At 72.9% G+C, this 56,253-nt stretch carries 49 protein-coding genes and 1 pseudogene (1 of these 50 running past the window's edge); 30 read left to right on the top strand and 20 right to left on the bottom strand.

Translation table 11 applies throughout. The features are described 5' to 3' along the window. Together cseB and ACFRU2_RS07695 are read right to left on the bottom strand one after the other, a co-directional pair. On the bottom strand, window positions 1-635 hold the 5' portion of the coding sequence (gene cseB, locus ACFRU2_RS07700; protein ID WP_382968925.1) for a two-component system response regulator CseB. The gene continues 145 nt to the left of window position 1, outside the view; 635 of the gene's 780 nt are visible here — the first part of the coding sequence; the start codon lies at window positions 633-635; its stop codon lies off the left edge, out of view. A gap of 44 nt (window positions 636-679) precedes the next feature. Then, a complete protein-coding gene (locus ACFRU2_RS07695) occupies window positions 680-1,573 on the bottom strand; it encodes an endonuclease/exonuclease/phosphatase family protein (RefSeq protein ID WP_382969610.1) in 894 nt (297 codons plus the stop codon). A gap of 698 nt (window positions 1,574-2,271) precedes the next feature. Between ACFRU2_RS07695 and ACFRU2_RS07690 the strand changes: the two genes are divergently transcribed. Beyond that, entirely contained in the window at window positions 2,272-3,354 is a 1,083-nt protein-coding gene (locus ACFRU2_RS07690) for a PI-PLC domain-containing protein (RefSeq protein WP_382968922.1), read from the top strand. Between the two features lie 186 nt (window positions 3,355-3,540). Here ACFRU2_RS07690 and ACFRU2_RS07685 read toward each other — a convergent pair whose 3' ends face one another. Beyond that, window positions 3,541-3,672 (bottom strand): DUF6381 family protein, encoded by a 132-nt coding sequence (locus tag ACFRU2_RS07685; RefSeq protein WP_382968921.1) that lies wholly within the window; start codon window positions 3,670-3,672, stop codon window positions 3,541-3,543. Window positions 3,673-4,029: 357 nt separating this feature from the next. Between ACFRU2_RS07685 and ACFRU2_RS07680 the strand changes: the two genes are divergently transcribed. The 6 genes from ACFRU2_RS07680 to ACFRU2_RS07655 all read left to right on the top strand — a co-directional run bounded on the left by ACFRU2_RS07680 (window position 4,030) and on the right by ACFRU2_RS07655 (window position 12,144). After that, window positions 4,030-4,485, top strand: coding sequence for a transglycosylase SLT domain-containing protein (locus ACFRU2_RS07680; protein ID WP_382968918.1), 456 nt, complete (start codon window positions 4,030-4,032; stop codon window positions 4,483-4,485). 390 nt (window positions 4,486-4,875) lie between these two features. After that, complete coding sequence (locus ACFRU2_RS07675) at window positions 4,876-6,360, top strand: aldehyde dehydrogenase family protein (RefSeq protein WP_382968916.1); 1,485 nt, start codon at window positions 4,876-4,878, stop codon at window positions 6,358-6,360. A gap of 14 nt (window positions 6,361-6,374) precedes the next feature. Then, window positions 6,375-7,952 (top strand): GMC family oxidoreductase, encoded by a 1,578-nt coding sequence (locus ACFRU2_RS07670; protein WP_382968913.1) that lies wholly within the window; start codon window positions 6,375-6,377, stop codon window positions 7,950-7,952. Continuing rightward, window positions 7,949-9,043: a glycine betaine/L-proline ABC transporter ATP-binding protein gene (locus tag ACFRU2_RS07665; RefSeq protein WP_382968910.1), complete on the top strand. Its 1,095-nt coding sequence runs from the start codon at window positions 7,949-7,951 to the stop codon at window positions 9,041-9,043. Before ACFRU2_RS07670 ends, ACFRU2_RS07665 begins: the two co-directional genes overlap by 4 nt. A gap of 229 nt (window positions 9,044-9,272) precedes the next feature. Next, window positions 9,273-11,159 carry an ABC transporter permease subunit gene (locus tag ACFRU2_RS07660; protein ID WP_382969607.1) on the top strand — a complete coding sequence of 629 codons (1,887 nt, stop codon included), beginning with the start codon at window positions 9,273-9,275 and terminating at the stop codon, window positions 11,157-11,159. Between the two features lies 1 nt (window position 11,160). Next, window positions 11,161-12,144, top strand: a complete 984-nt coding sequence (locus tag ACFRU2_RS07655; protein WP_382968907.1) for an ABC transporter substrate-binding protein — start codon at window positions 11,161-11,163, stop codon at window positions 12,142-12,144. Between the two features lie 190 nt (window positions 12,145-12,334). Here the strand turns inward: ACFRU2_RS07655 and ACFRU2_RS07650 are convergent, their stop codons facing one another. Then, a complete protein-coding gene (locus ACFRU2_RS07650; protein ID WP_382968904.1) occupies window positions 12,335-13,663 on the bottom strand; it encodes an MFS transporter in 1,329 nt (442 codons plus the stop codon). Window positions 13,664-13,769: 106 nt separating this feature from the next. On the opposite strand from ACFRU2_RS07650, the gene ACFRU2_RS07645 reads away from it, so the two are divergent. Next, a complete protein-coding gene (locus ACFRU2_RS07645) occupies window positions 13,770-14,738 on the top strand; it encodes a DUF5937 family protein (protein ID WP_382968901.1) in 969 nt (322 codons plus the stop codon). 893 nt (window positions 14,739-15,631) lie between these two features. Continuing rightward, window positions 15,632-16,684, top strand: coding sequence for an aldo/keto reductase (locus tag ACFRU2_RS07640; RefSeq protein ID WP_382968898.1), 1,053 nt, complete (start codon window positions 15,632-15,634; stop codon window positions 16,682-16,684). Between the two features lie 15 nt (window positions 16,685-16,699). On the opposite strand, the pseudogene ACFRU2_RS07635 reads toward ACFRU2_RS07640, so the two are convergent. Continuing rightward, window positions 16,700-17,096 (bottom strand): annotated as a pseudogene (locus ACFRU2_RS07635) (transposase); the annotation flags it as partial. 235 nt (window positions 17,097-17,331) lie between these two features. On the opposite strand from ACFRU2_RS07635, the gene ACFRU2_RS07630 reads away from it, so the two are divergent. The 3 genes from ACFRU2_RS07630 (at window position 17,332) to ACFRU2_RS07620 (ending at window position 21,345) form a co-directional block, all read left to right on the top strand. Next, window positions 17,332-18,729, top strand: a complete 1,398-nt coding sequence (locus ACFRU2_RS07630; RefSeq protein WP_382969604.1) for an MFS transporter — start codon at window positions 17,332-17,334, stop codon at window positions 18,727-18,729. Window positions 18,730-18,842: 113 nt separating this feature from the next. Continuing rightward, complete coding sequence (locus ACFRU2_RS07625) at window positions 18,843-20,777, top strand: helix-turn-helix domain-containing protein (protein WP_382968895.1); 1,935 nt, start codon at window positions 18,843-18,845, stop codon at window positions 20,775-20,777. A 64-nt stretch (window positions 20,778-20,841) separates the two neighbouring features. Further along, entirely contained in the window at window positions 20,842-21,345 is a 504-nt protein-coding gene (locus tag ACFRU2_RS07620) for a GNAT family N-acetyltransferase (protein WP_382968892.1), read from the top strand. Window positions 21,346-21,393: 48 nt separating this feature from the next. Here ACFRU2_RS07620 and ACFRU2_RS07615 read toward each other — a convergent pair whose 3' ends face one another. Then, complete coding sequence (locus ACFRU2_RS07615; protein ID WP_382968890.1) at window positions 21,394-22,107, bottom strand: response regulator; 714 nt, start codon at window positions 22,105-22,107, stop codon at window positions 21,394-21,396. Next, window positions 22,104-23,060 carry a sensor histidine kinase gene (locus tag ACFRU2_RS07610; RefSeq protein WP_382968887.1) on the bottom strand — a complete coding sequence of 319 codons (957 nt, stop codon included), beginning with the start codon at window positions 23,058-23,060 and terminating at the stop codon, window positions 22,104-22,106. The genes ACFRU2_RS07615 and ACFRU2_RS07610 overlap by 4 nt, the downstream gene beginning before the upstream one ends. A 235-nt stretch (window positions 23,061-23,295) precedes the next feature. Here ACFRU2_RS07610 and ACFRU2_RS07605 point away from each other — a divergent pair, with 235 nt between their 5' ends. Both ACFRU2_RS07605 and ACFRU2_RS07600 read left to right on the top strand, forming a co-directional pair. Then, window positions 23,296-24,096 carry an ABC transporter ATP-binding protein gene (locus ACFRU2_RS07605; RefSeq protein ID WP_382968885.1) on the top strand — a complete coding sequence of 267 codons (801 nt, stop codon included), beginning with the start codon at window positions 23,296-23,298 and terminating at the stop codon, window positions 24,094-24,096. Continuing rightward, a complete protein-coding gene (locus tag ACFRU2_RS07600; RefSeq protein ID WP_382968883.1) occupies window positions 24,093-26,405 on the top strand; it encodes an FtsX-like permease family protein in 2,313 nt (770 codons plus the stop codon). Before ACFRU2_RS07605 ends, ACFRU2_RS07600 begins: the two co-directional genes overlap by 4 nt. A 54-nt stretch (window positions 26,406-26,459) precedes the next feature. Here the strand turns inward: ACFRU2_RS07600 and ACFRU2_RS07595 are convergent, their stop codons facing one another. Next, window positions 26,460-27,158, bottom strand: coding sequence for an ABC transporter ATP-binding protein (locus tag ACFRU2_RS07595; RefSeq protein ID WP_382969601.1), 699 nt, complete (start codon window positions 27,156-27,158; stop codon window positions 26,460-26,462). Between the two features lie 308 nt (window positions 27,159-27,466). Between ACFRU2_RS07595 and ACFRU2_RS07590 the strand changes: the two genes are divergently transcribed. The 3 genes from ACFRU2_RS07590 to ACFRU2_RS07580 are packed head-to-tail and all read left to right on the top strand — an operon-like array spanning window position 27,467 to window position 34,604. Then, the gene (locus ACFRU2_RS07590) at window positions 27,467-30,805 is read left to right on the top strand and encodes an FtsX-like permease family protein (protein WP_382968881.1); all 3,339 of its coding nucleotides are present in this window, start codon (window positions 27,467-27,469) and stop codon (window positions 30,803-30,805) included. Continuing rightward, the gene (locus ACFRU2_RS07585) at window positions 30,802-33,597 is read left to right on the top strand and encodes a hypothetical protein (RefSeq protein ID WP_382968879.1); all 2,796 of its coding nucleotides are present in this window, start codon (window positions 30,802-30,804) and stop codon (window positions 33,595-33,597) included. Before ACFRU2_RS07590 ends, ACFRU2_RS07585 begins: the two co-directional genes overlap by 4 nt. Continuing rightward, window positions 33,594-34,604: an ABC transporter ATP-binding protein gene (locus ACFRU2_RS07580; RefSeq protein ID WP_382968877.1), complete on the top strand. Its 1,011-nt coding sequence runs from the start codon at window positions 33,594-33,596 to the stop codon at window positions 34,602-34,604. The genes ACFRU2_RS07585 and ACFRU2_RS07580 overlap by 4 nt, the downstream gene beginning before the upstream one ends. Window positions 34,605-34,834: 230 nt before the next feature. Here the strand turns inward: ACFRU2_RS07580 and ACFRU2_RS07575 are convergent, their stop codons facing one another. After that, complete coding sequence (locus ACFRU2_RS07575) at window positions 34,835-35,236, bottom strand: hypothetical protein (RefSeq protein ID WP_382968874.1); 402 nt, start codon at window positions 35,234-35,236, stop codon at window positions 34,835-34,837. 46 nt (window positions 35,237-35,282) lie between these two features. Here ACFRU2_RS07575 and ACFRU2_RS07570 point away from each other — a divergent pair, with 46 nt between their 5' ends. Both ACFRU2_RS07570 and ACFRU2_RS07565 read left to right on the top strand, forming a co-directional pair. Next, window positions 35,283-35,687, top strand: a complete 405-nt coding sequence (locus tag ACFRU2_RS07570) for a hypothetical protein (protein WP_382968871.1) — start codon at window positions 35,283-35,285, stop codon at window positions 35,685-35,687. A gap of 80 nt (window positions 35,688-35,767) precedes the next feature. Next, on the top strand, window positions 35,768-37,261 hold the full coding sequence (locus tag ACFRU2_RS07565; protein ID WP_382968869.1) for a condensation domain-containing protein: 1,494 nt from the start codon (window positions 35,768-35,770) through the stop codon (window positions 37,259-37,261). 27 nt (window positions 37,262-37,288) lie between these two features. Here ACFRU2_RS07565 and ACFRU2_RS07560 read toward each other — a convergent pair whose 3' ends face one another. Further along, window positions 37,289-38,518, bottom strand: a complete 1,230-nt coding sequence (locus ACFRU2_RS07560; RefSeq protein ID WP_382968866.1) for an RNA polymerase sigma factor — start codon at window positions 38,516-38,518, stop codon at window positions 37,289-37,291. 87 nt (window positions 38,519-38,605) lie between these two features. Then, a complete protein-coding gene (locus tag ACFRU2_RS07555) occupies window positions 38,606-38,965 on the bottom strand; it encodes a YciI family protein (protein ID WP_327251158.1) in 360 nt (119 codons plus the stop codon). 204 nt (window positions 38,966-39,169) lie between these two features. Between ACFRU2_RS07555 and ACFRU2_RS07550 the strand changes: the two genes are divergently transcribed. Further along, entirely contained in the window at window positions 39,170-39,544 is a 375-nt protein-coding gene (locus ACFRU2_RS07550) for a hypothetical protein (RefSeq protein WP_382968863.1), read from the top strand. Window positions 39,545-39,548: 4 nt separating this feature from the next. Here the strand turns inward: ACFRU2_RS07550 and ACFRU2_RS07545 are convergent, their stop codons facing one another. Continuing rightward, entirely contained in the window at window positions 39,549-39,818 is a 270-nt protein-coding gene (locus tag ACFRU2_RS07545) for a hypothetical protein (protein WP_382968861.1), read from the bottom strand. A 94-nt stretch (window positions 39,819-39,912) separates the two neighbouring features. On the opposite strand from ACFRU2_RS07545, the gene ACFRU2_RS07540 reads away from it, so the two are divergent. From ACFRU2_RS07540 to ACFRU2_RS07530, 3 genes are all read left to right on the top strand, one after another. Further along, window positions 39,913-40,251, top strand: coding sequence for a thioredoxin family protein (locus tag ACFRU2_RS07540; RefSeq protein ID WP_382968859.1), 339 nt, complete (start codon window positions 39,913-39,915; stop codon window positions 40,249-40,251). A gap of 122 nt (window positions 40,252-40,373) precedes the next feature. After that, the gene (locus ACFRU2_RS07535; protein WP_382968856.1) at window positions 40,374-41,564 is read left to right on the top strand and encodes a cytochrome P450; all 1,191 of its coding nucleotides are present in this window, start codon (window positions 40,374-40,376) and stop codon (window positions 41,562-41,564) included. 5 nt (window positions 41,565-41,569) lie between these two features. Then, window positions 41,570-41,797 carry a ferredoxin gene (locus tag ACFRU2_RS07530; RefSeq protein WP_382968853.1) on the top strand — a complete coding sequence of 76 codons (228 nt, stop codon included), beginning with the start codon at window positions 41,570-41,572 and terminating at the stop codon, window positions 41,795-41,797. 41 nt (window positions 41,798-41,838) lie between these two features. Here ACFRU2_RS07530 and ACFRU2_RS07525 read toward each other — a convergent pair whose 3' ends face one another. Together ACFRU2_RS07525 and ACFRU2_RS07520 are read right to left on the bottom strand one after the other, a co-directional pair. After that, window positions 41,839-43,587, bottom strand: coding sequence for a cation:proton antiporter (locus ACFRU2_RS07525; protein WP_382968850.1), 1,749 nt, complete (start codon window positions 43,585-43,587; stop codon window positions 41,839-41,841). A 161-nt stretch (window positions 43,588-43,748) separates the two neighbouring features. Next, the gene (locus ACFRU2_RS07520) at window positions 43,749-44,783 is read right to left on the bottom strand and encodes a BtrH N-terminal domain-containing protein (protein ID WP_382968847.1); all 1,035 of its coding nucleotides are present in this window, start codon (window positions 44,781-44,783) and stop codon (window positions 43,749-43,751) included. 112 nt (window positions 44,784-44,895) lie between these two features. Here ACFRU2_RS07520 and ACFRU2_RS07515 point away from each other — a divergent pair, with 112 nt between their 5' ends. Next, window positions 44,896-45,249 (top strand): DUF1304 domain-containing protein, encoded by a 354-nt coding sequence (locus tag ACFRU2_RS07515; RefSeq protein WP_274547246.1) that lies wholly within the window; start codon window positions 44,896-44,898, stop codon window positions 45,247-45,249. Continuing rightward, window positions 45,246-45,821: a TetR/AcrR family transcriptional regulator gene (locus ACFRU2_RS07510; RefSeq protein WP_382968844.1), complete on the top strand. Its 576-nt coding sequence runs from the start codon at window positions 45,246-45,248 to the stop codon at window positions 45,819-45,821. Before ACFRU2_RS07515 ends, ACFRU2_RS07510 begins: the two co-directional genes overlap by 4 nt. A 39-nt stretch (window positions 45,822-45,860) precedes the next feature. Here ACFRU2_RS07510 and ACFRU2_RS07505 read toward each other — a convergent pair whose 3' ends face one another. After that, window positions 45,861-46,385 carry a kinase gene (locus ACFRU2_RS07505; RefSeq protein WP_382969598.1) on the bottom strand — a complete coding sequence of 175 codons (525 nt, stop codon included), beginning with the start codon at window positions 46,383-46,385 and terminating at the stop codon, window positions 45,861-45,863. A 95-nt stretch (window positions 46,386-46,480) separates the two neighbouring features. Beyond that, window positions 46,481-46,687, bottom strand: coding sequence for a cold-shock protein (locus ACFRU2_RS07500; protein ID WP_250739345.1), 207 nt, complete (start codon window positions 46,685-46,687; stop codon window positions 46,481-46,483). A gap of 223 nt (window positions 46,688-46,910) precedes the next feature. Between ACFRU2_RS07500 and ACFRU2_RS07495 the strand changes: the two genes are divergently transcribed. Continuing rightward, on the top strand, window positions 46,911-47,960 hold the full coding sequence (locus ACFRU2_RS07495; RefSeq protein ID WP_382968841.1) for a 2-oxoglutarate and iron-dependent oxygenase domain-containing protein: 1,050 nt from the start codon (window positions 46,911-46,913) through the stop codon (window positions 47,958-47,960). Here ACFRU2_RS07495 and ACFRU2_RS07490 read toward each other — a convergent pair. Further along, window positions 47,878-48,246 (bottom strand): HGxxPAAW family protein, encoded by a 369-nt coding sequence (locus ACFRU2_RS07490; protein WP_351372871.1) that lies wholly within the window; start codon window positions 48,244-48,246, stop codon window positions 47,878-47,880. The two genes, ACFRU2_RS07495 and ACFRU2_RS07490, sit on opposite strands and share 83 nt — an antisense overlap. 105 nt (window positions 48,247-48,351) lie before the next feature. Between ACFRU2_RS07490 and ACFRU2_RS07485 the strand changes: the two genes are divergently transcribed. Next, complete coding sequence (locus ACFRU2_RS07485; protein ID WP_274547250.1) at window positions 48,352-48,846, top strand: MarR family transcriptional regulator; 495 nt, start codon at window positions 48,352-48,354, stop codon at window positions 48,844-48,846. 79 nt (window positions 48,847-48,925) lie between these two features. Further along, a complete protein-coding gene (locus ACFRU2_RS07480; protein ID WP_382968837.1) occupies window positions 48,926-50,428 on the top strand; it encodes a DEAD/DEAH box helicase in 1,503 nt (500 codons plus the stop codon). Between the two features lie 98 nt (window positions 50,429-50,526). Here ACFRU2_RS07480 and ACFRU2_RS07475 read toward each other — a convergent pair whose 3' ends face one another. Next, window positions 50,527-51,063 carry a hypothetical protein gene (locus ACFRU2_RS07475; protein ID WP_382968834.1) on the bottom strand — a complete coding sequence of 179 codons (537 nt, stop codon included), beginning with the start codon at window positions 51,061-51,063 and terminating at the stop codon, window positions 50,527-50,529. Window positions 51,064-51,299: 236 nt separating this feature from the next. On the opposite strand from ACFRU2_RS07475, the gene ACFRU2_RS07470 reads away from it, so the two are divergent. After that, window positions 51,300-52,328 carry a hypothetical protein gene (locus tag ACFRU2_RS07470; protein WP_382968831.1) on the top strand — a complete coding sequence of 343 codons (1,029 nt, stop codon included), beginning with the start codon at window positions 51,300-51,302 and terminating at the stop codon, window positions 52,326-52,328. Window positions 52,329-52,363: 35 nt separating this feature from the next. Here the strand turns inward: ACFRU2_RS07470 and ACFRU2_RS07465 are convergent, their stop codons facing one another. Beyond that, window positions 52,364-52,894: an SRPBCC family protein gene (locus ACFRU2_RS07465; RefSeq protein WP_382968828.1), complete on the bottom strand. Its 531-nt coding sequence runs from the start codon at window positions 52,892-52,894 to the stop codon at window positions 52,364-52,366. Window positions 52,895-52,948: 54 nt separating this feature from the next. Then, a complete protein-coding gene (locus ACFRU2_RS07460) occupies window positions 52,949-54,040 on the bottom strand; it encodes an NUDIX domain-containing protein (RefSeq protein WP_382968826.1) in 1,092 nt (363 codons plus the stop codon). 297 nt (window positions 54,041-54,337) lie between these two features. Here ACFRU2_RS07460 and ACFRU2_RS07455 point away from each other — a divergent pair, with 297 nt between their 5' ends. Further along, on the top strand, window positions 54,338-56,089 hold the full coding sequence (locus tag ACFRU2_RS07455; RefSeq protein ID WP_382968823.1) for a VanW family protein: 1,752 nt from the start codon (window positions 54,338-54,340) through the stop codon (window positions 56,087-56,089). Window positions 56,090-56,253 lie beyond the last annotated feature (164 nt).

The following is a 56,253-nucleotide window of genomic DNA, read 5'->3' as shown; positions in this document are numbered from 1 at the left end:
CGGCGGTCCAGCACGGCGCCGGGAGAAGCGGCGAACTCCAGCAGCAGGCGCAGTTCGGTGGGGGTCAGCGGGACGGCCCGCCCGCCCCGGCGCACCTCCAGGCCGAGCGTGTCGACGGTCAGGTCGCCGAAGGACAGTACCCCGACGGCCTTCGCCGGAGCTTGGGCGTCAGCGGAGGGGGCCTCCGACTCCGCCGAACCCGCCTCGGGCTCGGCCGGCCGGAAGGTCGCGCGGCGCAGCAGCGTACGGATGCGGGCGACGAGGACAGCGGTGTCGACGGGTTTGACGACATAGTCGTCCGCGCCCGCCTCCAGCCCCGCGACCACGTCCAGGGCGTCACCGCGCGCGGACATCATCAGGACGGGGACCAGGCTCTCCTCGCGGATCCGCCGGCACAGCCCGATGCCGTCCAGTTCCGGCAGCATCACATCCAGGATCAGCAGATCGTGCCCGCCGGCCCGGAACGCCTCCAGGCCGCCGAGTCCGTCCGCGGCCACCGCGACCTGGTAGCCGTAGCGCTCCAGGGACAGCTGCACAGCGCGGCGGATGGTGGCGTCGTCCTCGACGACGAGGACGCTGACGGGGTCGGGGACCCGGGTTTCCAACACGCCACCTACTTGCTCATACACGGACATACGTTCCGCCCATCGTAGTCAGTGCCTGGACCGTGCGGCGCCGGTCACAGCCGGAGGGAGGCGGCGACGGGGAGATGGTCGCTGCCGGTGGCCGGCAGGGTCCACGAGGAGACCGGGCTCACCCCTTTCACCAGGATCTGGTCGATGCGGACCATCGGGAACGAGGCGGGCCAGGTGAAGCCGAACCCGGCCCCGGCCTCCCGCTGCGCAGAGCGGAGCGGTGCGGTCACCGGCCCCAGTGCCGAGTCCTCGGCCGTCCCGTTGAAGTCGCCCATCACGATGACCCGCGGCAGCACCTCGGCCCGTACGGCCTCGGCCAGCTTCCCGGCCGACTCGTTGCGGCGCGCGGTGGTGAAACCGGCGCTCGGGGTCACCCGTACCGAGGCGAGGTGGGCGGCGAACACGGCGACGGGCCCGCTCGGGGTGTCGACCGTGGCCCGTACGGCGCGTGTCCAGGGCATGATCGGCACCGGCTCCACGCCGTGCAGCGGGTACTTGCTCCACAGCCCGACGCCCAAGTGCACCGAGTGGTACGGGTAGCGGGCGGCCAGCTCGCGCTCGTACACGGGCGTCGCCTTCGTGGACAGCTCCTCCAGCGCGAGCACGTCCGCGCCCGACCCGGCGAGGGCCCGCGCGGTGCGCAGGGGGTCGGGGTTCTCCTCGTCTACGTTGTGGCTGACCACGGTGAGGTCCCCGCCCGCGGCGCGCTTGTCGGTGAGCATCCCGCCGAAGAGGGAGACCCAGACGACCGCGGGCGCCAGTACGGCGACCGCCGCGAGCCGTGAACGTCTCACCGCCGCCAGCGCCAGCAGCGCGGGGACGCTCAGCCCGGCCCAGGGCAGGAACGTCTGGAACAAACTGCCGAGGTTCCCGAACCCGTTCGGGACGTGGGCGTGCAGCGCCATGACCAGGGCCCCGCACAGCGCGGCGGCGACCAGCCACCCTCGTCGGCCCCTGGCGCCACGGCGCCCACGCGCCCCTTCGGCGCCCCGTGGCCCGGCGCCGGACCCCACCTCGACAGTGGGCCCGGTACGGTTCGAAGTGCTCAGCACGGCAACGGCCTCCCGGCATCACGTACACCGGGGATCGGGTACCGCCACAGATTCACGCCGGCACACTTCCAGCCGATCAGGGCCCCGCTTCGAGCACCGCACGGCTGTGTTTCAGGTAGGTATCGGCACATGCGCGCCGGGAAACTCCGCAGGTCCCGCGGTACGCCGCAATGAAGTACGGCCTCACCAGGCCCACGAGCAGGCACGGCAGCCGACAGGAGAAGCCACCCGCATGCGCCCGCATGGGGCCCCACACCATGGGCATCGAGATGACCCAGACCCTCTTCGTCGGCGAGCACACCCGGCTCAACGCCCTCCCGCCTCGACCGGATGAAGGGCGCGAGGCCTTCCGAGTCCAGTTCGGACATCACGGGTTCGCCGCATCGTGGAAGGACACCGCCACCCCCTGTACTCCCGGGGGGGCCTCCCCGCCGAAGCGGAGGGGGGCCGACCATCGACTACACGCGCAACGCCGAGAACGCGTCCTCCCTGCCGACGCGTGCCGCAGTCCGCACGGCGGCCGGATTCGGCCGATGCCGCCCGAGGGGAGGCATGTCCTCGCCGGGCACGGTACCCTCCCGGCCATGTTTGACATGGACACGACTTTCAAGGGTGGCGCGCCCCTCCTGCGGCCCGGCACCTCATCGGCGCGAAGAAGAGGGCTCCGCCTCTTGGTGTGCCTCTTCCTTCTGGCCCTCCTCTGCGCACCGGGCGCCGCCGCGGCCCCTCCACCCCCCTCCCCCGCCCCCCAGCGGGCGGCGGGCGAGGCCGCCGCCCGCTGGGGCGACCGCCGCCTCGACGAGGCCTCCTTCCTGACCACCCACAACTCCTTCACCAACTACGAGGACTCCCGATGGAGTTCGGTGAACCAGTCCGAGTCGGTGCGCGCGCAACTCGAGGGCGGGGTCCGCGCCCTGAGCCTGGACACGCACTGGTACGAGCGCAGCACCTGGTTGTGCGTCATCAGCTTCGGCAGCGACTGCTACCCGAGCGACGTCTACCTGTGCCACGGCGAATGCAAGACCTTCGCCGGAGCCACGTACGCGCTCCCGAGGCAGTCCTTCCACGGCACCATGCAGACAGTGGTCGACTTCCTGACCTCCCATCCACAGGAGGTGGTGACCGTATTCCTCGAGGACTACGTCAGCGCCGAGCAACTCCGCCAGTCACTCGGCAGGGTCCGCGGGATCGACCCGCTGCTGTTCCGGCCCGACGAGTGGGGCGTACGGCAGCAGGGCTGGCCGAAGGTGGCCGACCTCGTCGCCACCGGCAAGCGCCTGATCGTCTTCTCGGACCGGTCCGACCGCGAGCACTTGGGCGTCATGTACGACAAGTCCTGGACCGTGAGCAACTACTGGAGCCTCGGCGACCTGGGCGACGACCTCGCGTGCGTCACCCGCTGGCCCGACGTGCCCCTGGACCGACAGGAACCCGGATTCCGGCGGCTGTTCACGATGAGCCACCACCGCAACGTGCCCACGGTCCTCACCGCGTCCCTGGACAACGGGGCCAAGCTCAGGAACCGCATCACGGAGCAGTGCCGGACCGCCAGCGGGGGCCGCACCCCGAACTTCGTCTCCGTCGACTTCCACCGCCTGTCCGACGGCAGCGGACACACACCCGCCTCGATCGTCGCGGAACTCAACCAAGGCCAAGGTGGACGATGAGGCCTGCTTCCTTGGCTTCGGTGATCAGCGTGTCGCCGTGTGCACGGCTTGCCGCCGTCGCCCGGCCATGACTCGCTCGTCACCACCGGTCGTACGGTGAGCACTTGGACGCAAAACACCGGCCGGCGCTCCCTCACTCACAGAAGATCGCATGGGCAGCCGCCGGCCGGTAGATGCGTGGAGCGGTCACATGGGGTCGATGCCCCCGCTGCCCCGGTCGCTCTCCTTCTTGCTCTGGTCCAGGATCCGTTGGGCCTTGTCCTTCAGCCGCTTTCGACGCGCCCGCTTGCTTCGATCCGGGGGCGGATCCGGCCGCAAACCTTTCCCTCAAAGAGATACGGGCGCACACGGAGGGTGAGATCTGGCCCCTTCTGCGGTGACCCGCCCCACAGGATCCAGGTCGCATACGAACCGGGATAGTAGTCCTTAAGCGGCCCCTACCCGCCCTCTCACACCGCCTGCCACCTGCCCCGATACCGACTCGACCGGCGGGGGCCGTTCCGCCCTGCCTGCGAGGGCCATTAGTAAGCGGGGTCTTTGCCAGGCCCCCCGCAACCCCCGTAGAACTGCATGAGTCGCAGGGCGGACGGAGACTCCCCCGGTTTCACACCCGGATTCCCCCCGGTCTCCCGCTCCCGCCGACGAACCCCTCTCCTCCGCGTGAGTGGCTCACGCATGTCTTCGGCATGCCTGCGACCGCCCTTGTCCCCTTCGGAAGGTCAATCCGTGTCCAACGCCGTCATCCGCCGCATCGCCGCCTCCAAGAACACCCTCGCGGGTACCGTCCTCGCCCTGGGCGTCGCCGGTTCCATGCTTGCCGCCGTCCCGGCGCAGGCCGCCCCGATGAGTGCCAAGGCGATCGCCCAGCAGATGATCAAGGACCCGGCGCAGTTCGCCGCCTTCAACAACATCGTTTCCCACGAGTCCGGCTGGGACTACACCGCCACGAACTCCGCTTCCGGCGCGTACGGCCTGGTCCAGGCCCTGCCGGCCTCGAAGATGGCCTCGGCGGGCTCGGACTGGAAGACCAACCCGGCCACCCAGATCAAGTGGGGCCTGGACTACATGAACTCCCGCTACGGCAGCCCCTCCGGCGCCTGGACGTTCTGGCAGAACAACCACTGGTACTAAACCACCAGCGGCACCAGGCGCACGCGCACGCTCGGCCCGGACTTCCCAGCCGAGCGTCTTTGCGTATGCGGCCGCCGATCCCACCAGAACGGCCCCTCCGTCACCCAACCCCATCGCGCACCTGGCCTGAGCCGGTCTGAGTGAGGAGTGCCGGTGCGGGCGACCCGCTCGCCCTGCGCAGCGCCGCCTGCCCACGACGAGCCGTCCCGGTGCCCTCCGGGGGCATCCGATATGCCCCCGATCCACCCCGCACCTCCTCGAAGTGACGGGGAGTGACTCCCGTCACTTCCAGTGACGGATGGGACATAGCTTCCATGGACCGGGGCAAGCGGGCACAAGCAACACCACTGCGGGTATGCCGCGGTGCCGAAATCGGAGGTACACCGAGTCGTGTCCGAGCAGACGACCATCCACATCGCAGGGACCTGGCGTTCCGCGGTATCAGGAGCCACCCGAGAGGTCCTCGACCCGGCGGACGCCACGGTCCTCGCCGTCGTCGCCGAGGGCGGCATCGCGGACACCGACGCGGCCGTCAGTGCCGCCCGCGCGGCCTTCGACGGCGGGGAGTGGCCCCAGACCCCCGTCCTGGAGCGGGCCGCACTGCTGCGCCGCACCGCCGACCTGCTCCACCGCGACCGCGAACGCCTCGGGCTGCTGGAGAGCCGCGACGCGGGCAAGACCCTCGAAGAGGGCCGTGTCGACGTGGACTGCGTCGCAGACGCCTTCCGCTACTTCGCCGACCTCGTCGCCGGCGAGAGCGCGGGCCGCGTGGTCGACGCCGGCACCCCCGACGTCCACAGCGTCGTCGTCCACGAGCCCGTCGGGGTCTGCGCCCTGATCACCCCGTGGAACTACCCGCTCCTCCAGGCCTCCTGGAAGATCGCCCCCGCCCTCGCCGCGGGCAACACCTTCGTGCTCAAGCCCAGCGAGATCACCCCGCTGTCCACGGTGGCCCTCATCGGCCTGCTGGCGGAGGCCGGACTGCCGGCCGGCGTCGCGAACCTGGTCACCGGCCCCGGCGACCCCGTCGGCGCGCGCCTCGCCGCCCACCCCGACGTCGACCTCGTCTCCTTCACCGGCGGTCTCACCAGCGGTACGAAGGTGATGCGCGCGGCCGCCGACTCCGTCAAGAAGGTCGCCCTCGAACTCGGCGGCAAGAACCCCAACGTCGTCTTCGCCGACGCCTGCGCCACCGAGGAAGGCTTCGACACCGCCGTCGACCAGGCTCTCAACGCCGCCTTCATGCACAGCGGCCAGGTCTGCTCCGCCGGCTCCCGCCTCATCGTCGAGGAGAGCGTCGCCGAGCGCTTCGTCGCCGAACTCGCCCGCCGGGCCGACCGGATCCGCCTCGGCCGCGGCACCGACCCGGCCGTGGAGTGCGGACCGCTGGTGTCCGCCGCCCAGCGCGAACGCACCGAGGAGTACGTGGCCTCCGCCCTCGCCGAGGGAGCCGTACTCCGCTCCGGCGGCGAACGCCCCGACGGGCCCGGCTACTTCTACCGGCCGACCGTGCTGGACCGCTGCCACCGCGGGATGCGCGTCGTACGGGAGGAGGTCTTCGGGCCGGTCCTGACCGTCGAGACCTTCCGTACCGAGGCGGAGGCCGTCTCGCTCGCCAACGACACCGAGTTCGGCCTCGCCGGCGCGGTGTGGACCTCCGACCCGGGCCGCGGCCGCCGCGTGGCCGGCCGGCTGCGCCACGGCACCGTCTGGATCAACGACTTCCACCCCTACCTCCCGCAGGCGGAGTGGGGCGGCTTCGGCAAGTCCGGCATCGGGCGCGAACTGGGCCCGTCGGGCCTGGCCGAGTACCGCGAGACCAAGCACGTGTACCAGAACCTCGCCCCGCGCCCCGTGCGCTGGTTCGCGGGCTGAAGGAGGAGCAGAGCATGACCACCCCCACGCACAGCCCCACCCACACGCCCACCCGCACCCCCACGGATCAGGAGTACGACTACGTCATCGTCGGCGGCGGCACCGCCGGCTCGGTGATCGCCTCCCGCCTGACCGAGGACCCGGACGTCACCGTCGCCGTCATCGAGGGCGGCCCCAGTGACGTCGACCGTCCCGAGGTGCTCACCCTGCGCCGCTGGATGGGCCTGCTGGGCGGCGAGCTCGACTACGACTACCCCACCACCGAGCAGCCCCGCGGCAACTCGCACATCCGCCACAGCCGCGCCCGCGTCCTCGGCGGCTGCTCCTCGCACAACACCCTGATCGCCTTCAAGCCGCTCCCGTCCGACTGGGACGAGTGGGCGGAGTCCGGAGCCGAGGGCTGGCACGCGGCCGCCATGGACCCGTACTTCGACAGGCTCCTCAACAACATCGTCCCGGTGGCCGAGAAGGACCGCAACGCCATCGCGCGCGACTTCGTCGACTCCGCGCAGAGCGCCCTGGGCGTCCCGCGCGTCGAGGGCTTCAACCGAAAGCCCTTCCACGAGGGCGCCGGCTTCTTCGACCTCGCCTACCACCCCGAGGACAACAAGCGCTCCTCCGCGTCGGTGGCCTACCTCCACCCCGTCATGGACGAACGCCCCAACCTCCGGATCCTCCTGGAGACCTGGGCCCACCGCCTGGAACTCGACGGCACCCGCGCGTGCGGAGTCCGCGTACGCGCCTCGGACGGCACGGAATCCCTGGTCACCGCACGCCGCGAGGTGCTGGTGTGCGCCGGCGCCGTGGACACCCCACGGCTGCTGCTGCACTCGGGCATCGGCCCGCGCGCGGACCTGGAAGCCCTCGGCATCCCGCCGGTGCACGACCTGCCCGGGGTCGGGGAGAACCTGCTCGACCACCCCGAGTCGGTGATCGTCTGGGAGACCGACGGCCCGATACCGGAGAACTCCGCGATGGACAGCGACGCGGGGCTGTTCGTCCGGCGCGATCCCGACTCCGTGGGGCCCGACCTGATGTTCCACTTCTACCAGGTCCCCTTCACCGACAACCCTGAGCGCATCGGCTACGAACGCCCCGCCCACGGCGTGTCGATGACCCCCAACATCCCCAAACCCCGCAGCCGCGGCCGCCTCTACCTGACCAGCGCGGACCCCGAGGTGAAACCGGCCCTGGACTTCCGCTACTTCACGGACGAGGACGACTACGACGGCCGGACCCTGGTGGACGGCATCAAGCTCGCGCGGCAGATCGCCGCGACCCAGCCCCTGGCCGGCTGGCTCAAGCGAGAGGTGTGCCCCGGCCCGGAGATCACCGGCGACGAGGAGCTGAGCGCCTACGCCCGCTCCGTCGCGCACACCGTCTACCACCCGGCCGGCACCTGCCGGATGGGCGCCGACGACGACCCCGGGGCCGTCGTGGGCCCGGACCTGAAGATCCGCGGGCTCGAAGGCATCCGCATCGCGGACGCCTCCGTCTTCCCGACGATGCCCGCGGTCAACCCGATGATCGGAGTGCTCATGGTCGGCGAAAAGGCAGCCGAACTGCTCGCCCGGGACGGTGGTACCCGATGAACACCATCACCCCCGCCGCGCCCGTCACCGACCCCGCCGAGTCCCCGGTCTTCTCGGTGGACGGCCTCTGGAAGGTCTTCGGGCCCGACAAGGCCGCCGCGAAGGTACCCGGCTCCGCCGACGCCGACCTGTCCGCCACCGAACTGCGCGAGCGCACCGGTTGCACGGCGGCCGTCCGCGACGTCACCTTCGACGTCCGCAAGGGCGAGGTCTTCGTCGTGATGGGCCTGTCCGGCTCCGGTAAGTCCACCCTCGTACGCTGCCTCACCCGGCTCATCGAGCCCACCGCCGGAAGCCTGTCCATCGACGGTGAGGACGTCCTCGCCATGGACGCCACCCAGCTGCGCGCCCTGCGCCGCCACCGCACGGCCATGGTCTTCCAGCACTTCGGCCTGCTCCCGCACCGCACCGTCATCGACAACGTGGCGTACGGACTGGAGATCCAGGGCGTCGGACGCGGTGACCGCCGGCGCAAAGCCGCCGAGCTCGTCGCCAAGGTCGGCCTCGAAGGACTTGAGGACCGGCGCCCCGGCCAGCTCTCGGGCGGCCAGCAGCAGCGCGTCGGTCTCGCCCGCGCCCTCGCCGCCGACCCCGAAGTACTCCTGTTCGACGAGCCGTTCAGCGCACTCGACCCCCTCATCCGCCGCGAGATGCAGGAGGAGGTCGCCCGGCTCCACCACGAAGAGGGCCGCACCATGGTCTTCATCACCCACGACCTCGCCGAGGCCCTGCGCCTGGGCGACCGGATCGCGCTGATGCGCGACGGCCGCATCGTGCAGCTCGGCACGCCCGAGGAGATCGTCGGCTCGCCCGCCGACGAGTACGTACGGGACTTCGTCCGCGACGTCCCCCGCGAACAGGTGCTCACCGTCCGCACCGCGATGCGCCCCGCCACTGCCGACGAGGCCGAACAGGGACCCGCGCTCCACCCCGCCACCACCGTGGTCGAGGCCATCCAGGCCGTCGCCCGCAGCGGTGGCTCGGCCCGCGTCGTCGACCGCGGCCGCTGCCTGGGCGTCGTGGACGACGCGGGGCTGCTCGCCGTCGTGGCCGGGCTCCCGGCCACCACCGGACGGGGGGTGGCTGCATGACCTGCCCGGCCCGTCCCACGGCCCCCGTCCCCGATGCCCGGAGGTGGTGCGCATGACCGCGACCCCGATCCGCACCCCGCCCGACCCCCGCACCGCCGCCCCTTCGGAAGCCCCGCAGTCCTCCGAACGGCCCGCCGGCCCGCGTCCCTCCCGCAGCGAGTCCGCTCGGCAGGACCGCCCCCGCGGCCCCCTGGCCGCCCTCGCCGCGCGCCGCGGGGTCCTCCTCCCGATGGGCCTCGCCGTCGCCCTGCTGATCCCGCTCGCCGTGGCCTTCCCGGGCGCCGGCAGCTGGCCCGCGGCCCTGGCGGTCGACCTGTCCGGCCCGCTCGGCCGCGCCGGTGACTGGATCATCGACCACCGCGACAGCCACCCGCTGTTCCTCTATTTCTTCGGCCACGTCAGCAACGCCGTCGTGGTGTCCGTCCGCGCCGTGTACGTGCTCCTGCTCGCCGCCGGCTGGACCGGGGTCACCGCCCTGGCCGCCCTGGTCGCCTGGCGCCTCGCCGGCATCCGGCTCGCCCTGACCTGCGCCGCCGCTTTCGCCGCCTGCGGACTGCTCGGCATGTGGGTACCGACCATGCAGACCCTCGCGCTGATGGTTGTCGCCGTCGCCGCCTCCGTCGTCCTCGGCGCCCTGCTCGGCCTCGCCGCGGGGCTCTCCCCGCGCGCCGACCGCGTCCTGCGCCCCGTACTCGACACCATGCAGATCCTGCCCGCCTTCGCGTACCTGCTGCCGATGGTGCTGGTCTTCGGCATCGGCGTGCCCGCGGCCGTCCTCGCCACCGTCGTCTACGCGGCCCCGCCCATGGCCCGGCTCACCGCCCTCGGCCTGCGCGACGCCGACCCTGGCGTCATGGAAGCCGCGGCCTCGCTCGGCGCCACCGGACGGCAACGCCTGCTGACCGCCCGGCTCCCGCTCGCGCGCCTGCAGCTCCTGCTCGGCGTCAACCAGGCCATCATGACGGGCCTGTCCATGGCCGTCATCGCCTCCGTGATCGGCGCGGGTGGCCTCGGCGACCGCGTCTACCAGGCCCTCGCCTCCGTGGACGTCGGCGCCGCCCTGGCCGCCGGCATCCCGATCGTGCTGCTCGCCGTGGTGCTGGACCGCACCGCCGACGCCGCCGGTCGCCGGATCGGCGCCGCCCCCGTACGCGCCCGCGAACAGCACCTGCTCCGCCGTGTGTTCTCCGGCTGGTACGGCCGCCTGCTCACCCTCCTCTCGGCGGTTGCCGCCGCCGTCGCCGGCCGCATCGCCGGCAGCTCCCTGTGGCCCGAGTCCTGGACCGTATCCCTGGCCGATCCGGTGAACTCGGCCGTCGCCTGGATGACCGACCACCTCTACTCCGGCGTACCCGTGGTCGGCGGCACCGCCGACTGGGCCGCGCGCTTCACAGGCTGGATCCTCGACCCGCTGCGCAGCGGGCTCCAGGCCGCTCCCTGGTGGCTGCTCCTGCTGGCGGCCTGCGCGCTCGCCCTGCTCGCGGGCACCTGGCGCACCGCGCTCACCGCGGTGCTCGCCCTGGGCGCCGTCGGAATGCTCGGCGTGTGGGAAGCCTCCCTGGACACGCTCTCCCAGGTCCTGGCCGCCGTGGCGGTCACGCTCGTACTGGGCTTCGCGATCGCCGTGGGTGCCGCCCGCAGCGCCCGCGCCGAACGACTGCTGCGGCCCGTCCTCGACGTGTGCCAGACCCTGCCGCAGTTCGTCTACCTCATCCCCGTGGTCGCGCTGTTCGGCGTCGGCCGCGCACCGGCCGCCGCGGCCGCCGTGGTGTACGCGCTCCCGGCCGTCGTCCGGATCACCGTCCAGGGCCTGCGCGAGGTGGACGCGACCGTAGTGGAATCCGCCCGCTCGCTCGGAGCCACCCGCTCACAGCTACTGCGGCAGGTCCAACTGCCCCTGGCCCGGCCGGCGTTGCTGCTGGCCGTCAACCAGGCCGTGGTGCTGGTCCTCGCCGTCGTCATCATCGGCGGTCTGGTCGGCGGCGGTGCGCTCGGCTACGACGTCGTCCTCGGCCTCGCGCAGGGCGACCTGGCCACCGGCCTGGTGGCCGGCGCCGCGATCGTCTGCCTCGGCCTGCTGCTCGACCGCCTCACCCAGCCCACGAAGGAGGCCTGACATGCGCGACGCACACCACCGGGGCCTCGACCGCCGGCGCGCCGCGGCCGTACTCGCCGCCGCGACCGGACTCGCCGTCCTCACCGGCTGCGGGGCCGCCGACATGACCCGCCAGTCCTCCCCGTACGCCGCCGCACAGGGAGCGAAGACCGTCACCCTCTCCGTCCAGTCGTGGGTCGGCGCCCAGGCGAACACCGCCGTCGCCTCCTACCTCCTCGAACACGAGCTCGGCTACCGAGTGGACACCGTCCAGGTCGACGAGGTTCCCGCCTGGGACGCCCTCAGCCAGGGCCGCGTCGACGCGATCCTGGAGGACTGGGGCCACCCCGAGCAGGAGAAGCGGTACGTAAAGGACAAGCGGACCATCACCCCCGGCGGGGATCTGGGAGTGACGGGCCACATCGGCTGGTTCGTCCCCACGTACTTCGCCGAGGCCCATCCCGACGTCACCGACTGGAAGAACCTCGACAAGTACGCCGACCAGCTGCGCACCCCCGAGAGCCGCGGCAAGGGCCAGCTGATGGACGGCTCCCCGTCCTACATCACGAACGACAAGGCACTGGTGAAGAACCTGGGCCTGGACTTCGAAGTGGTCTTCGCCGGCTCCGAGGCGGCCCAGATCACCCAGATCAAGCAGTTCGCCAAGGAGCACAAGCCCTTCCTTACGTACTGGTACGAGCCGCAGTGGCTCTTCGAGCGTGTCCCGATGACCGAGGTGAAGCTCCCCGAGTACACCGAGGGGTGCGCGGACGATCCGCAGAAGGTGGCCTGCGCCTACCCGGACACGCCGCTGCAGAAGTACCTGAACACGCGCTTCGCGGAGTCGGACGGAAAGGCGGCCGGCTTCCTGAAGAGGTTCCGCTGGACCAAGGAGCAGCAGAACGAGGTGTCCCTGATGATCGCCGAGGAGAAGCTGTCCCCGCAGCAGGCGGCGAAGAAGTGGGTGGAGCGCAACGAGAACGTGTGGAAGCCCTGGATGGGGTGACCGACCCCGCGCCCGCCCCCGCCCAACGGGAGGGCGCGGGCGCGGCGTCGCCCGCCGGGCGCCCTGCGCTGCACAGTCTGCAGGCGAGCCTTGGCACTTCCCCCTTCAGGTCATGGAGACGACCACACGCCTGGGCACCGACGCCCCCAGCACACCGCCGCCCTGCCCCCTGCCGAGGGCCCGCGCCGCGTCACGAAGCGGTACGGCACGTCCCCCGGCCCGATCCGCGCAGGGTTCCCCCGGCGGCCCCCGCGGGCGGGAGCTCGCGACGCCCGCGCAGCGGGGAGACCAGGGTCGGTACGGAGGCCAGGCAGAGCAGGGCTCCGCCTGACCAGAGGGCCGCGCCGGGAGACCCGTAGGAACCGATGGCACCGGCCAGGGCGGCGCCGAGGGCCATGGCCCCGGTGAGGACGAAGCGGAAGGTGGCGTTCATACGGCCGAGCAGGGTGTCCGGGGTCAGGCGCTGGCGAAGGCTCACTCCGAGGACGTTGCCCGTCCCCGTCCTGACGGCGAAGAGGAACCATCCGGCACCCGCCACCCACAACCAGACGCCCCGGTCCATCAGGGGTACCAGGAGTCCCGCCGGGGCGAGGCAGGCGTCCGCGAGGACCAGCGCCCGCCCATGCCCGAACCGGTCGGCGAGCCGGCGTGCGCAGCGGGCTCCGCACAGCAGGCCGACGCCTCCGACCGCCCAGAACAGGCCCAGTGCGCCTGCGGACAGACCGAGTTCGCGGGTGAAGACGACGGGCAGCATCGTGTTCACCATGACCGTCCCGAGGTTGCCGAGCGCCCCGGTGAGCGCGAGGGCGCGCAGTTCCCCGTGGCGCAGGACGTGCCGCAGGCCCTCGGCGATCCGGGCGCGCAGGCTCGGGCCCCGGCGGGGACCGTCGGCCGTGCCCGGGATCTCAGCGGCATCGCCGCGCTCCATGCGGATCAGCCGGAGCGCGGAACCCAAGTGGCCCACCGCCGCGCACACCAGAGCGACCGGTGCGCCGAGGAGCTGGACGAGCGCGCCGCCCGCGCCCCGGCCCGCGATGTTGCCCGCGGCCATCAAGCTCACCATGACGGAGTTGGCCGGGACCAGGGCCTCGGGGCGGACCAGCTGCGGCAGGGCGCTCTGGGCGGCCACGTCGGAGAAGACGGTCGCGACCCCGCTCAGGAACACCGCCGCGCAGAGCCCTTCGAAGGTCAGGGCGTCCCACCACCAGGCCAGCGGGATCGCGGCGAGCAGGATGCCGCGCAGCAGGTCCGCGGCGACCAGGACCGTACGGGGCCGTACACGGTCGACCCACGCCCCGGCCGGCAGGCCGATGAGGAGGAACGCCACCGTGCTCAGGGCGGCCAGCACCCCGACCTGCCCGGGGCCCGCGTCAAGGGCGAGTACGGCGATCAGCGGGATGGTGACGTAGGAGACGTTCGTACCGAGAACGCCGAGAACCGATGCGGAGAAGAGCACGCGGAAGCCGCTCGATCGCCACGGGGAGTGCGCGTCGGCGGTCGCGGGGAGGTGTCTGGGCATGCCCGTTACGGTGCCGGTCACCGCAGCTCCGGCCCAATGTTTTAGCCTGCCCTAAATCTACGGCGCACGGTCGGCCTCCGTGGCCTTCCAGGGAGGAGGGCACCCGGTGCTCGAGATCGAGTTCTCGGCCGAGGACGTCGCACGGACCCGCTTCGCCATCTCGCCGCTCTGGGAGGTCGTGGCGGGGGTACGGATCCTGTCCGGCGCCGACGAGCAGGTGCTGCATCGCCGGTGGGCCGGGCAGGCGCGCGACCGGATCGCGGCCGCACGGCTCGATCTGAGCCCGCTGACCGCGCTGGTGCCGGTGACGGCCACCTCCGTCCCCGGGTTCCTCTGCCCTCCGCCCAGCACGTCCGGACCGTCGCTCGGCGTGGAGCTGGCCGCCCTGCGCGCCACCCCGCCCGAACGGCTGCGGGCCTCCGCGCCCGGGGCACAGGCCGGGATCGAGGCACTGCTGGCGGATCCCGGGCGCGGGCTCGGGCGCCTCACCGATGCCATCGCCGCGTTCTGGGAGCTCGCGATGGCCCCGTACTGGCCCCGCATCCAGATGCACCTGGAGGCCGACATCCACTACCGGGCCCGCCGTTTCGCCGAGGACGGCACGCACAGCCTCTTCGAGGACTTCGCACCCCAACTGGCCTGGTCGTCAGGAACTTTGAAGGTCGAGCACCGCTTCCTGCGGGGCGTACGACGACTCGACGGACGAGGGCTGCTGCTCGTGCCGTCGGCGTTCGTGTGGCCGCGGGTCTTCGCGACGACGGACGCCGTGTACCAGCCGACGCTACGGTATCCGCCGCGCGGCATCGGCACGCTGTGGGAGGCCCCGCCGGGCTCGGCCTCCGCGGCCCTGTCCCGGGTGCTCGGGCGCTCCCGGGCGCGGCTCCTCGCGGAGCTCACCGCACCCGCCGCGACGACCGAACTGGCCCGGCGCACCGGCCTCACCGCCGGCGCGGTGTCCCAGCACCTCGGAGCACTCCGCGCCGCCGGTCTGGTGTCGGCGCACCGGGCGGGGCGGGCCGTGCTCTACGCACGGACGGGTGTGGCAGAGGAACTCCTCACGGGCGCCGGCCGGTAGCCCTCGCCGCCGACCAGCACCGCTCAACACGTAGTGCGGGAGCGACCTCCACTGAGGCCACAACGTGGATCACGATCGCCTGAACTCTGTTTATTTCAAGGTACGTTGTGGCTGAAATGAGGTTCTTGCCGTCGATCACGCAGCGTGCCTACATTGAGCGGACCCTTCCGGCATGAGCGGGTGAGGGCAGGGACCTAGCGCGGAGGGGGAGGCACATGAGCCTCAGGTCACTTCTCCGTACGTCCAGCCTGTTACGTTGCGGCAACCCTTCGGCCTCTTGAGGTAGCTGAGCCTAGGCAGGCCTGTGTTCATGGGTGCCTCAGGCGACGCCTCCGGAGTCGGCCAACCCTCGTCGAAGCGCGCGATCGCTTCCTCTCGACTTCGAGAAATCGAAGCCATGCCGCAATGCTGCTGTGGTGACGTCGTGAACCGCGCCCGGTTCATCAGGGGTGCACTCCTCGAACGGACATCGCAGCAACCCGCTCCGTTCGAAGGGCCCAACGGGATGTCCGCATTTCTAGAACTTCTCAGTCCACGTCACGTCCTGTCAGCGCTGCGCCTCGTTCCGCTCCTCATCGTCGTCCTACTCTTGGCCCCGGCTTGGCTGTCATGGATCTTTCTACCTCGGCCGAGGCAAGAGCTGGTCATCGAAGTAATGCAGAAGCTAATCGAGTGGACGAAGGCCACCAAGGCATAGCTGAGCCTTTTCCAACCTGACGTCGACGGCGACGTGTTGGAGGCGGTCAGCTGTACGGAACGACGATGCGCCCAGGCCGTCTGTTCCGGATCTTGCCGTCCGGTGTCGCGGCGGCAATCCCCTTGATCAAAGCTTGCGTTGAAGTGCACTCCAGCGCCTAGCGTCGGCCGCACGACCTGCGTGAAGGGGGAAGAACGTGCGGTACTCACTGTTCGGAAAGACCGGTCTGCGCGTGAGCGAGCTGAGCCTCGGCGCGATGACCATGGGCGACGACCTCAGCTGGGGCGCCGACCAGAAGAGCAACGCCCGGATCGTCGACGCGTACGCGGACGCGGGCGGCAACTTCATCGACACGGCGAACATCTACGGCGACGGCAGTTCGGAGCGGATCCTCGGCGAGCTGCTCGACGGGCGGCGCGATGAGTTCGTACTGGCCACCAAGTACACCTGCGGGACCCGTGACGGCGACGTCAATGCGGCGGGCAACCACCGCAAGAACCTGGTGCGTTCGGTGGAGGCCAGCATGGAGCGGCTGCGCACCGACCACCTCGACATCCTCTGGGTGCACGCACGCGACAACTTCACCCCGGTCGAGGAAGTGATGCGCGCGCTGGACGACCTCGTACGCACCGGCAAGGTGCTGTACGTGGGCGTCTCGGACTGGCCCGCCTGGGAGATCGCTCAGGCGAACACCCTCGCCGAGCTCCGCGGGTGGTCCGCGTTCGCCGGTTCGCAGCTGCGCTACAACCTGCTGGAGCGGACCCCGGAACGTGAACTCCTGCCCCAGGCCAGGGCGTTCGACCTCGCCGTGCTGGCCTGGGCGCCGCTCGCCGCCGGCAAGCTCACCGGCAAGTACCGCCGGGGCGAGGGAGGACGGCTGGACTCCTGGGGCGTCAAGGCGTCCCCGGAGGAGGAAGAGATCATCAGCGTGGTCCTGGAGATCGCCGAGCAGGGCGGTTGGACCCCCGCCCAAGTGGCGCTGGCCTGGCTGCTGGGCCGCCCCGGAAACGTCGTTCCGATCATCGCGGCGACGAAGGAGAGCCAGCTCGTCGACAACCTCGGCTGCCTCGACGTCCGCCTCGACGCCGATGCGGTCGCACGCCTCGACGAGGTGAGCGCCGTACCGCTCGGCTTCCCGCACGACTTCGTCCGGGAACCGTCCGTGATCAAGACCATCTACGGCGACCGCTGGCACGCGATCGAGGACCGGCGCAGCACCTATCGCCGTACGGCCACCGACGTGCGCTAGGCCGTTTCCTTCGGATCACCTCGCCGACCAGATGAAGATGGCGGCAAGGTGGAGTCCCGCGAGGTGGATGGTGGCGGTCTTGTCGTAGCGAGTGGCCAGACCGCGCCACTGCTTGAGCTTGTTGATGCAGCGCTCGACGGTGTTCCGCTACTTGTAGGCCTCGCGGTCGAAGGCCGGCGGACGGCCACCTCGGCGGCCGAGGCGTTTGCGGTTCGCGGCCTGATCGGCGGGCTGTGGGATCACTGCCCGGATCCCGCGCCGCCACAGATCCCCGCGCCCGCGGCGAATAGGCCTCGTCGGCCAGGACCACATCTGGCGTGCCCCTGGGACGGCCGATCCGCCTGGGCACCCGTAACCGAGCCATGACCTGCGCGAACACGGGTGCGTCGCCAGCCTGGCCCGGCGTGATGACGTAGTCAGCACGGGAGTCAGCACCGCCTCCCCAAAACAGGTACAACTCTGCAATTCCGGCAGGTCTGACACACCCTCGCCAAGAGGGGGATGAGGGGATAGGTTCGGGCCGTGTGGTGGTCGGGCACACCCGCCTGGGGTTGATTGTGATGGCGAGCAACATATGCCGTTGACCTGCGGACTCCTACGTTGTGGCCACACCCGACGTCCCCGCAGACACCCTGGAAGTGGTGCACATGGTCTCCCCCGGAACCGAATCGAAGGCCTCCTCCGGCATCAGACGGATCATTGCCGCCAGTCTCATCGGGACCACCATCGAGTGGTACGACTTCTTCCTCTACGGGACCGCCGCCGCCCTGGTCTTCAACAAGCTGTTCTTCCCCACCGCGGATCCGCTCACGGGCACCCTGATCGCTTTCCTCACCTACGCCATCGGCTTCCTCGCCCGGCCGCTGGGCGGGGTGGTCTTCGGGCATTTCGGGGACAAGGTCGGGCGCAAGAAGCTGCTGGTGCTGAGTCTGCTGATGATGGGCGGGGCGACCTTCGCGATGGGGCTGCTGCCCACCCACGCCAGCATCGGCGTCGGGGCGCCGGTCCTGCTGACCGCACTGCGCCTGGTGCAGGGGTTCGCGCTGGGCGGCGAGTGGGGCGGGGCCGTGCTGATCGTGTCCGAGCACGGCGGGGCCGAACACCGCGGGTTCTGGGCCTCCTGGCCGCAGTCCGGGGCTCCCGGGGGGAACCTGCTCGCCACCGGGGTGCTGGCGCTGCTCGCCGCCGTCCAGTCGGATGCCGCGTTCCTCGCCTGGGGGTGGCGGATTCCCTTCCTGCTCTCCGGCGTGCTCGTGATGGTCGGGCTGTGGATCCGCCTCTCGGTGTCGGAGTCGCCCGTCTTCCTCGCCGCGCAGGCCGCGGCCGCGGCACGGGGCGAGGCGGAGAAGGCCCCCGTGGTGCAGGTGTTCCGCAAGGACTGGCGGCAAGTGCTGACCGCCATCGGCACGCGCTTCGGCGAGAACATCTCGTACTACGTCCTCACCTCCTTCCTCCTCGTCTACGTCACCACCCACCTCGGGCTCCCCAAGACCACCGCGCTCAATGCGCTCCTGATCGGTTCGGCCGTCCACTTCCTGACCATCCCGGCCTGGGGCGCACTGTCGGACCGGATCGGGCGACGGCCGGTGACGCTGATCGGTTCGGTCGGCATGGCGCTGTGGGCGTTCGCGTTCTTCGCGCTGGTGGACTCGAAGTCGTTCGTGGTCATCACCCTCGCCGTCACCGCCGGGTTGCTGCTGCACGGGGCCATGTACGGGCCGCAGGCCGCCTTCATCTCGGAGATGTTCGACACCCGGGTCCGCTACTCGGGCGCCTCGATGGGCTCCCAGCTCGCCTCGATCATCGCGGGGGCCCTGGCCCCGATCATCGCCGTCGAGCTGTTGAAGGACTACGACTCGTCCGTGCCGGTCTCCGTCTACCTGTCCGCGGCCGCCCTCGTCACCACCCTCACCGTCCTCCTGGCCCGCGAGACCCGGGGCCGCGACCTGTCCGTCCCGAAGGCGGGCGCAGAGGCGGGAGGAGCGGGTCCGGCAGGGGCGGCCGCGGGGAGCGGGTACGCCGGCGCGGTCTCCGATCACGCCTGAGCCCGCCCGCCCCAGCCCGACCGACCGACCCACCCATGGGCCGCCCGCCGTGACCGGTACCTCCGGTCCGGCGGGCGGACCCGCTCGCCACCCCGTAGCGAAGGGCTGCCAGCATGGCCCCCGTGAACGATCCCTCCGCGCCGGCGCCCACGCCCGCGGCCGCATTGCGGCAGCTCCTGGACCTGCTCGCCCAGGGCGCGCCCGTCGAGCACTTCGCGCGGCCCGGCGCGCAGGCCCGTACCGCCGGCGCCGGCGCCGCCGATCAGGCCCTCGTGGACGAGGCGACCCGGGTCGCCCTCGACATCCGGCGCACGCTCGACCAGCACCGCAGGCGCGAGGCCGAACTCACCGCCCTGTTCGACACCGCCGGCGACCTCGCGGCACTGCGCGATCTCGACGCGGTGCTACGGGCCATCGTGCGGCGGGCCCGGACCCTGCTCGGCACAGACTGCGCCTACCTCACGCTCAACGACCCCGTGGTGGGCGACACGTTCATGCGGGTCACCGACGGCTCCGTCTCCGCCGCCTTCCAGCAGTTGCGCCTCGGCATGGGCGAGGGCCTCGGCGGGCTCGTCGCGCAGACGGCCCGGCCGTACGCCAGCTCCGACTACCGCGCCGACGACCGCTTCCGGCACACCAGCACCATCGACGCCGGGGTGCGCGAGGAGGGACTGCGCGGCATCCTCGGTGTGCCGCTGCGCGTCGCCTCGCGGGTCATCGGGGTGCTCTACGCCGCCGACCGGTCGGTGCGCGAGTTCGCCCCCGACGCGGTCGCGCTGCTCTCCTCGCTGGCCGACCACGCCGCCGTCGCCATCGACGGGGCGCGGCTGCTGGAGGAGACCCGTACGGCGCTGGTCGAGCTCAACGCCGCCACCGAGACCGCCCGGGCCCACAGCGAGGCCGCGCGGCTGGCCACCGAGACCCACGACCGGCTCACCGATCTGGTCCTGCGCGGCGGCGACGTCACCGATGTGGCCCGGGAGGTGGCCGCGCTGCTGCGGGGCGGGCTGGTGGTGCACGACGCCGACGGCGCCGAGCTGGCCCGGGTCGCCACCGAGCCGATCGGCGCGCCCGCCCAGGGCGTGGCGGCCTCCCGTTCCGGCGGCCGGGCCGTACCGGTCGACGGGGTGTGGGTCTGCGCGGTCCTGGCCGGGCCCGAACTCCTGGGCAGCATCGCCCTGACGGGCCGGGCCGACCTGTCGGACAGCGACCGGCGGCTGTTCGAGCGCACCGGCCTGGTCACCGCGCTCCTCCTGCTGCTGCGCCGCTCGGTGGCCCACGCCGAGGACCGGGTGCGCGGCGAGCTCCTCAGCGAACTGCTGACCCCGAAGAGCCCGGGGCACACCCTCGACACCGACAGCCGGAGGATCCGCGCCCGCAAACTCGGCGTCGACCTCGCACGCCCCCACTCCCTCCTGGTGCTCCACTGCGACGCGGCACTGCGGCCCCGGCTGTCGACCGAGGCCGCACGCCGCGCCCGCGCCCTGGACGGCCTGGCCGGGCTGCACGAGGGCCACGTCGTGCTCCTCGCCCCGGCCGAACGGCCCGGACACCTCGCACGCTCCCTGGCGACGGAGCTGGGACAGGCGGTGGGCGCACCCGTCACCGTGGGCTCCGCCGGACCGGCCGGCGACCCGGGCGGACTGCCGGCCGTGTACGCCGAGGCGGTGCGCTGCCTGCGGGCCCTGCACGCGCTGGGCCACACCGGCCACGGGGCCGCCCTGCCGGACCTGGGCTTCGTCGGCCTGCTGCTCGGGGACCACGGTGACGTCGGCGGCTACGTCGACCAGGTGCTGGGCCCCGTCATCGACTACGACGCCCAGCGCGGCACCGAGCTGGTCCGCACCCTCCAGGCCTACTACGTCCACGGGGCGAGCCTCTCCAAGGCCAAGGAGGCACTGCACATCCACGTGAACACCGTCGTGCAGCGCCTCGACCGGATCGGCCGGCTCCTGGGCGAGGACTGGAACTCCCCCGCCCGCGCCCTGGAACTCCAACTCGCCCTGCGCCTGCACCTCCTGTCGAACTCCGCCCCGCCCCGGGCCTGATCACGAGGACACGCCCCGCACTCCGCCCGAGGTGCGCGACGGTCCGTGGGGCAGAGTGGAGGGCATGACGACGTACGAGACGATGGCGTACCACCTGGAGACCGAGCGACTGATACTGCGGCCTTGGGCCGAGTCGGACGCCGCCGAGTTCCGTGACCTGGTGGCTGAACGCGGCAAAGGGGTGGGCACGGTTGAAGGCATCCGGACGGCCATCGCGGAACTGCTCGCCGCGACGGAGACCACGGGGATCGCCCTGCTGCCCATCCAGCGCCGTGACGAGGGCGATTTCATCGGCTACTGCGGGCTGATCATCGGCCGCTCCACCCTGGACGAGCCGGAGATCGCGTACGAGCTGTTCCAGAGCGTGCACGGGCACGGCTACGCCACCGAGGCGGCCGGGGCGGTGGTCGATGCCGCCATCGCGACCGGGCGGAAGCGACTCTGGTCGACCGTCGGCCCGTGGAACACGCCGTCGCTGCGTGTTCTCGAGAAGCTCGGCTTCGAGCGGCATCGCGTTGCCAAGGACGACAAGGGTGAGCACGTATGGCTCACACGCGAGTTGCCGTGACACCGGGCCGGCCGCGGAAGTCCGCGGGGACGTCCGCGCGGAACTCCCCTACCCCGTCCCCGGGGTGACCAGGCCCGTCTCGTAGGCCAGGACGACCGCCTGGGCGCGGTCGCGCAGGCTCAGCTTGGCGAAGATACGGGCCACATGGGTCTTCACGGTGGCCTCGCTGAGCGTGAACTCCTGGGCCAGCTCGGTGTTGGAGAGGCCGTGGCCCATGAGGGTGAGCACCTCCCGCTCGCGCGGGGTGAGGACGTCCAGGTCGGGGTGGGGTGCCGCGGTACCGCCACCGCGCGCGGCCGAGGCCGAGGCGCAGCGCTCCACCAGCCGACGGGTGATCGACGGGGAGAGCAGCGCGTCGCCGGTGTCGACCAGCCGTACGGCGTTGGCGAGGTACTCGGGGGTGACGTCCTTGAGCAGGAACCCGCTGGCTCCGGCGGCGAGGGCGGCGTAGACGTACTGGTCGAGGTCGAAGGTGGTCAGCATGATCACCCGGCATTCCGGGGCTTCGGCGAGGATCTGCCGGGCGGCCTCCAGTCCGTCCAGGCGGGGCATGCGTATGTCGAGGAGGACGACGTCGGGACGCAGACGGCGCACTTCCGAGACGGCCTCCACCCCGTCGGCGGCGACTCCCACCACGTCGATCCCCCGGGCGGTGAGGATCATGCGGAATCCGGTGCGGACGAGGTCCTGGTCGTCGGCGATGACCACGCGGGGCGAGGCGGTCCTCGGGTCCGGCTCGGCGGCCGGGTCCTGCGTGGTCACGGCCGCTCCAGCGGGAGGCGGGCGCGGACCCGGTAGCCGCCGCCGAGGCGACGGCGTGCGTCGAAGTCCCCTCCGTACACGGCGACCCGCTCCCGCAGCCCGATCAGCCCGTGCCCGGCGCCGTCCGCCTTCGGGCGCGACGCGGTGGCATCGGCGGACCCGGTGGCGGCGGACCCGGCTGATGCCGTGGATGCCGTGGATGCCGTTGACGCCGCCGGGTCACGCCTCCCCGCGACCGCCGGTATCCGGTCTCCGGACAGCACGCTCGGCCCGCTGTTGAGCACCTCGACCCTCAGCGCCTGGTCCGCGTATCTCACCGTCACCTCGGCCTTCACCCCGTCTCCGTGTTTGAGTGCGTTGGTCAGCGCCTCCTGGATGATCCGGTAGGCGGTGACATCGATCCCGGCCGGCAACGGCCGCGGTTCGCCGGATATCCTGACCTCGACCGGCAGCCCGGCGAAGGCTATCCGGTCGATGAGCGGACTGAGCCGGCTCAGACTCGGCTGCGGCGCCAACTCCGCCGCCGGGTCACGTCTTTCGGCGGCTCTGCCCCCGTACGGTTCGTCACGGCCGTCCTGCGCGGGCGCGAGCAGGCCCAGCAGGTGCCGCAGTTCGGTCATGGTCGTGCGCCCGGCCTTCTCCACGGCGGCCATCGCGGCCGCCGCCTCCACGGGCATCGTCTCCAACACCTCGCGGGCGGCCCCTGCTTGGACGATCATCAGGCTGACGTTGTGGCTGACTATGTCGTGGAGTTCCGCCGCTATCCGGGCCCGCTCCGCGTCCACCGCCGTCCGGGCGGCGGTCTCCCGCTCCCGCTCCAGCAGCCACCCGCGCTCCTCGATCGCCGCCCGGTGCGCCGCGCGGGCCCGCAGGAGCGCCACGGTCAGCCCGAACCCGGCCGACACCGCACCCACCGCGGCCACCACGACAGCGACCACCCATCCCGTCGTCACAGCGACTCCCCCTCCCCCGCCCGCGGCCCTCACGGCCCTCAGGTCCCTCACGGCCCTCACGGCCCTCACGGCCCTCACGCTTCCAAGATTCTCCTACCCGACCCTCGCAGGCACCCCGCGTAGTCCACATCACCCTCTGGGTTCTGTCCCCGCGTACATCCCCAGGATGACGCGACCTCCCCTTTACATCCGGGGGGTGACGCGGCACGTCCGACCTGCCTTCTAGGTTCGTGCCATGACACCTCATCACGACAGCGCCGCCCAGGTCGTCGTCCGCCTGGACCGCGTATCGAAGGAATACGGCGACACCCTGGCGCTCGACGCCCTGTCCCTGGAGATCCGCCGGGGCGAAGCCGTCGCCGTGATGGGCCCCTCCGGCTGCGGAAAGTCCACCCTGCTCAACATGGTGGCCGGCCTGGACCGGCCGTCCGCGGGCTCGATCACCGTGCACGGCCAGGACCTCGGCAGCCTGACGGAGACCGGCCTCGCCCTCTACCGCCGCCGCGACGTCGGCATGATCTTCCAGTTCTTCAACCTCATCGACGACCTGCCGGCGCTGGACAACGTCGCGCTCGCCGCCCAGCTCACCGGCACCTCAGCCCGCCAGGCCCGCCGCCGCGCCCTGGAACTCCTCGACGAGCTCGGGGTCGCCGACCGCCGCAACAACTACCCTGCGACGCTCAGCGGCGGTGAGCGCCAACGCGTGGGCGTGGCCCGCGCACTGATGAACCGTCCGGCACTGCTCCTGGCGGACGAGCCGACCGGCGCCCTCGACAGCCGCTCCGGCGAGCAGGTGATGGACCTGCTGATCGACCTCAACCAGATAGGCCAGACCCTGCTGATCGTCACCCACGACCCGCATCTGGCGACCCGCTGCGCCGGCCGCCTCGTCGAGATGGCCGACGGCCGCGTGGCCCGCGAACGCGCCCTGGACCGCGAGACGGTGGACGGCGAGACCGTCCACCGCGAGACCGTCCACCCCGAGACCGTGGACGGCGATACCCTGGACGGCGACACCCTGGAGCGTTCCGCGTGAGCGCCGTGTGGCGGGCCTCCCGGGCCGCCGTGAAGCGCCGCAGGGTCCAGACCTTCGTCATCGGCCTCGTCGTCCTCTGCTCCACCACCACCGTCCTGCTCGCCCTCGGCCTGCTCGTCGCCGCCTCGGGCCCCTTCGACAAGGCGTACACCGCGCAGCGCGGCGCGCACACCGTGGCCACCTACGACCCCGCGAAGGTCTCCGACGCCCAACTCGCGCAGACGGCGCACCGCCCGGGTGTGGCGGCCGCCGCAGGACCGTTCCCGCGGGCCGTCGTCGACGTCCCCGGGGACTGGCTCTGGATGCCGGCCGGCCCCCTCACCGTGGTCGGCCGTGCCGATCCGGCGGGGCCGGTGGACCGCGTCGAAATCCTGATGGGGCGCTGGGCGCAGGCCCCCGGTGAGATCGTCGTCGACTGGGGCATCGACGGGACTCCGTACGCCGATCTCCTCGGTACGAAACTGGAGGTGCCCGGGCGCCAGACGCTCACGGTCGTCGGTTTCGCGACGAGCATGAGCAAGTCGGCCGCCGCCTGGGTGACGCCCGAGCAGGCCGCGGCCCTCCATCCGACCGCCACGCAGATGCTCTACCGCTTCACCGACTCGTCCACCGGCGCGCAGCTGCGCGACTCGCTCGCCCGGGCAACGGACGGACTTCCCGCGGACTCGATGACCTCCGCGCAGACCTACCTCACCCTCAAGAAGGCCTTCTCCGCCCGTGCGGACGCCTATCTGCCCTTCATCTCCCTCTTCGGCCTGCTCGGCCTGCTCGTCTCCGCCCTGATCGTCGCGAACGTGGTCAGCGGCGCCGTCGTCTCCGGCAGCCGGCACATCGGCGTGCTCAAGGCCATCGGCTTCACCCCGAACCAGGTCGTCGCCGTCTACCTGACGATGGTCTCGGTCCCCGCCGTGGCCGGCTGCGTCCTGGGCACCCTGCTCGGCAACGCGCTGGCCGCGCCCATCCTGCAGATCGCGTTCTCCGGCATCGAGACGGGGATGGCGAGCGTGGGCACCGTCTCGCCCTGGCTGAGCGTCGCGTGCCTGGCCGGGATGCCCGCCCTGGTCGTGCTGACCGCGCTCGTACCGGCCCTGCGCGCGCACCGGCTGCCGGCCGCGCAGGCCATCACCGCGGGCGGCGCGCCCCGCACCGGGCGCGGGCTGCGCGTCCAGCGCGTGCTCGCCTCCTCACGGCTGCCGCGCTCCGTCAGCCTGGGCCTGGGCCACCCGTTCGCCCGCCCCGGCCGCGCCTTCATGACGACGGCGGCCATCGTCCTCGGTGTCACCACGGTGACCCTGGCGACCGGTCTGACCAGCACGATGGTTTCGTACGCGCAGGCCGGCCGCACCCTCCCCGGCGGACCGGTGCTCAGCATCGCGGCAGGCGGCCACGGCAACAACCCCGTCGAGCCGGTGCTGAGCGACGCGCAGATCGACGAGCGGCTGCGGTCGCTGGGGGCGCAGGAGGTACAGGCTCGGGGGCTGACCCGGATCGGGCTGGTCGGGTACGCGCAGCCCGCGTTCGGGAACTTCTACCGCGGGAGCCCCTCCCCCGCCGCGGCCTTCGTCGAGGGCCGGCCGCCCAGAGGACCCGGCGAGATCGCGGCGGGCCCCTCCTTCCTCACCGAACGCGGGCTGGCGGTGGGTGACCGGGTCACTCTGGAGGCCAACGGGAGGCGGACGGCCGCGACCATCGTCGGCCAGCTGATCGACAGCGACGCGCGCTCCCTGGAATCCACCTGGGAGACCCTCGGCGAACTCGCCCCGGACAGCCGCGCGGTCGAGTACACCGTCCGGCTCGCCCCGGGGGCGGACGCCCGCGCCTACGCGGACGCCGTCGATGCGGCCGACCCCGGACTGCACGCCGAGGTGGTGAACTCGGTCAACGTCAACGCCGCGACCACCACGGTCATCGGCTTCTCCTCGGTGTTCTCGGTCATGCTGACCCTCGTCGCCTCGCTCGGCGTCTTCAACACCGTGCTGCTCAACACCCGCGACCGCCGCCGCGACCTGGGCATGCTCAAGTCGATCGGCATGACCCCGCGCCAGGTGGTCGGGATGACGGTGACCTCGGTGACCGGACTCGGCCTGGTGGGCGGGCTGCTCGGGATCCCCCTCGGGATCGTCGCGCACCGGCTCGTCGTGGACAACGTGGGCATCGTCGCCTTCCCCGAGTCGATGAAGGACGTCTGGCACGCGCCGCAGCTCGCCGGAATGCTGTGCGCGGGGGTAGCGATCGCCGTCCTGGGCGCTTTGATCCCGGCCCGCTCGGCGGCCCGGATGACCATCGCCGCGGCCCTGCACACCGAGTAGGAGCGCCGCCCGCCCCTCGGGTTGCAGCCCCGCGGGTTGCAACCCGCGGGGCACTCAGCCCTGCGGGTCGTCCTCCTCGGACGGCGCAGCCTCCACGATGCGCCCGTCGCGCAGTTCCACCACCCGGTCCGCCAGTTCCATCAGCGCCGGGTCGTGCGTGGCGACCAGCGCCGTGACCCCCTCGCTGCGCACCACCGCGCGCAGCAGCCGCATGATCTGACGGCCCGTGTCGGAGTCGAGCTGGCCGGTCGGCTCGTCGGCGATGATCAGATCGGGCTCGTTCGCGAGGGCGCGCGCGACGGCGACCCGCTGCTGCTGGCCGCCCGAGAGTTCGCCGGGGCGCTGCTCGGTGTGCTCGGAGAGGCCGACGAGGGCGAGCAGGGTGCGGGCCCGTTCCTCGCGCTGCTTCGCCGGTACCTTGCGCAGCCGCATCGGGACCCCGACGTTCTCGGCGGCGGTCAGGGCGGGGATCAGGCCGAAGGACTGGAACACGAAGCCGATCCGGTCCCGGCGCAGCGCGAGGCGGCCGTCCTCGTCGAGGCCTGCCAGGTCGGTGCCGTCGAGGGCGACGCTGCCGCCGGTCGGGGTGTCGAGGCCGCCGACCAGGTTGAGCAGGGTGGTCTTGCCGGAGCCGGACCTCCCCTTGAGCGCGGTCAGTTCGCCGCGGCGGACCTCGAAGGAGACTCCGCGCAGGGCGTGCACCGCCTGCTGACCCGTCCCGAAACTGCGCCGCACGTCGTCCACGACCACCATCGGCGGCGCCCCGGCGTCCTCCCGCGGTGCGCGCCCCGGCGCGTGTCCCGACTCCAGTCGCCGTTCCTGGCTCTGGCCCTGGCCCTGCTCCTGGCCCTGGCCCTGCTCCTGGTCTTGCGTCATGCTGCGGCTCCCCCTCCAAGCGGATGGGCGGACGAAAGCCGAAAACGGCGTTCTTGCGGTCCCGCCCCGCACGATTTGTTCATCCGTTGCACCACTCACGCAAGTCCCTTCCGCTATCTGTTCGAATCTGGCAGCATCGTCCGGTATCCGGGGCTACCAGTCCGGTGCGGGGGAGGAACAGGCACATGCTCGGCTTCGTCGTGCGCCGGCTGCGCGGGCGATTGCCGCTCGCAGCCGCCGTACTGCTCACCGTTTTGATCACCACGACCGTGCTCACCGCGCTCTTCGCCTTCACCCGCGGAGTGGGCGACGCCGGACTGCGCCAGGCCCTCCAGGGCCCCGGTCTCGCACGCAGCACCGTCCTGGTCACCGGTTCCCACCCGGCGGCCGGCCGTGCCAAGGACGACGAGGCGGTACGGGGCTTCGCGCGCGAGCTGTTCGGCCCCCTCCCGGCCGGTGCCGAGAGCGTGGCGCGCAGCCGTTCGTACGGACTGCCCGGCCCGCGCACCCCCGGCAAGGACTCCGATCTGACCCTGCTGGCCGCCTTCGCCAAGGACCGCGTACGGCTCCTCGCGGGCACCTGGCCTCAGCCCGTCGCGGGACCGGTCTCCGATCGGAGCGGTCCGGTTCCCGTGGCCGTGCCGAAGGCGGCGCTGGACCGGCTCGGGCTCGCCGAGGGAGCCCTGCCCGCGCAGGTGCGGCTGGACGACCGGTACGGCGGCTCCCCGCTGACCGTGCTGGTGACCGGCGTCTACCGGGCGGCCGACCCTGACTCCCCGTACTGGCGGCTCGATCCGCTCGGTGCGCGCGGTCTCCAGGTCGCCGGATTCACCACCTACGGGCCCCTGCTGGTGGACGATTCCGCCTTCACCGCGGGCGGGCTGGTCCAGGACAGCCGCGGCATCCTCCTCACCGCCGACTTCTCCACCGTGGACGCGGCCGGCGCCGAAGCCGTCCACGGCCGGACCGCCGGGGCCTTGAAGGCGCTCCAGGCCGGCTCCGGGCTCGCCCCGTCGACCGAGCTTCCGGTGCTGCTCGGGGAGTTGCGGTCGGGCCTGACCGTCGCCCGCTCCACCCTGCTGGTCGGCGCGCTGCAACTGGCGGTGCTCGCCGGGGCTGCGCTGCTGCTCGTCTCGCACCTGCTGACGGAGCGCCAGGAGGGCGAGCGCGCCCTGCTCGCGGCGCGCGGCGCCTCCCGCGGCCGGCTCGGTGTCCTCACCGCGGCCCAGTCGCTGCTGCTGGCGCTGCCCGCCGCCCTCCTCGCTCCGCTGCTGACCCCGCCGCTGCTGCGCCTGCTCGGCGGCTACGGCTCGTTGGCGCACGTCCCGTTCACGGTCACCCGGAGCTGGCTGCTCTGGCCCGTCGCCGCGGGCTGCGCCCTCGGGTGCGTCCTGCTGACCACCCTCCCGGTCGTCCTGCGGGGCGCCGCCGCGGCCGCCCTGCACCGGACCGGCCGCCGCCAGGCGCTCGTCGCCGGCGCGGCCCGCTCCGGCGCGGACCTGGCGCTGGTGGCCCTGGCCGTACTCGCCTACGAGCAGCTCTCCCGCTACGGCGCCGGCGGCTCCGGCCCGGCCGCACGCTCCGACGGGCTGTTCGGCGTGGACCCGGTGCTGGTCGCCGCCCCGACGCTGGCGCTGTGCGCGGGCACCCTGCTGGTGCTGCGGCTGCTGCCCTTCGCGGCGCGGCTCGGCGCGCGGGTCGCCGCCCGGGGCCGGGGTCTGGGTCCGGCGCTCGTCGGCTGGCAACTGGCCCGCCGCCCGGGCCGGGCCACGGGTCCGGTGCTGCTGCTCGTGCTCGCCGTCTCCAGCGGGGTGCTGGCACTGGGTCAGCACACCGCGTGGTCCGAATCCCAGCGTGACCAGGCCGATTTCACGACCGCCGGGGGCCTGCTGATCTCCAACAGCGACTTGCCCGCGCTGGGCCGGGGCGGCCGGTACGCGGCGCTGCCCGGCGGGGACCGCATCCTGCCGGTGCTGCGCACCCGGCAGGAGCTGCCGGGCGGGCGCCCCGGCCAGCTGATGGCGCTCGACGCGGCGGCCGCCGCCGACCGGCTCGCGCTGCGGGCCGACCTGCGCGACGGGCGCAGCATGCGGGAGCTGTTCGCCCCGCTGGCCCCCGCCCCCGCCTCCCCCTCCTCCCCGGCCACCGGCATCCCCCTCCCCGGCCAGCCGCAGCGCATCGACCTCTCGGTCTCCGTGCACTCCACCGGTGCGGGCGGCCGCCCCGGTCTCGGGCTGCTGCTGCGCGACCGGTTCGGCATCACCTACCGGGCCGCGATGGTGCAGCTCCCGGAGAACGGCGACGCCACCGTGTCGGTGCACACCGGCTCGATGCTCGGCGCCCCCATCGGGTCGGCCGCCACCCCGCTCAGCCTGGCCGGGCTCGTGCTCTCGTACGACCGCGAAGGCCCGCTCCCCGGGACCGATGCGGACACCGATGCGGGTGACGGCTCCGGCAAGCCCGCCACCACGGTGAAGATCTTCGACGAGCTGAGCGTACGGAGCCTCGCGGTCGCCCAGACCCGGGACGGTGCGGCGGCGCCGGTCGCGATGCCCGCATCCGACTGGAAGCTGTCGGCCCCCCAGCTCAAGGACGGCTCCCCGGCCGCCGAACTGCTCCCGGGCTCCGATCCCGCGCCGAGCGGCCCGGCCCCGGTCAAGCTGCGTTACCGGGACGGTTCCGGCGAACGCGGCGGCGTCCAGGCCAATCTGACGCCGGGTCCCGCTCCGGCCGCCGAGATTCCGGGGATCGCCACCCGGGCGTACCTGTCCGCGATCGGCGGGGCCGTGGGCGATCTGGTGCCGGTCAAGCTGGACGACGTCACCTTCCCGGTCCGGGTCACCGCCGCGGTCGGCACCCTGCCCGTGGCCGGCGACACCGCGATCGCCGTCGACCTGGACACCGCCGCGCGCCTGCTCGCGGCGGGCGGCCGGGAGCTGCCGACGCCCGGCGAATGGTGGCTGCCGGCCGCCTCCGCCGACGACCCGGCCCCGGCCCGCGCCGCCGCGGAACTGCGCTCCGGCGCGGGCTCCCAGCAGGTGCGGCTGCGCGAGGAGGTGGCCGCGACCCTGCTGGACGACCCGCTCAGTGCGGGCCCGCAGGGGGCGCTGGCCGCGCTCGCGGCAGCCTGCGCGGTGCTCGCGGCGATCGGCTTCGCCGCCTCCGCCGCGGCCGCCGCCCGGGAGCGGGCCCGGGAGTTCTCGGTGCTGACGGCGCTGGGTGCCCGGCGCCGTGACCTGGCCCGGACGGCCACCGCCGAGAGCTGCCTGCTGGTCGGGCTCGGCACCGCGGTCGGGGTGGGTCTGGGTGTGGTCATCGTGCACCTCGTCGTGCCGCTGACCGTGCTGACCCCGGCCGCCGGCCGGCCGGAGCCCGGGGTGCTGGTGGACCTGCCCGCGGTGCGGACCCTGCTGCTCGCCGCCGCCGTCGCCGCCGTACCGCTGCTGTCGGCGGTCTTCGGCGGGCGGCGCAATCAGAACCGCTCGAAGCCGGCCGACCGGCTGCGGCACGTGGAGGACATATGACCGGGCCGGCCGCTACCGACGCCGACCGGCGTGCCCCGGGCGGGGCCGACCCGCGGGCCCCCCGGGATTCCGCCCGCCGGCCCGTGCCCCCGCCCGCGCCCTGGGTGCGGACCCGGCTGCGCGCGACCCCGCTGAGCTCCCTGCTCGGCGCGGCCCTGGCCTTCGTCGCCGTCCTGCTCTCCGCGGCCCTGCCCCGTGCCATGGACCGGGGCACCGACCAGGCGCTGCGCTCCTTCCTGGAGTCGCGCGGGCCGGCGCAGACCAGCCTGTACGTCACCGCGCGCCCCCGCTACGGCGAGCAGAGCCCGCAGAACCTGGACGAGGTGCTGGCGACCCTGGTCTCCCGTACCGCCCCGGGTTTCGCCGTCGCACCCGACGGCCCCGTCCACGGGACCTCCGCGGGTCCCCGGTCGCTGGCCAACCGCGGCCTGGCCGCCCCCGACGGGGTTCCTCCCCAGTTGGGCCTCCACCACCTGCGCACGGCCTCCGAACACGTACGCCTGGTGGAAGGACGCTGGCCGGGCGCTCCCGCCCCTGCTCCCGGCAGCCCCATACCCATCGTGCTGTCGCAGAGCGCCGCGAAGACCATCGGCATCCGGGTCGGCATGGTGCTGGAGAGCCAGGCGCTGACCACGATGAAGGCGGAGGTCGTCGGTCTCTACGTCGCGAACGACGAGGCCGAGGACTACTGGACCGACTTCACCTGCCTGCTCCGTGCCTGCCTGAACATGACCACGACCCAGCCTCCCTCGGCGTTCTGGCGGACCGAGGCCCTCGTCGGCGCGGAGGCACTCGACCCGCTCCCCGAGTGGGGCGAAGGGGACAGCAAGGACTTCTGGCGGATCCCGGTGGACACCGGGACGCTGCGGGCCGACCTGCTCCCGGCCACCGCCAAGGCCGTCGCCTCGTACCTCAGCGGTCCGACCGCGACGCGTCTCACGCAGGAGACCCGTCGGAGTGATCTGCGGTTCACTTCCCGCCTCCCCGAGCAGTTCGCCCTCGCCGAGGCCCGGCGTCAGGCGGCCACGCCGCTCGCCGCGATGGGCCCGGCCGGGGTGGCCGGAGTGGCGTTCGTGGTGTTCTGCCTGGCGGCCGGACTCACCGGGGACCGGCGGGAGGCCGAACTGCGGCTCCTGCTGGCCCGCGGCGGTTCCCGCGCGGGCATCGTGCGCCGGCTGCTCGCGGAGAACGCCGTCACCGTCCTGCCGGCCGCCGCCCTCGCGTCGGTGCTCGCCGTGGTCCTGCTGCCGACCCCCCGCTCCGCGGGCACCGTGCTGGCCGCTTCGGCCGCCACGCTCCTGGCGCTGCTGGCCGTCCCCGTACGGGCCTTCGTGCTGCTGTCGCCGAAGCGCCCGCCGGGTCCCCGGCGGCGGCTGGTCGCCGAACTGCTCGCCCTGGCGGCCACCGCGGCCGCCGTGTTCGAGGTCCGCTCGCGTGGGGTCGCTCCGGCGGGCGCCGGGGTGGACCCGCTGCTCATCGCCGCTCCGCTGCTGCTCGCGCTCTGCGGCGGCCTGCTGCTGGCCCGGCTCCAGCCCGCCCTGGTCGGGGCGTTGGCCCGGGCGGCCGGGCGGGGTCCGGGGCTGATCGGCTTCCTCGGGCTGGCGCGCGCCGCGCGGGGCACCGGGGGCCGGGCCCGTCCGTCCGTACTGCCGCTGATCGCGATGCTGCTGGCCATCACCACCGGGGGCTTCGGTGCCACGGTGCTGACCGCGGTGGCCGACGCCCGCGTCGCGGCGGCCCGTGCGGCCGTCGGCGGTGACGCACAGCTCGCGGGGCCGGGCGGCGCCGCGCTCCCGGAGTCCCTGACGACGGCGGCCGACGCGCTGCCCGGCGTACGGTCCTCGGTGAAGGTGTGGAGCGACGATAACGTGTTCCTCTACGGCACCAAGACGGGCAGCACCCAGATCTCGGTGATCGTCGCGGACCCGGTGGAGTACGCGAAGCTGTCCGCGGCGACCGGCAGGGGCCGGTTCGATCCGGCGCTCCTGGCGACCGGAGCGGCGGGCACCTCGGGCGCGACGGTGCCCGCGCTGATCAGCCGGGACCTCGCCGACGACGACACCTCCGGCTTCCGGCTGCGGCTCGACAACGGCGGGGAGCTGAAGCTCACGACCGTCGGAGTCATCGACGGCACCCCCGCCCGTCCCGGCGCCAGGTCCACCACCGTGGTGCTGCCCGCCGCCCAGGTGATGGCCGCGATACCGCAGATGGGGCTGCCCAACGCCTGGTTCGCGCTCGGCGACGTCGACCAGCACCGGCTGGAGCAGGCGGTCCGCACCGCGGACCCGACGGCAGGCGAGGAGCGCTACCGCGTCCGTACCAGCTCCGCCGCGACCGCCGAACTGGGCTCCGACCCGCTCCAGCGCTCCGCCGAGCGGCTGTTCTGGGCCTCCCTGGCCGGTGCCGCGGGCTTCGCGCTGCTGGCGGTCCTGCTGACCCTGGTCCGGGCCGCCCCCGACCGCGCGGCACTGCTCGCGCGGCTGCGCACCATGGGCCTGCGGCCCCGGCAGGGCATCCTGCTGATCCTGGTGGAGTCGGTTCCCCTGGCACTGGCCGCCGCGCTGGGCGGCGCACTGCTCGCGGCGGGCACCGTCGCGCTGCTGGGTCCGGCACTGGACCTGTCCACGCTGGTCGGCACCCGGGTGCCGACCGGTCTGCAGGTCCTCGTCACGCCCGTACTGATCCAGGCACTGGGCCTGGCCGCCCTCGTCGCGGGGGCCGTGCTCGCGGAGGCGGCGATCTCCGGCAGGCGACAGATCACGACCGAGTTGAGAGCGGGAGACCAGCGGTGAACAGCGATCAGCCCACCTACGAGGAGCTGCAGCGGCAGGCCCTGGCCGCCGCCGAGCCCCGCCGGCACGGCGCGGACACGGCCATCGCCTGCGACCGCCTCGTACGGATCTTCAGTACGGACGGGGTCGAGGTACAGGCCCTGCAGGGACTGGAACTGACCGTGGCGCAGGGCGATCTGATGGCCCTGGTCGGCGCGTCGGGCAGCGGGAAGTCCACGCTCCTGAACATCCTCGCGGGGCTGGACGTGCCCACGGCCGGCACCGCCAGCGTCGGCGGCTACGACCTGTTGGAGATGTCGGCGCGCGACCGGCTGCGCTACCGGCGCGAGGCGGTCGGCTTCGTCTGGCAGCAGACGGCCCGCAACCTGCTGCCGTTCCTGACGACGGCGCAGAACATCGCCCTGCCGATGCAGTTGAAGGGCAGCCGGCGGGCCGCCGCGAAGCGCCACGCGGTCCGGACCGGCGAGCTCCTCGAAGCGCTGGAGATCGGCGAGCTGGCGAACCGCCGCCCCGCCGAGCTGTCCGGCGGCCAGCAGCAGCGGGTGGCCATCGCGGTGGCGATGGCGAACGATCCGGCGGTGCTGCTCGCCGACGAGCCGACCGGTGAGCTGGACTCCGAGACGGGCGGGGCGATCTTCGAGGCCTTCCGCACCGTCAACCGGGAACTGGGCGCGACCGTGGTCATCGTGACCCACGACCCGCTCGTCGCGGGGGAGGTCCGGCGCACGGTGGCGATGCGCGACGGCCGCACCAGCAGCGAGGTGCTGCGCCGTACGGTCACCGACGAGCACGGCGCCGAGTCGGTGAGCGAGCGCGAGTACGTGATGCTCGACCGCACGGGGCGCGTGCAGCTCCCGCAGAAGTTCCTGGAGGCCCTGGGCATGGAGCACCGGGTGGCGGTGGACCTGGCCGCGGACCACATCGAACTGCGCCCCGACGACGTGTCCGCCACGCCGACGGACGGCAGCAGCGACGGCGACGGCACGCCGGAGACGACCGCGGGCTGAGGCGCCCCGGGAGCCGCCTTCTGCCTCGCCTGAGCCCCGGTCAGCCAGTGCGCCCTGTCCGGGCCGCCTCGCCGCCATCCCGGATGTAGTGGAACATCCGGGCCGGCGGCTCTCCGGGGCGGCCAGGTTGATGATCAGGTGTTGGATCCCGACCTCGGGGTAGGCCTCCAGTTTTTGAACCCTCCCCCAGCTGAAATTCAGAGGGATTCCTGGCTCACGCTGCCTACGAGTCAGCGACTCGACAGGTCTTCCACGATCAACACCAGCCGGGTTGGAACCAGCCCGGTTTGGTACGGCAAAGCTTGGAAATGCCCGTGCCGTCTTGGTTCTCGATCGACACGGTGTACGCGCTTGGTTCTCGCCACGCACAGCGTGCACCCTACCCGATCGCGTGGGCGGCCTTTCGCCCTGAAGGCGGCGAGCCATGCGGTGAGCGCCTTGGCCTCCACAGGGGTGGGAGCGTCCTGCCCGGTGGCCCGCGAGGCCAGCCAGCCGATGCTGCCGCAGCAGTCGCTGCCCTCCAGTTGGGCGGGCCGGCCCCCGATCAGGAGCAGACTGGCTCCGTCGTTCCCGGTGACCTCTATGAGACCGAGGCCTTCGGGGACCTCGCAGACGACGGAATCGGTGGGCATGGGCCGAGTCTGCCAGAGCGCGTCCACGGAGAGAGAAGGGTTTGTGATGGCGGTCGAGCCGTGGGTGACCGGACTGGTCAACGGCATTCTGTACAACGCGATGTTCCACAGCGACGGTTCGGCGCTCGACGAGGATCTGGTCCGGCGCTACGCCGTCGCCCTGCGGGAGAGCCCCATCAGCGGCGAACCGCTGCGCCGGCAGGCGGCGGGTCTGCGCGCGGCGGTCGCCTCCGACGCGCCGCTCGCCTCGGCGTTCGAACCGTATCCGGGATGGCGCCCGTACGACGAGGCCGAGTTCCGCGCGTTCTTGATCCGCCTCGCGGAGGCCGTGGACGAGAGCATCGGCCCGGACGCACCCGATGTCCCCGACGCGCAGGAAGCCTCACGCCCGCATCCGTGCCCCCATCCGCGTCCGAAAGGTCTGCGCGCGCTCCTGCGCCGCCTGCGGTGAACACTCCGGCGCGCGTCACTTCCGTGGCCCGGGTGTCGTTAGGCGCTCGGGGTTGACTCGGGGGTCGAAGGGATGACGGAATGCGGCAGTTTCCTCTGGAGATGCACCACATGGCACCCGGCCGGGTCGTCGAGTGGCGGTTGCGGTCCACGGCCGGGGCGCAGTCTCCCGGCCCGGACGGTGCGGACGGCGCGGCGGACAGGAGGGCCTCCTTCAACCAGGACAAGCACTTCACCGTCGCCGAGGAGAGCCGCGCCGCCGACGACCCGACCGCGTCGTGGATCGCCGTCACCTTCGAGGTCGCGGGCCCGCTGGACGAGGACGCCCTGACCGGCTCGCTGCTGGCGTTCGTACGCCGCCACGAGGTGCTGCGCTGCGAGTTCCGGCGCCTGGCCGGGGAGTTGGCGTGCGCCCCGATCCCCGCCTCCGAACTGGCCCTGGACACCGTCCCGGTCGCCGCCTTCGACCGCACGGAGGAACTGACCCGCTTCCTGGTGGAGCGGTTCAAGCGGAGCATCGACACGCTGTCCTGGCCGCTGTTCACGATGGGCGCCGTCCTGCGCGAGGACTCGGCCACCGTCTACCTGGCCTTCGACCACATCGTCTGCGACGGCATGTCGATGCCGATCGTGGTCCAGGAGGTAGAGCGGGGCTACGAGGCCCTGCGCCGCGGCGAGTTGCCCGACCCGACGCCCGCGCCGAGCTATCTCGACTTCGCCGAGGAGCAGCGCGGCCGGTTCCTCTCCATCGATGAGCACGACGAACGTCTCGGTTACTGGAAGGAGTTCATGGCGAGCGGCGGCGGCGAGTTCTTCCCGCGCTTCCCGCTCGAACTGGGCGTGGAGCCGGGCCGGATGTACTCGATCGTGAACGAGGCCTCCCCGCTGCTGGACGCCGCCGAGGCGGAGGTCTTCGAGAAGGCCTGCCTGGCGGTGGACGGCAAGCCGTTCATGGGCGTGCTCGCCGCCGTCGCGGTCTGTCTGCGCGAGGCGGGCGGGCCGGGGGTCTACCGGGGGTTCATGCCGGTGAGCGAGCGCGGCCGGGCCGGGTGGGGCAACTCGGTCGGCTGGTTCGTCAACACCATGCCCATCGAGTTCGACGCCTCGCCCGGGCGGGACTTCGAGCAGGTGATGGCTTCGGTGCGGGCGGGCTTCAACGAGATGATCGGCCATCTCGACGTGCCGTTCGTACGGGCCTGGGAGCTGCTCGCACCCCGCGAGTTCGCCGCCCGCTCCTGGCCGTACCCGGTGAACTTCTTCTCCTACATCGACATGCGCAAGTGCCCGGGCGCCGAGCGCCACGAGGACTGGCGGCCCACCTCCCACGTGTGGTCGGCCCAGGCCAACGGTGCCTGCTCCTGGTTCCAGCGGGACGCGGAGGGGCTGCACATGAACTCGATCTACTCGGACACCCCCGCCGCCCGCCGCACCATGGACGGTTTCCTGGAGGCCCTGCGCGAGACGGTCCGGGAGATCGCCCGCCACGGATCGTTCCGCCGCCCGATCGCGCTGACCCCGCCGCGCCGGCCCGCGCGGACCCCGCTCGACGTGGCGGCCTTCGCCCGCCGCGGCTGATCCCGGCGCGACGCCCGACGGTGCGCCTCAGAGGCGGGCCGCGCGGGCGCGCAGCAGGGCCTGTTCCCGGGCGTTGCGCGTGAGGGAGGCGGCGCGTTCGAACTCCGCGCGGGCCTCCGCCGGGCGGCCGAGCCGCTCCAGCAGGTCTCCCCGTACGCTCGGCAGCAGGTGGTAGGAGCGCAGGGCCGGTTCCTCCGTCAGGGCGTCGACCAGGGGGAGCGCCGCCGCCGGGCCCTCGGCCATCGAAACGGCGACGGCCCGGTTGAGCTCGATCACGGGTGACGGGATCAGCAGGACGAGCCGTCCGTACAGGGCGGCGATCGTGGGCCAGTCGGTGTCCTCGTAGCAGACGGCGTCGGCGTGACAGCCGGCGATGGCGGCCTGGAGGGAGTAGGGGCCGGTGCCCGCGCGGTGCAGGGCTTCGACGCCGCGCCGGATCAGCAGGCGGTTCCACTTGGACCGGTTCTGGTCGGCGAGCAGCACCGGCTCCCCGTCCGGGCCGGTGCGGGTGGCGATGCGCGAGGCCTGGAACTCCAGCAGCGCCGCCAGGCCGTGCACCTCGGGCTCCTTGGGCATCAGGCCGGCCAGGACCCGGGCGAGGCGCAGGGCGTCCTCGCACAGGGCGGGGCGGACGAGGTCGTCGCCGGCCGTGGCGGAGTAGCCCTCGTTGAAGACGAGGTAGATGACCTCCAGCACGGAGGCGAGGCGCTCTTCGCGGTCGGCTCCGTACGGGACCTCGAAGGGCACCGCGGCCTTCGCGAGCGCCCGCTTCGCCCGGACGATCCGCTGGGCGACGGTCGGTTCGGGGCAGAGGAAGGCGCGGGCGATCTCCTGGGTCGTCAGGCCGCCCATCAGCCGCAGGGTCAGGGCGATCCGGGCGTCGGTGGCGAGGACGGGGTGGCAGGCGGTGAAGATCAGCCGCAGCAGGTCGTCGTCGATGGACTCGGGGTCCGCGAGCGCGGCATCGTCCTCCGGCGGGGGCGCGTCCTCCAGGGTGCGGCCCACCTCGGCGAGTTTGCGCGCGTAGGTCTCCTTGCGGCGGACGAGGTCGATGGCCCGGTGTTTGGCGGTGGCCATGAGCCAGGCCCCCGGCTTGTCGGGCACCCCGGAGGCCGGCCACTGCTCCAGGGCAGCGACCAGCGCGTCCTGGGTGATCTCCTCGGCGATGCCGACGTCGCGGACGATCCGGGCGACGCCCGCGATGATCCGCGCGGACTCGATCCTGAACACCGCTTCGACCGCTCGGGTCGTACTCACTGCCGTCACGGCTACCCATCAGAGCAGCCGTGACGAGGCAGGGCAAACGGCGCGGGTGGGTGCGGCTCCGAGCTGCGCCGCCGGCCGTCAGCTTCCGTCGAGCTGACGGAGCTCGGCGCCGACCGTCCAGTTCTCGGGGTGGATCTCCAGGAAGCGCTTGGTCCACTCCAGCGCCTCGTCCTTGTCCTTGCACTGCATGAGGGCGTACCCGCCGACGACCTCCTTGGTCTCGGTGAAGGGTCCGTCGGTGTAGCTGAGCTTTCCGCCGGACCAGGTGACCCGGGTCCCTTCGGAGGTGGGGAGCAGGCCGGCGGTGTCGAGCATGACCCCGGCCTTGGTGATCTCCTCCATCAGGGCGCCCATGCGGTCGTTGAAGTCGGCCGGGAAGGGGGTGTCCGGGGTGAGGTTCTGCTCGTCGATGCGGATCATCGAAAGGAAGCGCGGCATGGTGACTCCTCGGTGGTGGAGGACGGGGCCCTTCCCCGCCTCTCACCCCTGCGTCGAACGGGAGACGCCGGGATCGACAGCTTCCCGGAAAAATCTTCGGAGATTTTCGGGACGCGCGCGGCGACGGGGATTCCGGTCGCCGCCCCACCCCCGGCTACCGGCGAGTAGGATCACCGGGCCCAGGCCCCTCCGAGAGGATCCCCGATGCCGCGCACACCCTCCTCACCGCTCCTGCTCGCCGGTCTGCTGGCGGGCTCGGCGGTGGCGCACGCCGTCGTCCCCGAGCAGTTCGACGCGATCGTGCCGCGCTCGCTGCCCGGCAGCCCGCGCCGGTGGACGTACGCGAGCGGCGCGGCGGAACTCGCGCTCGCGGCCGGGGTGGCCCACCCGCGCACCCGCCGGGTCGCGGCGCTGGCGACGGCGGCCTTCTTCGTCGGCGTGTTCCCCGCGAACGTCAAGATGGCCGCCGATGCCCGCCACCGCTCCCCCGCCCTGCGGGCCGTGGCTCTGGGCAGGCTGCCGCTCCAGGTCCCGCTGGTGCTGTGGGCCCGCAAGGTCGGCCGCAACGCGGCGGGCTGAGGCGTCAGCGGCTGTCGCCCGTCCAGTCCCAGTGACCGGGATCGGCGGCGCGACGGCGGTAGTGGGCCCGGCCGCCGGGACCGTAGCGCCCTATCTCCGTGGGGAGCCTGGCCTCCTCGGCGAGCTGCGGGGCGCTCCACCCCGTGACGTCGAGCAGCAGCCCGTCGAGCGGCCCGCCCACGAGCTCTCCGTAGGCGTGCCCCGGGAGCGGACCCGGGTCGGGGTCGTCGTGGTCGGCGCCGTAGACCCGGCGCCGGAGCATCCTGTCGTCCATACCGGTCAGCTTCACAGACGGCACTGACAACGGCCCCCAGCAGGGATGATGGGACCCGTTCGGATCGCACGGCGCACGAAGCGGAGCACCATTCATGGCTCGTCGGGTACACCAGCCACTGGAGGACCAGGAGTTCGACTTCATCCTCGGCATGACGGACGGGCCGGTGCTCGCCTACTTCTGCGGAAGCTGGCCGAAGGCCCTGGAGCCCTGCCGCGCGATGGACACGGTCGTCGCCGCACTGGCGCAGGAGTACGGAACCCGGCTGACGGCGGTGCGCGTGGACATCACCCGCTGCCCCGCGCAGACCAAGCGGTACGAGGTGACGGGGGCCCCGACGACCGTCCTGATCGCAGGCGGCGAGCCGGTGGCCACGCACGCGGGGCCGATGACGGCGGAGGAGCTCCGGCTCTTCCTGGACGCCCGCCTCTGATCGCACCGCTTGCGCCATCCGGGCGAAGCGCACGATCTGGCCGAAAGTCACGTGGATCGGATAGGTGCCTGAGGCATGTAATGGATTCCGGCGAAACGGAACCATCGCGTGCGAGGTGCTGCATGTCCGAGAAGACCATTGCCTTCCCCCAGGACCGGACCTGTCCCTACCACCCGCCGGCGGCCTACGAGCCGCTGCGGACGGGCCGGCCGCTCTCCCGGGTCACCCTCTTCGACGGCCGCTCCGTGTGGGTGGTCTCCGGCCACGCCGAGGCGCGTGCCCTGCTCTCCGACGGCCGGCTCTCCGCCGACCGGCAGAACGTCTCCTTCCCCGCCCCCACCCAGCGGTTCAAGGGTCTGACCAACCGGCGCGCCGCCCTGCTCGGCGTCGACGACCCCGTCCACAACACGCAGCGCCGGATGCTGATCCCGAGCTTCTCCCTGGGACGCACCGCGGCCCTGCGCCCCCGGATCCAGGAGACCGTGGACCGGCTGATCGATGACATGATCGCCGCGGGACCCCGCGCGGAACTGGTCGGCGCCTTCGCCCTGCCGGTGCCGTCGATGGTGATCTGCGCCCTGCTCGGAGTCCCGTACACGGACCACGAGTTCTTCGAGAGCCAGTCCCGGCGGCTGCTGCGCGGCCCGGAACTCGCCGACGTCGAGGACGCCCGGGAGGAGCTCAACGGCTATCTGCGCGAGCTCATCGGCCACAAGCGCGAGCACCCGGGCGAAGGGCTGCTGGACGAGCTGATCGTGCGGCGGCTGGAGACCGGCGAGACCGATGTGGAGGAGCTGGTCTCGCTGGCCGCGATCCTGCTCATCGCGGGGCACGAGACCACGGCCAACATGATCTCGCTGGGTACGTTCACGCTGCTCCGCCACCCCGAGCAGCTGGCCGAGCTGCGCGTCGACCCGTCCTTGCTGCCGGCGGCGGTGGAGGAGCTGATGCGGTTCCTGTCGATCGCGGACGGCATGCTCCGGGTCGCGGCCGAGGACATCGAGATCGGCGGGGTGACCGTCCGCGCCGACGACGGGGTGATCTTCTCCACCTCCGTGATCAACCGCGACGAGACCGTCTTCGCGGAGCCCGACACCCTGGACTGGCACCGGCCCACCCGGCACCACCTGGCCTTCGGCTTCGGCATCCACCAGTGCCTGGGCCAGAACCTGGCCCGCGCCGAGATGGAGATCGCGCTCGGCACCCTCTTCGAACGGCTCCCCGGCCTGCGGCTGGCGGCCGAGCCGGACCGGATCCCGTTCAAGCCCGGGGACACCGTCCAGGGCATGCTCGAACTCCCCGTGGCGTGGTGAGCCCGGTGAGTCCGACGCATCCCCCCGGCTCTCCCGCGAGCCGCGTCTCCGTCGACACGGACCTCTGCATCGGGGCCGGACAGTGCGCCCTGACCGCGCCGGGCGTGTTCACCCAGGACGAGGACGGCTTCGGCGCGGTGCTGCCGGGCCGCGAGGACGGCGGCGGCAGCCCGCTGCTGCGGGAGGCGGCGCGCGCCTGCCCGGTGTCGGCGGTCAGGGTCGAGGAGGGCTGAGCGCAACGACGGTGCCGGACGGCGGCGCGCCGCCCGGTGGCTCAGTGCCGGGTGGCGGCGCCCAGCCGCTGGAACATGGCCTCGTCCAGGTCGAGCCCCTGCTGGGCCTGGTTGATGGCCTGCGAGCTGTAGACCCCGGTCGAGCGGGCGGCCAGGACGGCGTCCCGCGAGGCCGCGATCACACCGAGGCGCAGGTCCACGTACTGTTCGCGCACGCCGTCGATGCCGACGGGGACGCTCCCCTCCCCCTCCTTTCGGTCGAGGCGGGCGTCCTCGCGGACCTTGGCGAGGACCTCCTGCGCGTACGGGCTGCCGTCGGCCCGGACGAGGCCCGGCTCCTCCAGCGCGGCCCGGCCGGCCGCGGCGACCTCGTCGAGCAGCCGCGCGTACTCCTCCCGGAAGCAGACCGGGTCGTCGCCGGAGATCTTCGCCTTCCGGATGACGGCGGGCAGGGTCAGACCCTGGAGCAACAGGGTGCTGGAGGCGACCACGAAGGCGATGAGCAGCAACTGGGGGCGGTACGGGGTGTCCTCGGGCAGGGTCTGGGCCGCGGCGACGGTGATCGCCCCGCGCATCCCGGCCCAGGCCAGGGCCACACCGCTGCGCCAGCCGAGGCTCTCGTTGACCTTGAAGTCGACGTCGGCCGAGACCCGGGTGACGCGTTGCTTCATCTGTTCCCTGCGGCGGGGCGTCAGCTCCCGGCGGGGCCGCAGCGGATGGGCCGGCTGCTCGGCCTCCGGGGCGCCGAGCCGGTCCATCAGCCAGTCGAGCCGCGGCTTCTTCTCGGCGGCCCGCTGCGCGTCCTTGCGCAGGGAGGCGATGAGCGGGGCGACGAACACCATGCGCGCCACGATGACCAGGGCGGCGGCAGCGAGGCCGATGAACAGGGCCCGCCAGGCGCTGAGGCCGTCCGCGGCGACCTCGTCGAGGAGGCCCTTCAGACCGAGTCCCATCAGGAGGAAGACCGCGCTTTCGAGCAGGAAGGCGAGGGTGCGCCAGTTCATGGCCTCGGCCAGCCGGTCCTGGGCGCTCAGGAAGCGCGGCGCCTGGTGACCGGTGACCAGACCCGCGACGACCACCGCGAGGACTCCGGAGGCGTGGAACTCCTCGGCCGGCAGGAAGGCGACGAAGGGCACGACGAAGGAGATCGCCGTGTTCAGCAGGCTGTCCTTGAGCAGGGCCCGGACCCGGACGTTGACGAGGCCGACGACGATGCCGACGGCGGTGGCGAGGGCCACCGAGAAGAGGAAGTTCCCGGCGACCCCGGCCAGGGAGACGGTTCCGGCCATGGCCGCGATCGCGGAGCGCAGCAGCACCAGCGCGGAGGCGTCGTTGACGAGCCCCTCGCCCTCCAGCATGGTCAGCAGCCGCGACGGAAGGCCGAGCTGTTTGCCCATGGAGGTCGCGGCGACGGCGTCGGTGGGGCTGACCACGGCGCCGAGGGCGAAGGCGGCGGGCCAGCCGAGGCCCGGCATGAGCCAGTGGAAGAGCCAGCCCGCCCCGAGGGTGGTGACGGCCACGAGCAGGACCGCGAGACCGCTGATCGCCTTGATGTTGCGGCGGAAGTCCGACGCGGGCATGTTCACGGCGGTCGAATAGAGCAGGGGTGGCAGCACGCCCGCGAGGACCCACTCGGGCTGGATGGCGAGCGTCGGCACTCCCGGTACGAAGCTGAGGGCGATGCCGACGACCACCAGGCTCAGCGGGGCGGCGAGGCCGAGCCGCTTCGAGAAGGCGGCGACGGCGACGATGCTGCTGACGCCGACGATCGAGACGAGGGTCATTTCCATGGGCGGTACGGGGCCTTAGGGGTGCTCGGGGACGGTTTGTCCACCGTACGCCCACGGGTTTTACCGCGTCAAAAATTGAGCAACTCAACTTTTAACGCGGGACCCGCTACCCCGACCCGCGACCCCGAACCGCGACCTCGAACCGCGACCTCGAACCGCGATCACTCTCCCGGCGCGGCCTCCGGCAGCAGTCCGACCGCCTGCCGCTCCAGCACCAGGGCTCCGTCCACGAGCTCGGCGCAGGCGTCGAAGAGCTCCCGCCGCCCCGCGGCGGCCGCCCCGGGATCCGCCGCACGGGCCAGCTCCGCGAGCCGCGACCACTGCCGGCCGGAGTCACGGAAGAGCGCGGCCGCCTCACCGTGCCCGGCGAGGTCGAGGAAGTCCGCGTACAGCGGCCGGGTGGCGCCCGGGGCGGTCCACTCCTCCTCCAGGCAGGCGTACAGCCGCTGCGTCCCCAGGGCGAAGGCCTCGGGGGTGGCGAAGCGGCGCTCCCAGCCCGTCTTGGTGGTGGTGTCGCGCAGCTGCGCGGCGAACTTCTCCATGCCGGAGAAGCCGAAGTTGACGTCGAAGTGGTTGCCGAGCACCGGCCCGGTGAGGCGGGAGACGGTGGCGGCGATCGCCGCCTCCGGGTCGGGTTCGCCGGCGGGCTTCCCGGTGGTCACCACCATCTGGTGGCGGCCCTTCTTGTGCCCGGACCAGGCCGCACCGAACTCTTCGCGGCCGATGGCGTACGGTGCGCCCGCCCCCTCCAGGCCGGCTGCCGGGTCGTCGACCTGGAAGGTGTCCCCGTCGTAGCCGACCACGGCCACCACGTACGGGTCGGCGGCGGCCAGTTCGGCCATCGGGGCGGGTCCGTGCCAGGGCAGGGCGGACCGGTCGACGGTGCAGAACACGGGGGCTCCGGCGTCGAGCGCGGCCTCGACCCGGTGCCAGCGGGGCTTGGCGCTGCGCGTGGCCTCGTACGGGATGCGCAGGCGGGTCAGGGCGACCTGGACCCAGGGGTCGGGGTGGGCCTGGGCGACGATCGTCGGCATCGGCGGCCGGCCGGCGTACTCGAACACGAAGTACATGAAGCCGATACCGCCCGCCAGGCCCGCGACCAGGGCCTCTTCGTGCACGCTGCCGAGCGCGTGCCGGATCAGCGTGGCCTCGCGGTGGCGTCCGGGGGCGAAGTCTTCATATACGAGCGCAGTCATGCGGTCAGCGTAGCCGCGCCGCGGACTGCCGGCCGCGACCCGACTTCCTGTACAGTTGTCCAGGAAGTCGCGGGGACCGCCCTCGGCTCACTCCACCCCCAGGGAGGTGGCCGTGCACACGGTCGCAACGATCCTCATCGGCCTCGTCGCCGCACTGCACGCGTACATCCTGGTCCTGGAGATGTTCCTGTGGCAGCGACCGCCCGGCCGCGCCCTGCACGGATTCGACGCCGACACGGCCCGCCTGACCGCCCCGCTCGCCGCGAACCAGGGTCTCTACAACGGATTCCTCGCCGCCGGCCTGGTCTGGTCCCTCGTCATCGACTCGCTCGCCACGCAGATCTTCTTCCTCGTCTGCGTGATCGTCGCCGGGGTGTACGGGGCCGCGACCGCCAACCGCCGCATCCTTTTCGCCCAGGCCCTGCCCGGAGCCCTCGCCCTGGGCGCGGCGCTGCTCGCCGGATGACCGCCCGGACCGACCCCCGCACCGCCCGCACCAAGGAGCGGCTGCGCGAGAGCCTCCTCGCCGAGTGCGCGGACCGGCCGCTCGGCGAGGTCAGCGTCTCGGCGGTGGTACGCCGGGCGGGCGTCGGCCGGGCCACGTTCTACCTGCACTACGAGGACCTCACCGCGCTCGCGGTGGACGCGTGCGCCGACGTCGTCCACGCGGCGGTCGACGCCCTGCACGCCTGGCAGACGGACCCGTCCGCACTTCCCCCGGCCCGCCCCCCGGCCGCGCTGGCCGCCTTCCTCGGCGGCGCGGCCGACCGGGCGGCGCTCTACCGCACCCTGCTCCTGCCGGGCGGCGGCGGCCCGCTGGGCGAACGCCTGTACCGGGAGCTGCGCGAGCGCAGCCGGGCCGAACGCGCCGCGGTGGGGGCCCCGCGCCCCGAGCTGGTGGCTTCGGCCGTGGCCGCCACCTTCACCGCCGTGCTCGCGGACTGGCTGCACGGCGACCTGCCCGCCGGCCTGGCGGACCCGGCCGAGCTGGCGGACCGGATCTGGCCGCTCCTCATCGCCCTGCACCGGGCGGGATGAGCCGTCGCGGCAAGGCCGCCCCGGGTCGGCGGGTACGGGCTACGCCCCCTCCACCGCCAGCCCGGTCTCGGCCATGACCCGGGTGACGGTGTCCTCCAGCGAGTGCTCCGCCCCGATGACGCTCTCCCAGTCGCCGGGCAGCAGGTCGAGCGGGCGGTACCACTCCCGCATCTCCGCCTCGCCGAACTCGGCGGCCTGCGGCTTGCCCGCGTGCCGCCGCAGGGTCTCCTCGAACGGCACGTCGAGGTAGTAGAAGTGCGTCGGCCCGCGGTGGGCGCGGCGCAGGGCGTCGAGCATGGGGCCGTAGCGGTCCGCGTAGAGGATCCCCTCGACGATCACGTGGAAGCCGTGGTCCAGCGCGTAGCGCGCCACGCTGCCGATGAGCCCGATGTTCGCCGCGCCGGGGGTGTCCCGCTCCCGCAGGACGACGCGGCGCAGGTTGTCCTGGCCCACGAGCGCGACGCCCCGGCCGTGGCGGTCTCGGATGCCCTCCGCCACGGAGGACTTGCCCGCGGCGGAGTTGCCGCGCAGCACGATCAGCCGGGTGTCCGGCGTGCCGGTCATCATCCGGCCCACGCTACCGGCCGGGCCGGGCGTGCGTGAGCCCCGCCGGGTCACCGGGCGGGGCTCACGTCACGGGCCGGACTCGTGAAGCGGCGCTAGCCGATGGTGACCACCTGCTCCGCCTGAGGACCCTTGGGACCCTGGGTCACGCTGTACTCGACCTTCGCGCCCTCGGCCAGCTCCTTGAAGCCGGTCGTCTGAATGGCGGAGAAGTGGACGAACACGTCAGGGCCGCCGTCGTCCTGCTGAATGAAGCCGAACCCCTTCTCAGAGTTGAACCACTTCACGGTGCCTGTTGCCATCTGTACTGATCCTTCACAACGTTCCACCGGCCGCACATGCGGCCGGACCCGATCCTGCCCATTGATCGGCCCGAGCACACGCCAAGCGCGGCCAACCGGGGTGTTCCCGGATATTCGAACCTTTCTCCGTCCCGTCCGTGAATCGGGGGAACAGGCCTTCGCACGGGCCCCGGGAAGGGCTCTCGGCGGGGCGCTCCGGAGGAGTCTTCGAGAGGGGACGGACATGGGCGAGCTCGCGACGTTCCGGGTGCCGGCTCGGATCACGGGAACGACGGCGGACATCATGCTCGGCGGGGCGATGGTCCGCGCCTGGCAGCGCGACGGGATCTTCCAAGTGGCCGCCGACGGACGGCAGGAGGCCCGCACGCGGGCCGCGCTGGCGGCGAGCCGGCGGTTCTTCGCCCGGCCCGCGGCGGAGAAGGCGGCGTACGTCAACGACACTTCGTACAGCGGGTACATCGCCTCAGGCGAGGAGGTGACGGACGGAAGGCCGGACGCCTCGGAGATCTTCACCATCACCCCCGACATCCCCGTGGCGGCGGCCGCGGGCCTGCCCTGCCACGGCCCGGTCCCCTGGCCCTCCCCCGGCTACCGCGCGGCCATGGAGGCCTACTTGACGGGCGTCGCCGGGCTCGGCGAGCGGCTGCTCAGGCTCGTGGCCCTCGGGCTCGGCCTCGGACCGGCCGGCATCGACCGGCTCGCGGGCCTGACCCGCGGCGGCTGGCACCACATGCGGGTGCTGCGCTTCCCCGCCGCGGAGCGGACCGCCGAGCGCGGCATCGGCGCCCATACCGATTACGGACTGCTCGTGATCGCCGCCCAGGACGAGGTGGGCGGGCTCTTCGTACGGCCTCCGGTGCCGGGCGAGGAGCGCCCGCGCAACTGGCTGCCGGGCGAGAGCACGGCGGGCTTCGCCGAGGACCGGCCAGGCTGGACCCCCGTACGGCCCGTGGCGCGGGTGCTGACCGTGTTCCCCGGGGACATCCTCCAGTTCATGACCGGCGGCGCACTGCTGTCGACCCCGCACCGGGTGCGGCTGGCGGACCGGGAGCGGTACGCCCTCGCCTACTTCCACGAGCCGCGCTTCGGGGCCCGGATCCGCCCCCTCGACCCGGCGGGGGGCCCGCGGGGCGGGGACGGCGGCGAGGGGGCCGCGGTGATCCACTACGGGGAGCACTTCACCCGGATGTTCATGCGGTGCTATCCGCAGCGGGCAACGACGCGGCGGATCGAGAGCCGGGGGCTGCTGCGGCACCTCGCCGCGGCCCGCTGAGCCGGCAGCCCAGGCAGTCGGCGTGGCCGGAGTGCGCGACGGTGTCGCGGACCCGCCAGTCCCACTGGCTCTCCGGCCGGGGACCGCTCGGCTTGCCCCAGCCGGCGAGGTGCAGGAGCCAGGTGACGATGCCCGCCACCACGACGACCCCCAGGCCGATCCAGATGCCGGGGGTCCAGGAGACGCACAGAGCGGCGCCCGCCACCGCGCTTCCCACCAGGGCGATTGCGGTGCCGGTCCAGCCCGCCACCGTGTGGCCGAGGTCCACGTGGCCGTGAGCGCTCATCGTTCTCCCCTGCTTCGTCGGTTCAGTAGGCTCGAATGGCGTTCTCTTACCGAGAAAGCCATTTATCTCACGAGCTAAGTAACTTAGATGCTAAGGAGTATCCGCGTGCAGGGCAAGCCCCGCCCCGCGGCCACGGTCCAGGAGGCGCTGTCGCGCATGGACCGGTACGTCGCTCTCGGCATCGTCGGCCAGCAGGAGGTGGCGCAGCTCCTCGGGCTGAACGTCACCGACCTGACCTGCCTCGGCCACATCCTGGGCGCCGGTGACGACCCGCTCGGCGCCGGCGACCTCGCCGAGCTGACCAACCTCACCACCGGCGCGGTGACCGGGGTGCTCAACCGCCTGGAGCGCGCCGGGTACGCGAGCCGGCAGCCCGATCCCGCCGACCGGCGCCGGGTACGGGTGGTCGCGGACCCGGCCGCCGCCGCACGGATCTTCGCCGTCTACGAGCCCTTCTACGCCCGGCTCGGCGCGGTGTTCGCCGAATACACCCCCGACGAGGTCGCCGTCATCGCCGACTGGTTCGGGCGTGCGACGGCCGAGGTCACCGCCCATCTGGACCGGGTACGGGCCGGGGAACTCGGGCCGGTGGCCCCGTAACCCCGATGGTAAAATTTGCCTTTTGGCGACGTTCGCGTCGCACTCCCGCACATCTTGCGCGTCTCACGGAAGGTTCTGCATGAAGAACCCGTCAGCTCATGGGCGCTTCGGCATCAAGGCCGGAGCCAAGGCGAGCCCGAAGGGCGGTGCGAAGGGCGGCGGAAAGACCCCGCGGACCCTCGGCCCCCAGGGCGAGTACTCGATGCCCCGGACGACCACGCCGGCCCTGCCGCCGGTGGAGTCCTTCTCGGAGCTCGGCCTGCCCCCTGAGCTGGTGAAGACGATGGCCGACCAGGGGGTGGCGCAGCCGTTCCCCATCCAGGCGGCCACCCTCCCCAACTCCCTGGCGGGCCGCGACATCCTCGGCCGCGGGCGGACCGGCTCGGGCAAGACGCTCGCCTTCGGCCTGGCCCTGCTGGCCCGTACGGCGGGGCAGCAGGCAGATCCGAAGCGGCCGCTCGCCCTGGTCCTCGTACCGACCCGCGAGCTGGCGCAGCAGGTGACCGAGGCCCTGGCCCCGTACGCGCAGGCCCTGAAGCTGCGCATGGCCACGGTCGTGGGCGGCCTGTCGATCGGCAAGCAGACCGGTGCGCTGCGCACCGGCGCGGAGATCGTGGTGGCCACCCCGGGGCGGCTCAGCGACCTCATCGGCCGGCGCGACGTGCACCTGGAGCGCGTGAAGATCGTCGTCCTCGACGAGGCCGACCAGATGTGCGACATGGGCTTCATGCCGCAGGTCACCGAGATCCTCGACCAGTGCCACCACGCCGGCCAGCGGATGCTGTTCTCGGCCACGCTGGACCGCAATGTGGACCAGCTCGTCCAGCGGTACCTGAAGGACCCGGTCGGTCACTCCGTGGACCCGCAGTCCGCTTCGGTGTCCACGATGGACCACCACGTGCTGCACATCCACGCGGCCGACAAGGTCTCGGCCGCGACCGAGATCGCGGCGCGCGAGGGCCGGGTGCTGATGTTCCTGGACACCAAGCACGGGGTCGACCAGTTCGTGAAGCATCTGCGGGCCATGGGCGTACGCGCGGAGGGGCTGCACAGCGGAAAGTCGCAGCCGCAGCGCACCCGGACGCTGGGGCAGTTCAAGGACGGCCTGCTGAACGTCCTGGTCGCGACCAACGTCGCCGCCCGCGGCATCCACATCGAGGACCTCGACCTGGTGGTCAACGTGGACCCGCCGGCCGACAGCAAGGACTACCTGCACCGGGGCGGCCGCACCGCGCGGGCGGGCGAGTCCGGCAAGGTCGTCACCCTGGTCACTCCCAACCAGCGGCGCGACATCGTCCGGCTGATGGCCGACGCCAAGATCCGGCCGACCATCACCCAGGTCCGCTCCGGCGAGGCCGCGCTGAGCCGGATCACCGGCGCGAAGGCCCCGTCCGGCGTGCCGCTGGCCGGCGCCGCGGCCACCGACGCCAAGGGCCGGCCTTCGGGCTCGGACCTCGGCTTCCGCGGGATCGGCACCCGGCCCGGGCGGCCCGGCAAGGGCAAGGAGTCCCGCAAGACCATCGAGGCCCGGCAGGCCGCCGAGGCCCGTGCGGCGGCGCGTGTGCGGCGCGGCACGAAGTAGCTCGTCGCGAGAGGGCCGGGACCGCGGTGCGGTTCCGGCCCTCCTGTGCGTCCCGGGGATCGGGGCGGGTCGGCCGGGGTGTCGCGGGGCCGAACGGCTCACGAGCTCACGGCGGCCCGCCTCAGCAGCCGCTGCGCCGCCGCGTTGCGGACCCGGCGGGTCCGGGCGCCCGCGGCGAGCAGCCGTAGGGCCTCGTCCGCGTGCAGGGACTGGGCCGCCGTGCGCTGACACCAGTCGGAGGCCGCGAGGAGCTCCCCCGCGGACCAGGGCTCGCCCCGAGTGACGGCCTTCAGCAGGGTCCACTCGCGCAGCCGGCGGGCCGCGAAGCTGCGGCCGCCGAGGACGGCCCCGACGGCCTGCGCCCAGGCCGGGAAGGCCTCGTCGGCCAGCAGCCCGGCCGCCCGCCGGTCGAGGTGGGTGACCACCGCGCTCTCCGCCATCACCAGGTCCGGGTCGCGCAGGACGGCGGCCACGGCCTCGGCCTCCCCGGGCTGACCGGAGACGGCTGCCAGGGACTCCAGGTGCCGGGCGTAACGCCAGTGCTCGGACGGCGTGTTCGCCGCCACCGCGCCGGCCGTCCCTTCGGTCCGGCGGTCCGGGCCGCCCTGGCGTATCTGGTGCTCGCTTCTCCCCATGCAGCCATTCCACACGACACCGGTGAACGACGAGTTGTCAGGGTGGCATCAAGGCCCTGCGGGGCGGCCGGGGAGGGGGCGGCGGAGGCACTCATCCCGCATCTGCGCACGTCACAGGACTATTACGTGATCTCGGTCCGGCTTGTGCCGCATCGGTGACGCCCTGTGAGATGGGCCGGAGACAAGAGCACGGGCGGGGGCCTGACATGACGGAACCGGCGGAATTCTTCACGCGAATGCGCGCGGACGGACAAGACCAGGCACGGGTGGGGGACCAGGGCCGGGACCACGGCGGGGGCCGGGATCAGGGTTGGGTTCTGGGCCCGGTTCAGGGCCGTGATGCGGCCGCCCGCGCCGACGAGCGCCGACGGCGCGTCAGACGCCTGTCCGTCGGCGCCGTCGCCGCCCTCGCGCTCGCCGGCGTCACCACGTGGCTGGTGACCGCCCCGGAGGAACGGCCCGAGGGCGAGGCCTACGCCGCCGAGCTGGACGAGCAGGCATGGCCCGATTCCTGGCCGGCCACGACGGGCCTGCCGCTGCGCGGCTCGCCCGCACGGACCTGGGCGACCGAGAAGGACGAGCTCCCGCTGCCCGCGGCCACGGCGGTCGGTTCGATCCCGAAGGAGAAGGTCTCCGACGGACTGCTCCGGGCCAGGGAGTTCCTGGTCGCGGCCAATCTGGATCCGGAGGTGCTCCAGGGCGCGTGGCCCGCCGATGCCATGGAGCTCCTCGATCCGCAGCAGCCCGCCCGCGCCGAGCTGACGGAGCACCTGCGCGAACCGGGGCTCCCGGACGCCGACCCCACCGAGCTGTTCACCCGCTTCGACCCCGCCCGGCTCACTCCGGCCCGCGGCGGCATCAGGGTGCGCGGCCGGATGGCCTTCGAGGCCGGCGGGGCTCCGGGGCAGATCAGGATCCACGCCGACTACACCTTCGTCTACGCCGTGCGGCGCGTGGCCCCGCGCCCGGAGCCGGGGCCCGCGCCGGGGACGGAGGAGGTGGCGCGGGTGGTCGTACGGAGGCAGCTCGTACTGCTCTACGCCGCGTCCGACTCCCCCGGCGTGACGGCCGGGAAGCTGATTCCGGCCGGGTACCGCCGGCAGCTCGGCAACCACGACTGCGGCACCGTCGACGGCTTCGTCCACCCCTACTTCTCCAAGGAGGCGGCCGCCGCCGAGCGGCCGTGGCCCGTGGTCGACCCGTACGACGACAGCAAGGACATCCCCGACGGGCGGCCGAGCTGCACCGTCCCGTCACGCACCTGACCCCGGCGCGGTCGCCGACCTCGGCGGCCCCGGGCTCAGACCCCGTGGCTCTCGTATCCGCCGGAGCCCTGTTCGTTCGCGTGCCCCTGCTCCGGGAGCGGGGCGCCGGTCTCCAGGAGGGTCTTGAGGCTGGACGCGAGCATCGGCCAGGCGCGCCCGCACATGCCGATGAGGGTGCCGCCCGGTTCGAAGTCCTCGTGGAGGATGGTGAGCCGGGCGAGCGTGTCACCGACCGGCTCGATCTCGTACGTCACCTTCGTGCGCCGCTCGCCGGCCAGCTCGGCGCGCAGCTCCTCGCCGATGCCCACCGAGGCGGCCCACTGCGGGGTGAAGGTGTGCCAGGTGTAGGAGAGCCGCCGCTCCGGTACGCACTCCAGCACGACCTGCTCCGGATCGCTCGTCCGCGCCCCGCGCTCCACCCAGTCCATCGTCGAGCCCACCCGCCAGTCTGTCTCGAAGTCGAGCCCCCAGTAGCGGCGGGTGAACGCGGGCTCGGTCAGGGCCTGCCACACGCGCGCGGGGTCGGCCTGGACGTAGACGGTGTAGGTGATCGCAGTCTCGCTCATCCCCTCATGCTGCGGGACCGGGGCCCGCGGACCGGGGATTGAGCCGCTCCGCGCTCACCAATGGCAGCCCTCCGCCGGGAGTTCCGTCGGCGGGGTGCGGGGCGGCGACGGGAGGGAGAGGTGGGCGCGGGCGGTGTGGACGGCGGCGAGTTCCTCATGGCCGGCCGGACCCCAGTCGCTGAGCTCGCGGACCTGTTCGGGGGTGGCCAGCAGCCGTGCGTACGCCGGGTCCGGGCCCGGGGGCAGCGCCGTGAGCCGGGCCGCGGTCCGCGGGTGGGCGCCCTGGTCGGTGCACCGGTACCCGAGCGGGAGCGCGCCCGCGGTGCGGCCCGCCGTCGGGGGTGGGAGGTGGGCGGCGCCGGTGGCGCGGGCGATGAGCAGCAGCACGCGCCCGTCGGGGGCGAACAGCCAGCCGGCGGGGTCCCGTGGCATCAGGTGCGCGGGGGCGGGGCCCGGGTGCCAGGTGCCGTGCAGCGGAACGCGGCGGCTGCGCAGGACGCCGAGCCGGTCCAGGGCGGTGGGGGTGGTGGGGCGGCCGTCCTCCAGCAGGGCGGCGCCTCCTCCGTTGATCCGGGCCCGCAGCGCGGACAGGGCGCGGCGGGCGTCGCCCGCGTCCATCAGGGCGGGCAGCTCGGCCGGCTCGGCGAAGTGGATGCCGGTGATCTCCTGCGCGGGGAGCCGGACGGAGCCGATGCGCTCACGGGTCCAGGTACCGCCGTCGAAGACGTGCAGGATCTCGCCCGGGAACCCCATCCCGGGCGGCATGCCGGGCGCGTCGGCGGGGATCCAGTCGACGGCGAGGCCGCGCGGGTAGCGTCCCTCGACGCCGAGCTCCTCGTACACCTCGCGCGCGGCCGCCGCGGCCGGGGCCTCGCCGGCGTCCACGGCGCCGCCGGGCAGCAGCCGGTCGGGGCGGTAGTCGACGCTCTGGACGAGGACCCGGCCGTCGCCGTCGGTGACGAGGACGACGGCGCCGGTCCAGAGGGTGGCGCGGGAGGCTCCGTACTCCTCCGGGGTCATCCACGTGCCGGGGCGCGCGGCGGGGGCGGCGGGTGCGGCCGGGGCCCCGGATGCGGTCTGGTCTCCGGGTGCGGCCGGGGTGGCGCCCGTGTCCTGCGTCACGTCCTCGTCGGTCAGCTGCGGCATCGGACTCCATTCACCGTAGGGGCGCCGAGGGGGCGCCGTGCTGCCCCGGCGCGCGGACATCGCCGGGCATCGCGCGGCCATCGTGCGGGCCTCGCCGGGGCGTTCCGCACGGGTGGGCCCGCGGGCTGTGCAACAGCGCGGACGACCCCCGGGTTACGGAGATCAACACATTCCCCTTTGCCACCCCTATACCTCCTTATTACCTGGTTACACGGATCTTGCTACGTTCCCGCTGCGGACTGGCGGCATGAAAACCGCCGGTCCGACCACGTCACCGGACCGAGGAGAGACCCAGACATGCGACGCGCATCCCGTACGGGCACCCCGGCGGCCACCGGCAAACGGTGGACGGTCCCGGGCGTGGCCGGTGTGGCGGGCGGCGTCGCGGTCCTCGGCTTCGGCGGGCTGTACGCCGCGGGTCTGCTGCTGGCGGGCGACGACATAGCCGCCGGTACGAAGGTGCGCGGCGTCGACATAGGCGGGATGAGCCGCGCCGAGGCCCGGCAGACCCTGAACCGTGCGCTCGGCCCGTCCGCCGCGGCCCCGCTGGCCCTGCGGATCGGGGAGCGGACCGAGCAGGCGCAGCCGGCCACGCTCGGCCTGTCCCTGGACACCGGCGCCACCGCCGACCGGGCGGCCCGGTCCGGTTCCGACCCGGTCAGCGTGATCGGCCGGCTGTTCTCCTCCGGTGACCCCGCGGTGGAGCCCGTGGTCCGGCTCGACGAGAAGGCGGCCCGCTCCGCGCTGGACGGGCTCGGCGCGAAGACCCGTCAGGAGGCCCGGGAAGGCGCGGTCTCCTTCGAGAAGGGCAAGGCCAAGGCGGTGGCCCCGGTCACCGGTACCGAGCTCGACGTCGACGGCTCCCTCGGCGTGCTCCGCTCGTCCTACGCCCGGCCCGCCGACGGGACGCCCGGCCCCGTCGTGCTGCCGGTCCGGACCACGGAGCCGCGCATCGGGCAGCAGGAGACGGAGCGGGCGCTGAAGGAGTTCGCCGAACCCGCGGTGTCCGCGCCGGTGACCCTCACCGTGCAGGGCAAGCGCATACCCGTCGGCCCGGCCGTCCTCGCCAAGCACCTCGCCCTCAAGGACGACGGCCAGGGCCGCCTCGCGCCCCGGCTCGACGCCAAGGCGCTGCTCGCCGACCCGGAGTTGGCCGGTCCGCTGCGGCAGGCCACGCCGGGCCCCGTCGAGGCGAAGCTGCGTACGGACTCCGCCGGCGCGGTCTCCGTCGCCGAGGAGGGCCGGGCCGGACGCCGGGTCGCCGAGGAGGGCCTGTCCGCCGCCGTGCTGCCGCTGCTGACGCGGGCGGGCGCGGCGGAGCGTACGGGCGAGGTCGCCACGGAGGAGGTCGGTCCGAAGCTCACCAAGGACACGATCGGGCAGCTGGGCATCAAGGAGGAGGTGTCCTCCTTCACGGTCGACTTCGAGAAGGCCCCGTACCGTACGACGAACATCGGGCGGGCCGCGGAGCTGATCAACGGCTCGCTCGTGCTGCCCGACGAGACGTGGAGCTTCAACCGCCGCGTCGGCGAGCGCACGAAGGAGAACGGCTTCGTCGACGGCCTGATCATCAACAACGGCCAGTACGAGAAGGCCTCCGGCGGCGGCGTTTCGGCGGTGGCCACCACGGTCTTCAACGCGATGTTCTTCTCCGGGGTCAAGCCCGTCGAGTACGGTGCGCACTCCTTCTACATCGAGCGCTACCCGGAGGGCCGCGAGGCCACCGTGGCGTGGGGCAGCCTGGACCTGCGCTTCGCCAACGACTCGGGCAAGGCCCTCTACATCAAGGCCGAGGCGACCGACACCTCGGTCACCATCACCTTCCTAGGAACGAAGCAGTTCGACGAGATCCGCGCGGCCAAGGGCCCGCGGACGAACGTCAAGCCGCCCGCCACGCGCACGGACACCGGCCCCAAGTGCGAGCCGCAGTCCCCGCTGGAGGGCTTCGACGTCGCCGTCGACCGGGTGTTCGTGAAGGGCGGGCAAGAGGTCAAGCGGGAGACGATGAAGACCCGTTACACGCCGAGGGACAGCGTGACCTGCGGCTGAGGCCTCCTGTCGAGGGGTCCGCACCACCCGTCCGGGTGAGCGCGTGCACAGGTGCGGGCGTCCGTCGGGCAGGGTGGGCGAATGGAGTCGCGCCGGGGACCGCGGGTGCCCCTGATCATTGTCGCGCTGGCCGTTGCGGCCGGGTGTGTGACCGGATGTGTGAC

Origin of the sequence: Streptomyces sp. NPDC056883 (genome assembly GCF_042788835.1) — a bacterium.
In the GTDB taxonomy this organism is placed as follows: domain Bacteria; phylum Actinomycetota; class Actinomycetes; order Streptomycetales; family Streptomycetaceae; genus Streptomyces; species Streptomyces stoeckheimensis.
The sequence above is the reverse complement of the archived record's forward strand: the minus strand, read 5'-3'. Positions and strand labels throughout refer to the sequence as shown.

Coding starts and splice junctions, on each gene's coding strand:
- ACFRU2_RS07690 (WP_382968922.1), top strand. CDS start 2,272: ATGTTTGACATGGACACGACTTTCAAGGGTGGCGCGCCCCTCCTGCGG.
- ACFRU2_RS07680 (WP_382968918.1), top strand. CDS start 4,030: ATGTCTTCGGCATGCCTGCGACCGCCCTTGTCCCCTTCGGAAGGTCAA.
- ACFRU2_RS07670 (WP_382968913.1), top strand. CDS start 6,375: ATGACCACCCCCACGCACAGCCCCACCCACACGCCCACCCGCACCCCC.
- ACFRU2_RS07665 (WP_382968910.1), top strand. CDS start 7,949: ATGAACACCATCACCCCCGCCGCGCCCGTCACCGACCCCGCCGAGTCC.
- ACFRU2_RS07660 (WP_382969607.1), top strand. CDS start 9,273: ATGGGCCTCGCCGTCGCCCTGCTGATCCCGCTCGCCGTGGCCTTCCCG.
- ACFRU2_RS07655 (WP_382968907.1), top strand. CDS start 11,161: ATGCGCGACGCACACCACCGGGGCCTCGACCGCCGGCGCGCCGCGGCC.
- ACFRU2_RS07650 (WP_382968904.1), bottom strand. CDS start 13,663: ATGCCCAGACACCTCCCCGCGACCGCCGACGCGCACTCCCCGTGGCGA.
- ACFRU2_RS07630 (WP_382969604.1), top strand. CDS start 17,332: ATGGTCTCCCCCGGAACCGAATCGAAGGCCTCCTCCGGCATCAGACGG.
- ACFRU2_RS07625 (WP_382968895.1), top strand. CDS start 18,843: ATGGCCCCCGTGAACGATCCCTCCGCGCCGGCGCCCACGCCCGCGGCC.
- ACFRU2_RS07620 (WP_382968892.1), top strand. CDS start 20,842: ATGACGACGTACGAGACGATGGCGTACCACCTGGAGACCGAGCGACTG.
- ACFRU2_RS07605 (WP_382968885.1), top strand. CDS start 23,296: ATGACACCTCATCACGACAGCGCCGCCCAGGTCGTCGTCCGCCTGGAC.
- ACFRU2_RS07595 (WP_382969601.1), bottom strand. CDS start 27,158: ATGGTGGTCGTGGACGACGTGCGGCGCAGTTTCGGGACGGGTCAGCAG.
- ACFRU2_RS07590 (WP_382968881.1), top strand. CDS start 27,467: ATGCTCGGCTTCGTCGTGCGCCGGCTGCGCGGGCGATTGCCGCTCGCA.
- ACFRU2_RS07585 (WP_382968879.1), top strand. CDS start 30,802: ATGACCGGGCCGGCCGCTACCGACGCCGACCGGCGTGCCCCGGGCGGG.
- ACFRU2_RS07575 (WP_382968874.1), bottom strand. CDS start 35,236: ATGCCCACCGATTCCGTCGTCTGCGAGGTCCCCGAAGGCCTCGGTCTC.
- ACFRU2_RS07570 (WP_382968871.1), top strand. CDS start 35,283: ATGGCGGTCGAGCCGTGGGTGACCGGACTGGTCAACGGCATTCTGTAC.
- ACFRU2_RS07565 (WP_382968869.1), top strand. CDS start 35,768: ATGCGGCAGTTTCCTCTGGAGATGCACCACATGGCACCCGGCCGGGTC.
- ACFRU2_RS07555 (WP_327251158.1), bottom strand. CDS start 38,965: ATGCCGCGCTTCCTTTCGATGATCCGCATCGACGAGCAGAACCTCACC.
- ACFRU2_RS07550 (WP_382968863.1), top strand. CDS start 39,170: ATGCCGCGCACACCCTCCTCACCGCTCCTGCTCGCCGGTCTGCTGGCG.
- ACFRU2_RS07545 (WP_382968861.1), bottom strand. CDS start 39,818: ATGGACGACAGGATGCTCCGGCGCCGGGTCTACGGCGCCGACCACGAC.
- ACFRU2_RS07540 (WP_382968859.1), top strand. CDS start 39,913: ATGGCTCGTCGGGTACACCAGCCACTGGAGGACCAGGAGTTCGACTTC.
- ACFRU2_RS07535 (WP_382968856.1), top strand. CDS start 40,374: ATGTCCGAGAAGACCATTGCCTTCCCCCAGGACCGGACCTGTCCCTAC.
- ACFRU2_RS07525 (WP_382968850.1), bottom strand. CDS start 43,587: ATGGAAATGACCCTCGTCTCGATCGTCGGCGTCAGCAGCATCGTCGCC.
- ACFRU2_RS07520 (WP_382968847.1), bottom strand. CDS start 44,783: ATGACTGCGCTCGTATATGAAGACTTCGCCCCCGGACGCCACCGCGAG.
- ACFRU2_RS07510 (WP_382968844.1), top strand. CDS start 45,246: ATGACCGCCCGGACCGACCCCCGCACCGCCCGCACCAAGGAGCGGCTG.
- ACFRU2_RS07505 (WP_382969598.1), bottom strand. CDS start 46,385: ATGACCGGCACGCCGGACACCCGGCTGATCGTGCTGCGCGGCAACTCC.
- ACFRU2_RS07500 (WP_250739345.1), bottom strand. CDS start 46,687: ATGGCAACAGGCACCGTGAAGTGGTTCAACTCTGAGAAGGGGTTCGGC.
- ACFRU2_RS07495 (WP_382968841.1), top strand. CDS start 46,911: ATGGGCGAGCTCGCGACGTTCCGGGTGCCGGCTCGGATCACGGGAACG.
- ACFRU2_RS07490 (WP_351372871.1), bottom strand. CDS start 48,246: ATGAGCGCTCACGGCCACGTGGACCTCGGCCACACGGTGGCGGGCTGG.
- ACFRU2_RS07480 (WP_382968837.1), top strand. CDS start 48,926: ATGAAGAACCCGTCAGCTCATGGGCGCTTCGGCATCAAGGCCGGAGCC.
- ACFRU2_RS07475 (WP_382968834.1), bottom strand. CDS start 51,063: ATGGGGAGAAGCGAGCACCAGATACGCCAGGGCGGCCCGGACCGCCGG.
- ACFRU2_RS07470 (WP_382968831.1), top strand. CDS start 51,300: ATGCGCGCGGACGGACAAGACCAGGCACGGGTGGGGGACCAGGGCCGG.
- ACFRU2_RS07465 (WP_382968828.1), bottom strand. CDS start 52,894: ATGAGCGAGACTGCGATCACCTACACCGTCTACGTCCAGGCCGACCCC.
- ACFRU2_RS07460 (WP_382968826.1), bottom strand. CDS start 54,040: ATGCCGCAGCTGACCGACGAGGACGTGACGCAGGACACGGGCGCCACC.
- ACFRU2_RS07455 (WP_382968823.1), top strand. CDS start 54,338: ATGCGACGCGCATCCCGTACGGGCACCCCGGCGGCCACCGGCAAACGG.